The organism is Mesobacterium hydrothermale (assembly GCF_035818635.1).
Lineage (GTDB): Bacteria > Pseudomonadota > Alphaproteobacteria > Rhodobacterales > Rhodobacteraceae > Mesobacterium_A > Mesobacterium_A hydrothermale.
The window spans coordinates 1-44,756 of record NZ_JAYLLH010000031.1 but is presented as its reverse complement, the minus strand read 5'-3'; the positions used below and the strand labels follow the sequence as shown (position 1 = coordinate 44,756).

Sequence of the window (44,756 nt, the reverse complement as noted above, 5' to 3'; positions counted from 1 at the left end):
CGTTTGGCGGGCAGACCCCAACGACATCATCGCCGCAAGAAATCGAGGGTTCCAAATGTTGGATTCAATCCACTAGCAGGCCCCCCCCTGTCGGCAAGTCGGGAAATCCCCCGGTTTCGCCACGCCTGGCTCACGATTTGTTCACCGGTATGACCAAGCGCTTAACGGTTTCTTTCCAATTGAAACAAATACTGCCCTCCCAAGACCGGGTGCAGGGTGATTGGATCGGACGGTATCATGTCGACTTTGATCGTTGAAAGCAGCCGCGCGCTTGGAGCGCTCTGGAAGGCACATCTTGAAACGCTTGGTGCCAAGGTGGTGCTGACCAGTTCCCAGACCAGCGCGATCGAGGCGCTGCGCCAACGCAGTTTCCGGGTGATCGTCCTGGACCTTTTCATCGGCGACCGAAGCGCGCTGGCGATTGCCGACTATGCCGGTTATCGCCAGCCAGAGGCGAAAGTCCTGTTCGTCACCAACACCTCTATCTTTTCCGATGGTTCGCTGCTGCGGCTTTATCCCAACGCCTGCGCCCTTGTCAGAACGACAACGCCGCCAGAGGACCTGGCGGCGATGGTTGAACATTTCTCGGTGGCGGCCTGACCCGCACCGGTCACTGAAGATCGGCAAAGGCCTTTTGCAGACGTTCCGCCGCCTCGATCACGCGGCTGCGCGGGGTGGCCAGGTTGAACCGCAGGAAGCTTTCGCCGCCGGTGCCGAAGGTCGCACCGTGGTTCGCGGCGATATGCGCCTCTTTCTCGACCCGGGCAATGAATTCCTCGCTGCCCATGCCAATGCCGTCGAAATCCACCCAGGACAGATAGGTCGACTCCAGCGGCATCGAGGTGACGCCGGGAATGGTGTTCACCGCCGCGTCGAAGATCTGTCGGTTGCCGTCGATATAGGCGCACAGCTCGTCGACCCAGGCCGCGCCTTCGGGCGAATAGGCGGCGGTCGTCATGAAAAGGCCGAAAGAATTCGGCGAAATTCCCAACGCCCCCATGCGCGCGGCGAATTTCGCGCGCAAGCCCTCGTCGGCGATGATGACGTTGCCGGTATGGCTGCCCGCGATGTTGAACGTCTTGGTCGAGGCCGTCATCATCACCAGCCGGTCGGCGATGCTGTCATCGACCAGTGGCATCGGGATATGGCTGTGGCCCGGCATGATCAGATCGTGGTGGATTTCGTCCGACACCAGCACCAGGTCGTGACGCTTGGCGAAATCTGCGACGCCCTGCAATTCCTCGCGCGTCCAGACCCGGCCACCGGGGTTATGCGGCGAACACAGGATCACCATCTTCTCCGCCCCGGTCATCATCGCGTCATAGGCGTCGAAGTCATAGCGGTAGAGCCCGGCCTCGTCCTTGACCAGCTCGCATTCCACCACGTTCCGTCCCGCCGCGCGGATCACGCGGGCAAAGGCGTGATAGACCGGGGTGAACAGCACGACGCCGTCGCCCGGCGCGGTAAAGGCATCGACACACAGGCCGGTGCCGTTCACCAGCCCGTGGGTCGAGAACACCCAGGACGGGTCCACCGCCCAGCCATGGCGGTTCTGCATCCACCACTGGATCGACGCCTTGTAGTCGCGGTCATCGCCGAAATAACCGTAGATGCCATGCCGGGTCATCCCGTCCAGCGCGTGCTGCACGCAGGCCGGCGGGCGGAAATCCATGTCGGCCACCCACATCGCCAGACCGCTGTCAGCCGGCACGTCATAGGCCTTGTCCATCATGTCCCACTTCACGCAATGGGTTCCGTGGCGGTCGATCACCTCGTCGAATTGGCTCATACTCTTCCCTCGTCATTCGCTTTGCCGGACGCTAGCGGATTTGGCCCCGGCTGCAAGGGGCCAGATCAAGTGCGGGATATTGCGCATTTCCGCGTCCTGTCCTAGATGAGCGGCATGAAACGGCCCATTCTCATCCATCCCGATCCGCGCCTGAAAAAGGTATGCGCCCCTGTCTCTGACCTGTCGGACGAATTGCGCACGCTGGCCGACGACATGCTGGAAACCATGTATGATGCGCCGGGCATCGGTCTGGCCGCGCCGCAAGTCGGCGTTCTGGACCGGCTGATCGTTCTGGATTGCGTCAAGGAAAAGGACGCGACGCCGCGCCCTCTGGTGATGTTCAACCCCGAGGTCCTGGCCCGCTCGGACGAAACCAATGTCTACGAGGAAGGCTGCCTGTCGATCCCCGAACAATATGCCGAGGTGACGCGCCCCAAGGTCGTCAAGGTGGGCTGGATCGACCGGAACGGCAACCCGCAGGAAGAAGAGTTCGACGGGCTTTGGGCGACCTGCGTCCAGCACGAGATCGACCATCTGAACGGCAAACTGTTCATCGACTACCTTGGTCCGATGAAACGCCAGATGATCACCCGCAAGATGGTCAAGCTCAAGAAAGAGCGCGCGCGAGACCGGATGTGACCGTCCGCCCGGTTCTGAAATATCCCGATGCGCGGCTGTCGCAGCCCTGTGACCCGGTCGGGGCAGAGGATGTCTCGGCCCTGATCGCCGACATGTTTGACACCATGTATGCCGCCTATGGCCGGGGACTGGCCGGGCCGCAGATCGGCGTGATGACGCGGGTCTTCGTGATGGACGCAACCTGGAAGGACGGGCCGCGCAGCCCGATTGCGGTGCTGAACCCGGTGATCGTGCCGGTGGGCGCAGAGGCAGAGGGCGAAGAGGCTTGCCTGTCGGTGCCCGGCGTATCCGCCCGCGTGATCCGCCCCGCGACGATCGACTTGCAGTATGAAACCGCGGACCGTCTGCCCCGGCGCGTCACCCTGACCGGGGCGGCGGCGCGCATCGTCCAGCATGAAACCGACCACCTTGACGGGCTGCTGCACTGGGACCGGATGTCCCCCGGTGCCCGCGCCGCCCTGATCGCGGAATACGAGGCCCTGACATGACCGTGCGCCCCTGCCTGCCCTGGCCGGACAAGCGGCTGAAAACCGTGGCCGAGCCGGTCGAACAGATCACCGACGAGATCCGCGCGATCTGGGACGACATGATCGACACGATGGAGGCGATGCCCGGCGTGGGCCTTGCCGCCAACCAGATCGGTGTGCTGAAACGGCTGGCCGTGGTCGATGCCTCGGAAACCCGCGGGCAGGCCGTGCGCATGGCCAACCCCGAGGTGCTGCATGCCAGCATCCACCTGCGCGACCATGACGAGGCCAGCCCGAACCTGCCGGGCGTGTCGGCGAAAATCAAACGCCCGCGTGCTGTGACCGTGCGCTTTCTGAATGCCGCCGGAGAGGTCGAGGAACGCGATTTCGTCGGGCTTTGGGCGACCTCGGTCCAGCACCAGATCGACCACCTGAACGGCAAGCTGTTCTTCGACCGGCTGAGCAAGGTGAAACGCGACATGCTGCTGCGCAAGGCGCGCAAGCTGGGCTAAGGCCGGGACCCACCCCCGCCGAAACGGAGGAACACATGCGCATCGTCTTCATGGGCAGCCCTGAATTTTCCGTCCCGGTGCTGGAGGCGCTGGTCGATGCCGGTCACGAGATCGCCGCCGTCTATTGCCAGCCGCCGCGCCCGGCCGGACGCGGCAAGAAGGACCGCCCGACCCCGGTGCAGGCCCGGGCCGAAGCGCTGGGCCTGCCGGTGCGCCACCCCGAACGGCTGAAATCGCCCGAGGACCAGGCGGATTTCGCCGCGTTGAACGCCGATGTCGCCGTGGTTGTCGCCTATGGGCTGATCCTGCCGCAAGCCGTTCTGGATGCGCCGGCCTTCGGGTGCCTGAACATCCATGCCTCGCTTTTGCCGCGCTGGCGCGGGGCCGCACCGATCCATCGCGCGATCCTGTCGGGCGACAGGGAAACCGGCATCTGCATCATGCAGATGGAAGCCGGGCTGGACACCGGCCCCGTTCTGCTGCGCGAAACGACGCCCATCGGCGCGGAGGAAACCACCGCGGACCTGCACGACCGCCTGTCAGCCATGGGCGCCGCACTGATCGTCCAGGCGCTGGACCGCCTGCCCGAGCTGACGCCAGAACCGCAGCCCGAGGACGGCGTGACCTATGCCGCCAAGATCGACAAGGCCGAGGCGCAGATCGACTGGACCCGCCCGGCGGTCGAGGTGGATCGCCAGATCCGAGGCCTGTCGCCCTTTCCTGGGGCCTGGACCACGCTGCAGGGCGAGCGGGTGAAGCTGCTGAAGTCCCGCCTTGCGGACGGAACCGGCCCGGCGGGCGCTGCGTTGGACGACACGCTGCGGATCGCTTGCGGCGACGGGGCGATTCAGGTGACCATGGCACAGAAGGCCGGCAAGGGCGCGCAGGATGCGGCCACTTTCCTGCGCGGGACAGCGGTGCCCAAAGGCACCACATTCGGAGGATAGACCCATGTTCCCATCGCTGATCGGCACGCTGTTGATTGCGGGCATCGTCGGTGTGATTTCGGAACGCAGCGGGGTCACGCGCAACGGCGTGCTGCCCTCGGTCATCATCTGCCTTGGCGGGGCGCTGCTGTTCTACTTCGTCTGGGTGATGTTCGGCTTTGGCTTTCAAAGACCGGGCTGGAATGCCATCATCGCGTCCATCGGCGCGCTGATCATCGTGCCGACCCGGTTCCGCAAACGCTGACAGGAGGCACCGATGGGCATTCTCTGGCTGGTCATCATCGGCACCGCGGCGGGTTTTCTGGCCACCCGCGCGATGAAGATGGAAACCGACATCGTGGTCACGATGGCGATCGGCATCGCCGGGGCGCTGATCGGTGGTCTGGTGCTGCGGGCGCTGCTGGCGGTGATGGGGGCGGCAGCCGGGTTCATCGGTGCCATTCTCGGGTCTTTGGTGCTGATCTGGCTGTGGAAGACCTACGGCAACCGGTCCTGAACGCCCGCCCTATCCCTTGAACGGCGCCATGCCCGCGCGGGCCAGTTCGTCGGCACGTTCGTTTTCCGGGTGCCCGGCATGGCCCTTGACCCATTTCCACGTCACGGTGTGTCGCGCCTGCGCCGCATCCAGCCGCTGCCACAGTTCGGCGTTCTTGACGGGCTTTTTCGCCGCCGTCTTCCAGCCGTTCCGTTTCCAGCCGAAGATCCAGCCGGTCACCCCGTTCTTGACATAGGCGCTGTCGGTCACGACCGTCAGCGCGCTGGGACGATCCAGCGTTTCCAGCGCCATGATCGCGGCCATCAGTTCCATCCGGTTGTTGGTCGTCTGGGCCTCGCCACCGCTGAGTTCGCGCTCTTTCAGGACGGTATCGCCGTTCATGGCGCGCATCAGCACACCCCAGCCACCAGGGCCGGGATTTCCGGAACACGCACCATCGGTATAGGCAAAAAGATCAGGCATGGGAGAGGACGGATATCCACGGTGCCTCGACCCCGTCAAGGCCCATATCGACCCCCGACCGGAATTCCCGCGGGGTGAACCCGGCCTGTTCCAGCAGCCCCCGCAACGCCGTTTCGGTGTAATAGGTATATAGCCGCCCGATCCCGTCGCGCCGGCTGCCGTCGCCTTCCTTCACCGCGACATGGAACACCCCGCCGGGGCGCAACGCTCGCTTGATCGCGGCCAGGTGGCTCGGCATGTCGTCGCGCGGCGCGTGCAGCAGGCTGAAATTGGCCCAGACCCCGTCATAGATGCCGTCGGCATCCAGATCGGAAAACTCTGCCTGCCAGGCGGTCACGCCCGGGTGCTGACCGGCCAGTGCCACCATCTCGGCAGAGGCGTCCATTCCGTCGACGATGAACCCCCGTGCGCCCATCACCCGCGACGCGCCGCCGGGACCGCAGCCAAGGTCCAGCACCCTTGCGCCCTTTGGCAATGCGGCAACGAAGGCCTTCAGCAGCGTGCCGGGCTCTTCGGCCTTGGTGATCTGGTCGTATTCCGCGGCGCGGGCGTCATAGACGGCAATGGTTTCACGGTCGCTCATATCAGCACCCCGATGGACAGGCACAACAGGACGATGGCGGTCAGCGGCACCCGCAGCGCCATCCACCAATCGGGGGCAAGCTGCCAGCGCCAGAACGCCCAGTCCAGCAGCAACAACCCGGCAAAGCCGGTCATCAGGTTCAGCGCCGCGCTGGCGGGTCCGCCGCCGGTCATGAAAAACGCCCAAAGCGCCGGGATCACCGACAGGGCATAGCCGGTGGCGGCCTGACGGCCAGTGGCCCTGGTGGCAAACCCCCACAGCACGCCCGACATGAAGCTGAGGATGACCGAGCCATAGAACAATTGCACATAGGGCCCGACGAACCGCCCGCCCAGCGTACGCAGCCCCCAGTCCGCCAGCCCGTCGTTCACCACGGTCAACGCGCCCCAGACAAAGGGGACGAGACCGGCAAGGCCAAGGATCAGGGCGGAACGGGGGATCTGGGGCATGGGTGCCTCTTGGTGCTGCGCTGCCCCGGTTTCTAGCGTCACCGGACCCTGGGGGCCAGACCAAAGGCGGCGACCGCGTTTCGCCCCTGCCCCCACCGCGCGGCGGGTTAACCGAACCTGAACGCCCCTGCGGGCACCTTGCCCCTGTTGCAACGCCGAAGATGACGGATGCGGATGGCCCACCAGCCATTCGGCCCGACAAACCCGGGGAGGGTTCATCGACCCGCCCCAACCGGGTGACCCGGGGGTTTACGCCCCCCGGGTACAGTCTGCCCCCGTGGCACGGCGCCGATCTTCGCCTTTGTCCAGATGGTTCACACCGAACCCCACCCTGCCAGCCAGAGGGCTGCGCGGGGCAAGGGCGCGTTACGCCTGCCGCAGCACGCGCGGCACCTTGAATTCCACGTCCTCGCGGGCGGTTTCCACAACTTCTTCGGTCACGTCGAACCGGTCGCGGAACGCCTGGATCACCTCTTCGATCAGCACCTCGGGCGCGCTGGCGCCGGCGGTGATGCCGACCGAAGTCACGCCCTCCAGCGCGCGCCAGTCGATATCCGTCGCCCGCTGCACCAGCTGGGCATAGCCGCAGCCCGCGCGGCGGCCGACCTCGACCAGGCGGCGCGAGTTCGACGAATTGGGCGCGCCCACCACCAGCATCGCCTGCACCTTGGGGGCAATCGCCTTAACCGCCTCTTGCCGGTTGGTGGTGGCGTAACAGATGTCTTCCTTGTGCGGGCCGACGATGGCGGGAAACCGCGCCTGCAAGGCCGCCACGATATCCGCCGTATCATCCACCGACAGGGTGGTTTGCGTCACAAAGGCCAGCTTCGCCGGGTCGCGCACCGTCACACCGGCCACGTCCTCGACCGTTTCGACCAGCAAGACCTCTCCGTCGGGCAATTGCCCCATCGTCCCGATGGTTTCAGGGTGGCCCGCATGGCCGATCATGATCATCTGAAGGCCCGCTTCGGCGTGGCGCTGCGCTTCGATATGAACCTTGCTGACCAGCGGGCAGGTGGCATCGACAAAGACCATTTCACGCCGCGCCGCTTCGGCCGGGACGGATTTCGGCACGCCATGGGCGGAAAACACCACCGGCCGGTCGTCGGGGCAATCGTCCAGTTCCTCGACGAACACCGCGCCCTTGGATTTCAGGTCGTCGACCACGTATTTGTTGTGCACGATCTCGTGCCGGACAAACACCGGCGCGCCCCATTTCTCCAGCGCCATCTCGACGATCTTGATTGCCCGGTCGACACCGGCACAGAACCCGCGCGGCGCGGCAAGATACAGGGCAAGGGCGGGTTTGGTCATGGCAGGCCTCCGTCGTTGCGGCTGACCTAGCCTGTCGCGGCGCGCCGGTCCAGTCCTGCGCGGCTCACGCCGGTGTGACTTGAGCGTCCAGCGCGGGAACCCAGTTTAGTGCGCAAAACATGGGAGAGAGACATGTTCAGACAGCTGACCCTTGCCGCCGCGCTGACCGGTGGCCCCGCCCTTGCCGAAAGCCTTTTGCCTTATCAGGACGCGGCGCGGGTGGAAAACGGCGCGGTGCTGTACCAGGACCATTGCGCCGCCTGTCATGGCGCAAAGCTGGAAGGCGAGCCGAACTGGAAAGCGCCCGACGCGGACGGCTACATGCCGGCCCCGCCGCATGACGAAACCGGCCACACCTGGCACCACGCTGACCCGCTGCTGATCCAGATCACCGCGCTGGGGACAGAGGCGATCATCGGCGGCACCTACAAATCCCGCATGTCCGGGTTTGCCGATGTTCTGACAATGGACGAGGTTCTGGACGTGCTGGCCTATATCAAGAGCACCTGGCCCGACGAGGTGATCGCGATCCACAACGACATCAACGCGCGGGCGGCGGCGTTCCGCAACTGACCTCAGGAACTGACATGGGCGGTGATCCAGGCCAGCACGATGTACCGCGCGGTCTTGGAAATCGACACCAGCGTCAGGAACAGCCACCACGGCGTGCGCATGATGCCCGCGATCACCGTCATCGCGTCGCCCAACGGTGCCCAACTGAAAAGCAGCGTCCAGATGCCCCAGCGGGCATACCATTTCTGGGCGCGCTCCAGTTGTTCCTCGGTCACCGGAAACCACCGGCGACCGTGGAAGTGTTCAACGTAAAGACCCAGGACATAGTTCAGCGCAGAGCCCAGCGTGTTGCCCACGCTGGCCACGACGACAAGCGCCCAAAGCGGCACCACCCCTGACAGCTGAACGCCGACAAAGACGATTTCGGACTGGATCGGCAACAAGGTGGCTGCGCCGAACGCGACAGCGAACAGCCCAGCAAGTGTTGCGAGTTCCGTCATCTTGCCCCGGGCCCCACTCCCTCAGGCATGTGCGGCGCTCATTTGTCCCCGGCGACCTCGAACCGGCGTTCCGCGGTCTGTTCCCGTGGCGGGCGGCCGATCACGTCGCGCAATTCATCCAGTTCGATGAAATTATCGGCCTGTCGGCGCAGTTCATCAGCGATCATCGGCGGCTGGCTGCGGATGGTCGAGACCACTGAAACCCGCACCCCCTGGCGCTGAAGGCTTTCCACCAGCGGACGGAAATCGCCATCCCCCGAAAACAACACAATGTGATCGACGCGCGGGGCCAATTCCATGGCATCGACGGTCAGTTCGATGTCCATGTTGCCCTTTACTTTACGTCGCCCCTGACTGTCGGTGTATTCCTTGGCCGGCTTCGTCACCATTGTGAAACCGTTGTAGTGTAGCCAATCGACAAGCGGTCGAATCGGGGAATACTCGTCGTTCTCGAGAAGGGCGGTATAGTAAAACGCGCGCAACATCTTGCCACGACGCACGAATTCCTGGCGCAGAAGCTTGTAGTCGATATCAAATCCCAACGCCTTCGCGGCGGCGTACAGATTCGATCCATCGATGAACAGCGCCAGCCGTTCGTCCTTGTAAAACATCAAAAATCCTTTCACGAAAAGGCCCTGCTTACGTCCGTGAGTGTAAAATGGCCGCAGAGCCTAGTAGCTTTGTTTCTATGCGTTTTACGTCGCGCTTCAAGCGCGTCTATGTATCAAGGGTACTCTTATGATGCAATTCAGGCAAGAAATCCTGGTCGCGCTGGGGGCAAACCAGCCGTCTTGGGCTGGAAATTCAGCACAAACGCTGCGCCATGCACTGGGAGCATTTGCCGCGCATGGGCTGCGGCTGCGCCGGATCAGCCGGTTTTTCGCGACGCCCTGCTTTCCGGCCGGCGCCGGGCCGGACTATGTGAATGCCGCCGTCGCCGTGCAAAGCGACCTCGTCGCCCCCGAAATCCTGGGCCAGCTGCACCGGATCGAGGCCGCGTTTGGCCGCGAACGGGGCGGGCGCTGGCAGGCGCGGTCGATTGACCTTGACCTGCTGGCCATCGGTGACAGCGTTCTGCCTGACCGCACCACCTTCGATCGCTGGCAGGCGCTGCCGATCGAACGCCAGCGCGCCGAGGCCCCCGACCGGTTGATCCTGCCGCATCCGCGGATCCAGGACCGGCCCTTCGTGCTGGTGCCGCTGGCCGACATCGCGCCCGACTGGCGCCACCCGGCACTGCACCGCACGGTGCGCCAGATGCTGACCGACTTGCCACAAGATGACGTTACAGAGGTGAAACCCCTGTGATTCCCGGCTTGCGTTTTTCCGGTCAAGGCCCTACTTAGGCAGCTTCTGACGTCGACCCAGATAAGTTTCGGAGATTCCTCATGGCCCGCGTGACGGTTGAAGACTGCGTAGACAAGGTTCCCAACCGGTTTGAACTGGTGATGCTGGCCGCACATCGTGCGCGCGAGGTTTCGGAAGGGGCTGCCCTGACCGTCGACCGCGACAACGACAAGAACCCGGTTGTCGCCCTGCGCGAAATCGCCGAGGAAACCCAATCCGCCGACGAACTGCGCGAACGTCTGATCGAGGCCAACCAGACCCAGATCGAAGTGGACGAGCCGGAAGAGGATTCGATGGCTCTGCTGATGGGCGCCGAGGCCGACAAGCCCGCCGACGACGACATGTCCGAGGAAAAGCTGCTTCGCGCCCTGATGGAAGCGCAGGGGCAAGGCTAAGGCCGCACCGCAGGAGATAACGGGGCACCATGATTCCTGCCGATGACCTGATTGCCCTGGTCCGCAACTACAACCCGAAGACCAACGCAGACCTGATCCGGGCGGCCTATGACTATGGCCGCCTGATGCACGAGGGGCAGTTGCGGCACTCGGGCGAGCCGTATTTCACCCATCCGGTCGCCGTGGCGGCGATCCTGACCGAACAGCAGCTGGACGATGCGACGATCATCACCGCGCTGCTGCACGACACCATCGAAGACACCAAATCCACCTACAGCGAGGTCGCCAAGACCTTTGGCGACGAAATCGCCATGCTGGTCGATGGCGTCACCAAGCTGACCAACCTGCAACTGTCCAGTACGGAAACCAAGCAGGCGGAAAACTTCCGCAAGCTGTTCATGGCCATGTCCAAGGACCTGCGGGTGATCCTGGTCAAGCTGGCCGACCGCCTGCACAATATGCGCACCATCAAGGCGATGCGGCCGGACAAGCAGGTTCAGAAAGCGCGCGAAACGATGGATATCTTCGCGCCGCTGGCAGGCCGCATGGGCATGCAATGGATGCGCGAAGAACTGGAAGACCTGGCCTTTCGCGTGCTGAACCCCGATGGGCGCGCCAGCATCATCCGCCGGTTCATCACGCTGCAAAAGGAAACCGGTGACGTCATCCACCGGATCACGTCCGACATGCGGTCGGAACTGGACAAGGCCGGGATCAAGGCCGAGGTGTTCGGCCGCGCCAAGAAACCCTATTCGATCTGGCGCAAGATGCAGGAAAAGGACCTGGCGTTTTCGCGCTTGTCCGACATCTACGGCTTCCGCGTCATCACCCGGTCGGACGAAGACTGCTATGCCGCGCTGGGGGTGATCCATCGCCGCTGGCTGGCGGTTCCGGGCCGGTTCAAGGATTACATCAGCCAGCCCAAGTCGAACGGCTATCGCAGCATCCACACCACTGTGTCGGGCCGCGACGGCAAGCGGGTCGAGGTGCAGATCCGCACCCGCCAGATGCATGACGTGGCCGAAACCGGGGTGGCCGCGCACTGGTCCTATCGCGACGGGGTGCGCAGCCATAACCCGTTCGCCGTCGATCCGTCGAAATGGATCGCGTCGATGACCGAACAGTTCGACGGCGAGGACGACCACGACGAATTCCTCGAAGCGGTGAAGCTGGAAATGTATTCCGACCAGGTGTTCTGCTTCACTCCCAAGGGTGACGTGGTTCAGCTGCCGCGCGGGGCGACGCCGCTGGATTTCGCCTATGCGATCCACACGCGGATCGGCTCGGGCTGTGTCGGCGCCAAGGTCGACGGGCTGCGCGTGCCGTTGTGGACCCGGCTGAAGAACGGCCAGTCGGTTGAAATCATCACCGCCCAGGGCCAGGAGCCGCAGGCCACCTGGCTGGACATCGCCATCACCGGCAAGGCCAAGTCCGCAATCCGGCGGGCCTTGCGCGAGGCCGACCGCGAACGCTTTGTCAAGCTGGGCGCGGAACTGGCACGGTCCGCTTTTGAACATGTCGGCAAGAAATCCAGCGACAAGACCCTGGAAAGCGCCGCCCGTACCCTGCGGCTGCCCGATATCGAAACCCTGCTGGCCCGCCTCGGCAGCGCCGAACTGACGGCGCAGGACGTGGTGCAGGCGGTCTATCCCGACCTGGCCAGCCATGACAGCGACGAGATCGAGCGCAAGCGGGCGCTGATCGGCCTGTCGCCCGGCCAATCCTTCGATCGTGCGCCGTGCTGCCAGCCGCTTCCAGGCGAACGAATCGTCGGCATCACCTTCCGCGGCAAGGGTGTTACGGTTCACACAATCGACTGTGCCGCGCTGGAAGAGTTCGAAGACCAGCCGTCGCGCTGGCTCGACCTGCACTGGGCCAGCGGAAAACACCCGGCAATCTATACGGTTACGCTGGAATTGACGATTGGGAACGACGCCGGTGTGCTGGGACGGATTTGCACATTGATTGGAGAGCGCAAGGCCAATATCACGGACCTAGTGTTTGTGGATCGTAAACCGGATTTCTACCGCCTTCTTATTGATATCGACCTGCGGGATGCAGAACACCTGCATTCGCTCATGTCAGCATTGGAAGCGGAAAGCGATGTGGCCAGCGTGGCGCGCAGACGTGACCCGAGCCTCGCCGCCCGAACGGCGGCAGCAGAATAAGCAAGGAAGGACACCAGGATGGTCTTCAAGCGCCGCGACAGGCGACCGTTCTGGAGAATTATCCGAGAAGCCCTCTGGCCCCGCGGCGGCTGGGCCAGGGCAGCGCGTTACGTGCGCCATCGCCTGCACCGCCTGCCCGATCCGCCGGAAAAGATCGCGCGCGGCATCTTTGCCGGTGTCTTCACCACCTTCACCCCGTTTTACGGCCTGCACTTCCTGACCGCCGCCATCATCGCCACGGTGATGCGCGGCAATATCCTTGCCGCGCTGCTGTCGACCTTTTTTGGCAACCCGCTGACCTATGTGCCGATCGGCGTCGCCGCGATGACTACCGGCAACTGGCTGTTGGGGCTCGACCGCAAGGCCGAACATGGCAGCCTTGTCAGCAAGTTCTACGGCGCAGGACGCGACCTGTGGCAAAACCTGCTGTCGCTGTTCAACGGTGCGCAGCCGGACTGGACCGAACTGCATATCTTCTACAACGAAGTGTTCTTTCCTTACATGATCGGCGGCATCATCCCCGGTATCATCGCCGGGCTTGTGGCCTATTACCTGTCGGTGCCGGTGATCCGGGTCTACCAGAACCGCCGCAAGGGTGTGCTCAAGGCGAAACTCGCCGCGCTGAAACACAAGAAACAGGCTGACGCGAGCGCCAAGGCGGACTAAATTCTCCGAAAACCATCAAGGATTTGATCAAATGAGCTTTGCCGGCCGTCTTCGTCTGGGCGTGAACATCGACCATGTCGCCACCGTGCGCAACGCCCGTGGCGGGGCCTATCCCGATCCGCTGCGCGCGGCCAAACTGGCCGAGGCAGCGGGCGCAGACGGCATCACCGCGCACCTGCGCGAGGACCGCCGCCACATCACCGACACCGACATCGACGCGCTGATGGCAGAGCTGTCGATTCCGCTGAACCTGGAAATGGCGGCGACCGAAGAAATGCAGGCCATTGCGCTGCGTCACAAGCCGCACGCCGTCTGCATCGTCCCCGAAAAGCGCGAGGAACGCACCACCGAAGGCGGACTGGAAGTCGCACGCGAGGAAAACAAGCTGGCCCATTTCATCGCCCCGCTGCGTGACGCCGGCTGCCGGGTGTCGATCTTCATTGCCGCGGATGAGGCACAGATCACGGCCGCCAACCGGATCGGCGCGCAGGTGATCGAACTGCACACCGGCGCCTATTGCGATGCCTTCGCCGAAGGCCGGATGGACGACGCCGAAGCGGAACTGAAATCGCTGCGCGAAATGTCGGCCTATGCCTACAGCCTCGGGCTTGAGGTGCACGCCGGCCATGGCCTGACCTATGACACCGTGAAACCCGTTGCCGCCTTTCCCGAGGTGATGGAACTGAACATCGGCCATTTCATCATCGGCGAGGCGATCTTTCTGGGCCTGGACCCGGCAATCCGCGAAATGCGCCGCCTGATGGACGAGGCGCGGACTTGATCCGGCATTGTGTCTTCCTGCGGTTGCGGCCCGATGCGGACAAAGACGCGCTGGACGAGGTGATGCAGGGGCTTCAGGCGCTGACGCGGCGGCTGGCGGGCGCAGGCGGGTTTGTCTGCGGTCCGAACGCGGATTTCGAAGGCAAGACGCCAGAGTATCCCGCCGGGTTCACCATCGACTTTGCCGATGCCGAGGCACTGGCGACCTATGCCCGGGACCCCGACCACCGCGCCCTGGGCGCGCGTCTGGTGGCGTTGTGCGACGGCGGCGCGGCGGGGATCACCGTCTATGATCTAAGGGTCGAGGGATGATCCTTGGCATCGGCACCGACCTTGCGAACATAGACCGGATCGCCGCGACGCTGGACAGGTTCGGCGACCGGTTCCGCAATCGCGTCTTCACCGAGGTCGAGCAGCGCAAGGCCGAACGCCGCAAGGACGTGGCCGGCACCTATGCCAAACGCTGGGCCGCGAAAGAGGCCTGTTCCAAGGCGCTTGGCACGGGGTTGCGCATGGGCATTTCCTGGCGTGACATGGCGGTTTCCAACCTGCCCACCGGTCAGCCGGTGATGGCGGTGACGGGTTGGGCCCGGGAACGGCTGGACCAGATGACACCGCCGGGACACGAGGCGATCATCCACGTCACGCTGACCGACGACCACCCCTGGGCGCAGGCCTTTGTCGTGATCGAAGCGCGCCCCGTACAAATCGACTGAACCGTCTGTACGATTTTCATCTTTTGGCAACGGCTTGGCCCGATGCTCCGGGCATTCCGATCTGCCAGGGGCCCGGCCGCATGACCATTCTTGACCGCAAGCGTTCGTTCGATCACCTCAGCCTGCTGCCGGGCGAGGTGCCGTTTGACATTGCCGAAATGTTCTTTTCCCGCACCGATGAACGCGGGGTGATCCAGGCCTGCAACGGCGTATTCCGCCGGGTATCGGGCTATGAATGGGCCCAGATGCGTGGGGCCCCGCACAAGATCGTGCGCCACCCGGACATGCCCAAGGGCGTGTTCTGGCTGTTCTGGCAGGTGCTGAAATCGGGTCAACCCATCGGCGCCTATGTCAAGAACCGGTCCGCCGACGGGCGGTTCTACTGGGTGTTTGCCGTCGCCGCGCCCAGCAATGACGGCTATGTTTCGGTCCGGCTGAAACCCACCAGCCCGCTGCACGGCAAGGTCATCGCCCTGTACGAAGACCTGCTGGCCGACGAACAGGACGGCCTGACACCCGAACAAAGTGCCGGCCGTCTGCAACAGCGGATCGCCGAGATGGGGTATACCAACTATGCCAATTTCTCGTCGGTCGCACTGATGACGGAAATGCGCGAACAGCTCAGCCGGACGGAACGGTCCCCCGAAAGCTGGCAACACCGGTTCCTGACCATGTCGGACGCGATCATGCAGGTGCAGGTTGAAACCTCGGAAATGCTGCATGCCTTTCGGACGATCCGCACGGTGCCGATGAACATGCGGATCCTCGCGTCGCGGCTGGAAAACGCAGGCGGCCCGATCAGCGCGATTTCGATCAACTATGGCGCGATGCTGGATGAAATGACCGCGTGGGTGCATGCCTTCAGCCACGGCAAGGACAGCCCCTTTGCCCGTATCCGCGATTCGATCTTTACCGGGCAGTTCCTGGCCTGTGCGGCGGCGTTGCAGGTGCAAATGGCACAGCGCTTCGGGCGGCAGACATCAAGCCTGACCAACGATGAAATCGACGTGCCGGGCGAAAGCGCGCGTCTGCGCCAGCAAGCGCTGGACTATCGCAAGCGCGCGGCAGAGGCCCTGAAAGTGGTGGAGCTTGAGGCTGGCAACCTTGCCCGCAGTGTGCTGGACATGAACCGCTATGTCACCGGGCTCAGTTCGACCCGGATGATGTGCAAGATCGAAAGCGCCGCGCTGGAAGATTCCGGCGAAGCGCTGGCCGGGATCGTGCACCAGCTGGATTACTGCCAGCAGGCGATCGAAACCCACCTTGCACGGATTTCGGAAATGAACGGGTTGATCCAGTCCAACACCGCGATGCTGCGGGCCACATCGCAGGCCTGACAAAAAACCCCGGGCACACGGCCCGGGGTCTGGTTCGATCCGCAGGGCGGGCGTCGCTCGCAGCAAACAAAAGCCGCGGTTCGCCCGCTGTGCCAGCTTAGCTGCGCACCAGCGCCTCATAGCTTTCGGCGATGTCACGGGTCAGCGCGCCAACCTCGAAACGATAGTCGCCGATCTGGCCAACCGGGGTGACCTCTGCCGCGGTGCCGGTCAGCCAGCACTGTTCAAAGCCTTCCATCTCTTCCGGCATGATGTGGCGTTCATGCACGGCGATGCCCTTTTCCTTGAGCATCTGGATCACGGTCTGACGGGTCAGGCCGTTCAGGAAGCAGTCGGGCTTGGGCGTGTGCACCTCGCCATCCTTGACGAAGAAGATGTTGGCGCCCGTCGCCTCGGCCACGTAGCCGCGGTAATCCATGAACAGCGCGTCGGAACAGCCCTTGGCCTCTGCAGCGTGTTTCGAGATCGTGCAGATCATGTAAAGACCCGCCGCCTTGGCGTGCACGGGGATGGTTTCCGGGCTGGGGCGCTTCCACTTGGAAATGTCCAGCTTGGCGCCCTGGTACTTGGCATCGCCATAGTAGTTGCCCCATTCCCATGCCGCGATCGCAAGGCGCACCGGGTTCCGGGCCGAGGCGACACCCATGTCTTCGCCGGCGCCGCGCCACGCAACCGCACGGACATAGGCATCGGTGAAACCGTTGACCTTCAACACCTCCTGCTTTGCGGCCTCGATTTCATCGACGCTGAAGGGGATCTTGAAATCCAGTTCGCCGGCCGAGAAATGCAGCCGCTCCGAATGCTGCCGCGACAGGAAGATCTTGCCGTTATAGGCGCGCTCCCCTTCGAAAACGGAACTGGCATAGTGCAGAGCGTGGGTCAGGACATGGACCTTGGCCGAACGCCAGTCGACCATCTGGCCATCCAGCCAGATTTTTCCATCGCGATCATCATATGCTCCGGCCATGCCCATCCTCCTTCGGGTGCTTTTCATATGTTGCGCAATTTATGTCCGATGCGAACATATAGTTGCGCGAAAACTGCGATTCGCTACCAGTTCAGACTTGGAATGTCAACAAGACTGACTTAAAATCAGGCAGGGCAAGAAGGAGCAGACCATGACCGACACCCGCGCGCCGCATCCCGCCGGGAACGAGACGCTGCTGTTCCTGACCGATGAACAGTTGCGGCAGGGCATCGAAGCGATGTTTTTTGCCTATCGCGGCTTTACCGCCGATCCTGATCGTATCCTTGCCGGGCTCAGCTATGGCCGCGCCCATCACCGCGCGCTGCATTTCATCAATGCGGCCCCCGGCACCACCGTCAACAACCTGCTGCGTACGCTGGGGGTGACCAAGCAATCGCTGAACCGGGTGCTGCGCACGCTGATCGAAGACGGGCTTGTCGAAAGTCGCGTCGGCCGCGCCGACCGGCGCGAACGCCATCTGTACCTGACCGGCGAAGGCGCGGCGCTGGAACGGCAATTGTCCGATGCCCAGCGGTCGCGGATGCGCGCCGCCTATCGCAACGCGGGACCCGAAGCAGTGGCCGGGTTCAAGAAGGTATTGGAAGCGATGATGGACAGCGAATTGCGCGCCCAGTATCACGCGATGCGGGAGGGCCGTAATGAGTGACACCGATGCCCATCTTCTGATCGTCGACGATGACGAGCGCATTCGCGGGCTGTTGCAGAAATTCCTGATCCGCAACGGCTTCCTTGTCAGCGCCGCGCGCGACGCGGCCCATGCCCGCCGCCTGCTGGTCGGGCTGGATTTCGACATGCTGGTGCTGGATGTGATGATGCCGGGCGAGGACGGCGTCAGCCTGACCCGCGCGATCCGCGAAACATCTGACACGCCGATCCTGCTGCTGACCGCGAAATCGGAAACAGAGGACCGGATTGCCGGGTTCGAAGCCGGCGCCGACGACTATCTTGCGAAACCGTTCGAACCCAAGGAATTGCTGCTGCGGATCAACGCGATTCTGCGGCGGATGCCCGACCCGGTCGAAACCTCGACCACGCCAAAGCTTCTGGCGCTGGGGCAGATCCGTTATGACATCGACCGGGGCGAGCTTTGGCGCGGGGACGAACTGGTGCGGCTGACCGCGACAGAATCGCAGCTGATGCGCATTTTCGCTGCCCAGCCCGGAGAGGCGATCAGCCGGTCCAAACTGGTCGAGGACCTGGGCCGCGACCGGGGGCAGAGCCAGGAGCGCGCGGTCGACGTGCAGATCACCCGGTTGCGGCGCAAGCTGGAATCCGACCCGAAACAGCCGCGCTATCTGCAAACGGTGCGCGGCGCAGGCTACATGCTGGCGCCCGACTGACATCTGCTGATGCTTGTGCCGACGTTTCAGGCTGACTAGGGTCTGGCCATGATAACCGCTCTGATCACCCACGCCGATTGCCTGACCCATGTCACGCCTGCCGGTCACCCCGAACGGGTGGCCCGCCTTGAACACGTTCTGCACGCGCTTGAACCGCTGGACCTGCTGCGCGTGACCGCGCCGATGGCCGAGGACAGCGACCTGACGCTGATCCACCCGCAAGCCTATCTTGACGGGCTGCGCAAGGCCCTGCCCGACACCGGAAATGTCCAGCTGGACAGTGACACCTACATGTCGCCGGGCTCGATAAACGCGGCCTATCGCGCGGCGGGAGCGGTGCTGAAAGCCACAGACATGGTGCTGGGGGGCGACGTTGGCAATGCGTTCTGCGCGATCCGCCCGCCGGGTCACCACGCCGAAACCGCAACGCCGATGGGGTTCTGCCTGTTCGGCAACGCCGCGCTGGCGGCGAAACATGCGCTGGAGCGGCATGGGTTGGCGCGCGTGGCGGTGGTGGATTTCGATGTCCACCATGGCAACGGCACGCAGGACCTGTTGTGGAACGAATCGCGCGCGCTGACGATCACCAGCCAGCAGATGCCGCTGTGGCCCGGCACGGGCGAGGCCAGCGAACGCGGCGCGCATGACAACGTGCTGAACATCCCCCTGCCGCCACAGTCGACCGGGGCAGAGATGCGCGCGGCCTATACCGCGCAGGTCTTCCCGCGGCTGCGGGCGTTCCAGCCCGAACTGCTGATCATCTCTGCCGGGTTCGACGCGCACCAGGACGATCCGCTGGCACAGCTGAACTGGACGGTGGACGATTTCCGCTGGGTCACGCGCGAACTGTGCCAGATCGCGGCAGAGATCTGCGGCGGCCGCGTGGTCTCGACTTTGGAAGGCGGGTATGATCTGACGGCGCTCGCGAACAGCGCGAAGGCGCATGTCGAGGAACTGTTGGAGGCCGCGAAATGACCGATACCCCCGTCGAGGAAATGAGCTTTGAACAGGCCATGGCCGAACTGGAAAAGGTTGTGGGGCAGTTGGAGCGCGGCGACGTCCCGCTTGAGGACTCGATCACGCTGTACGAACGCGGCGCGACGCTGAAAAAGCGCTGCGAACAGAAGCTGAAGGAAGCCGAGGAAAAGGTCGCCGCGATCACGCTGGACGGCGACGGCAACCCGACCGGGACAAAGCCGGTCGAAGGGCTGTGAGCCAAGGTGTTTCCCTTTGCGCTTCAGGATGCCGCGACGCGGATCCAATCCCAGTTTGAGACTGTTCTGGGCAATTTGCGCCCGCTGCCGCTGACCCAGGCGATGGGCTATGCCACGCGGGGCGGCAAGGCGCTGCGCGGGTTCCTGGTGCTGGAAGGCGCGGCGCTGCATGGCGTTTCGCCGGATCGCGCGATCTGGCCTGCCACGGCGATCGAGGCGATCCACGCCTACAGCCTTGTGCACGATGACCTGCCTGCAATGGATGATGACGACCTGCGCCGGGGCCTGCCCACCGTGCACCGCAAATGGGACGAGGCGACCGCGATCCTTGTCGGCGACGCGTTGCAATCGCTGGGGTTCGAACTGGTGGCCGATCCGCGCTGCCACCCCGATGCCGGGGTCCGGGCGGATCTGACGCTGTCCTTGGCACAGGCGGCGGGCGCGCGCGGCATGGTTCTGGGGCAGGCGCTGGACATCGCCGCCGAAACCGCGACCACGCCCCTGACACTGGACCAGATCACCGACCTTCAGGCTGGCAAGACCGGTGCGCTGATCACCTGGTCGGCGATGGCCGGGGCACGGTTGGCCGGGGCCGATACCGCGCCCCTGCGCCGCTTTGGCGATGCGCTTGGCCTGGCCTTTCAGATCTGGGACGACGTGCTGGATGTCGAAGGCGACGCCGAAACCGTCGGCAAGGCCGTGGGCAAGGACGCGGGCCGTGGCAAGGCCACCTTTGTCAGCCTGTTGGGGCTGGAGGGGGCAAAACGCCGCGCTGCGCAACTCGTGCACGAGGCCTGCACAGCCCTAGATATATACGGAGAGAAGGCGGAAACCTTGAAGGACGCCGCCCGTTTCGTTATCTCGCGCCGCAACTAGGCCGTAAAGGACGCCCCATGTCTGCAAGACCCGCGACCCCGCTTCTGGACCGCGTTCACCTGCCCGCCGATCTGAAACAGTTTTCAGATGCCGAACTGGTGCAGGTCGCTCAGGAACTGCGGGCTGAAACGATCAGCGCGGTGTCGGAAACCGGCGGTCACCTTGGCGCGGGCCTTGGCGTGGTGGAACTGACGGTGGCGCTGCACGCGGTGTTCGACGCCCCGCGCGACAAGATCATCTGGGATGTCAGCCACCAAAGCTATCCGCACAAGATCCTGACCGGGCGGCGGGACCGCATCCGCACCCTGCGCCAAAAGGGCGGGCTGTCAGGCTTTACCAAACGCAGCGAAAGCCCGTTTGACCCGTTCGGCGCGGCGCATTCCAGCACCTCGATTTCCGCCGCCCTTGGCTTTGCCGTGGCGCGCGACCTGGGCGGCAGTTGCGACACCGGCCATGGCGACGCGATTGCCGTGATCGGTGACGGCAGCATGAGCGCGGGCATGGCATTCGAGGCGATGAACAACGCCGGCCATTTGAAAAAACGCCTGATCGTTATCCTGAACGACAACGAGATGAGCATCGCCCCGCCCGTTGGCGCGCTGTCGACCTACCTGAGCCGGCTTTATGCCGAGGCACCGTTCCAGGACCTGAAGGCCGCCGCCAAAGGCGCGGTCAGCCTGCTGCCCGAACCGTTCCGCGAAGGCGCCAAGCGTGCCAAGGAAATGCTCAAGGGTATGGCCGTTGGCGGCACGTTGTTCGAGGAACTGGGCTTCAGCTATCTTGGTCCGATCGACGGGCATGACATGGACCAGCTTTTGCCGGTGCTGCGCACCGTGCGGCAGCGTGCAACCGGGCCGATCCTGATCCATGTGCTGACCCGCAAGGGCAAGGGCTATGCCCCGGCCGAGACCGCCGACGACAAGGGCCACGCCACGGCGAAATTCGATGTGGTGACCGGCAAGCAGAAAAAGGCGCCGTCGAACGCGCCCAGCTATACCAGCGTCTTTGGCGACGCGCTGTTGCAGGCCGCCGCCGAGGACAGCCAGATCTGTGCCGTGACCGCCGCGATGCCCGACGGCACCGGCCTGAGCCTGTTTGCCGAACGCTATCCCAGCCGCTGTTTCGACGTAGGCATTGCCGAACAGCACGGCGTGACCTTTGCTGCCGGTCTGGCCGCGGGCGGGATGAAACCGTTCTGCGCGATGTATTCCACCTTCCTGCAACGCGGCTATGATCAGGTCGTGCACGATGTGGCGATCCAGCGCCTGCCGGTGCGCTTTGCCATCGACCGCGCAGGCCTTGTGGGGGCCGACGGCGCGACCCACGCCGGGTCTTTCGACATCGCGTATATGGCGAACCTGCCGGGCATGGTGGTCATGGCCGCCGCCGACGAGGCCGAGTTGAAACACATGGTCGCCACCGCCGCGGCGCATAACGACGGGCCCATCGCCTTCCGATATCCGCGCGGCGAAGGCGAAGGCGTGGACCTGCCCGAACGCGGCGAGGTGCTGGAAATCGGCAAGGGCCGGATGATCCGCGACGGCTCCCGGGTGGCGATCCTGTCGTTCGGCACGCGGCTGGGCGAGGTGCTGAAAGCCTGCGAAACGCTGGGTTCCAAGGGCATCACCCCGACGGTGGCCGACGCGCGGTTTGCCAAGCCGCTGGACCGCGATCTGATCCTGCGGCTGGCCGCGGAGCACGAGGCGCTGATATGTATCGAAGAGGGTGCGGTGGGCGGCTTTGGCAGCCATGTCGCACAGCTTCTGGCGGATGAAGGCGTGTTCGACACCGGGCTGAAATTCCGCAGCATGGTTCTGCCCGATACGTTCATCGACCAGGCCAACCCTGCCGACATGTACGCCGTGGCCGGGATGAACGCCGCCGATATCGAGGCAAAGGTGCTGTCGGTGCTGGGCGTCGAAAGCCTGGGCAAGCGGGCCTGAACGCGGGCGTTATCCAACCCCGTCCAGGGTCGGGGAACCATTGGCTTGCGTTTCGGCCGACAGGATCGCGCGCAGCCCCTCACGATAGGTGGGACAAAGCAGGTCAACCCCCAGTTCGGACGTGATCCTGTCGTTCCTGACCCGCTTGCTTTCGGCATAGAAACTGCGGGCCATGGGGCTCAGGTTTGCCTGTTCGAAGGGGACTTCGGGGGGCGGTTCGACCCCCAGCAGGTCCGCGGCAAAGGCGATCACATCCTGCGGTGCACAGGGCGCGTCATCGGCAACGTTGTACGCCGCGCCCGGGTTCGGCTGCGCGATCGAAGCGGCAAGCGTTTGCGCGATGTCGTCGACATGGATCCGGCTGAACACCTGCCCCGGCTTGACGATCCGCTGCGCCGTGCCCGTGCGCAGCCGGTCGAACGCGCTGCGACCCGGACCATAGATGCCGGGCAGGCGAAAGATGTGCAGCGGCAGGTGCGGAACGGTGCCCCATGCCGCCTCTGCCGCGACTCGGGCCGCGTCCCGTTCTGTTGCCGGGGTCAGCGGTGTGGATTCGTCCACCCAGCCGCCGTGATGATCGCCATAGACGCCGGTCGTGGACAGGTAACCGACCCAGTGCAGATGCGGCGCGCGCGCGGCAATCAAACCGCCGAAGGCGTCCAGCGTCGGATCGCCGCCGCCCCGTGGCGCGACGGAAACCAGAACGTGGGTCGCCCGATCCAACGCCCGGTGCACCGCGTCCTGCGCCCAGTCGACCGGGGCAATCCCTCGTGATTGCAACGCTTTTGCGCGGTCGGGATCGCGGGTGGTGCCCATGAAGGCCCAGCCGTCGGGCATCATCCGCGCCGCCAGCGCATCCGCCACATAGCCGTGGCCAAAGGTCAGAACCGTCCCTGTCATGGCGGCAAGGTGAGGGTCTGCACGGCGAATTGCAACCCGGTCAAACGTGTTACGAAAATTCTTTCATTTTTCGTTTTCGTAACATATATTCGCGCCACCAGATTGGGAGGGAGAGCGCCCATGTATTCGCAAGGTCTGATCGGGGCTGACAACAGCACGCACGAGACGCCGGACTTCCTTGAGGCGTTCCTGCGCCGCATCGACGCCGAGGAAAAGATCGAACCCAACGACGCGATGCCCGAGGGCTATCGCCGCACGCTTGTGCGCCAGATCGGTCAACACGCCCATTCCGAAGTGGTGGGGATGCTGCCCGAAGGCAACTGGATCACCCGCGCCCCCAGCCTGAAGCGCAAGGCCGCGTTGCTGGCCAAGGTGCAGGACGAAGGCGGGCATGGGCTGTACCTGTATTCCGCCGCCGAAACGCTGGGCGTCAGCCGCGCGCAGATGACCGAGGAATTGCTGTCGGGCAAGGCCAAGTATTCGTCGATCTTCAACTACCCGACGCTCAGTTGGGCCGATATCGGGATGATCGGCTGGCTGGTCGATGGCGCGGCGATCATGAACCAGATCCCGCTGTGCCGCTGTTCTTTCGGGCCGTATGCCCGCGCGATGATCCGGGTCTGCAAGGAGGAATCCTTTCACCAGCGGCAAGGCTATGAAATCGTCATGACGCTGGCGCAGGGCACACCCGAACAAAAGCAGATGGCACAGGACAGCCTGAACCGCTGGTGGTGGCCGGCGCTGATGATGTTCGGCCCGCACGATGCCGACAGCCAGCATTCCGATCAGTCGATGGCGTGGAAGATCAAGCGCTTCACCAATGACGAACTGCGCCAGAAATTCATCGACGCCACCATTCCGCAGGCCGAATACCTGGGGCTGACGGTGCCCGATCCCGACTGCAAGTGGAACGAGGACAAGCAGGGCTATGACCACGGACCGATCGACTGGGACGAGTTCTGGCGCGTGGTGAAGGGCGGCGGGGTGATGAACCGCGACCGGATCCGGGCACGGAAAAAGGCCTGGGACGACGGTGCCTGGGTGCGCGAGGCGGCGCTGGCGCATGCCGAGAAACGCCGTGTGCGGAAGATGGCAGCGGAGTGAGGGGCGCTGCCCCTCTTGGCCTGCGGCCAATTCACCCCGAGGTATTTTGAAAACCAAAGACGCAGGAGGAGCGCGCCATGACACTGGAAGTGCCGCTTTGGGAAGTCTTCATTCGGCCCCGCAACGGGTTGAGCCACAAGCATGTCGGCAGCCTGCACGCTGCTGACGAGGTCATGGCGCTGAACGCCGCGCGGGATGTCTATACCCGGCGGGGCGAGGGCACGTCGATCTGGGTGGTGCAGTCGGCGGATATTTTCGCGTCGGACCCCGACCAGGCGAGCGAGAATTTCGAGCCGACGGCGGGCAAGGTCTATCGCCACCCGACGTTCTACGAGATCCCCGAAGAAGTGGGGCATATGTGATGACCCTGCTGAACGCGGTTCTGGAACTGGCGGACGACCACCTGGTGCTGGGCCACCGGCTGTCGGAATGGTGTGGCCATGCGCCGATGCTGGAGGAAGACCTGGCCATGCCCAACATGGCGCTGGATCTGATCGGCACGGCACGCACGCTGTATGATTACGCCGCGACGCTGGAAGGCCTGGGGCGGTCCGAGGACGCGATGGCCTATCTGCGCGACGAGCGGGAGTATCGCAACCTGCTGCTGGTCGAGCGGCCGAACGGCGATTTCGCCCAGACCATGCTGCGGCAGCTGTTTTTTGCCGCCTTCATGGAGCCCTATTGGCGCGCCGCAATGGCCAGTTCCGACGCGGTGATCGCAGGTGTGGCCGGCAAGGCGGTCAAGGAGATGGCCTATCACATCCGCCACGCGGGGGAATGGGTGATCCGCCTGGGGGACGGCACCGAGGAAAGCGCGCGCCGGATGCGCGAGGCCGTCGAAGAGCTGTCGATCTACGTGGCGGAACTGTTCGAGAACGGCGCCAACGCCGGGCTGGACGCGCTGCCCGACCGCGCATCGGTGCGGGCCGAGTGGGAGGCGACCATCGCCCATGTCTTTGCCGAGGCGCAACTGGTGCTGCCTGAGGTCCTTTATCCGCAGACCGGCGGGCGCGCCGGGCTGCATGGCGAGGACCTGGGACATATGCTGGCCGAGATGCAGTCGCTGCACCGGTCGATGCCCGGGGTGACGTGGTGACCGACGCCTGGTCCGCAGCGGCCGCGGTGCCGGACCCCGAAGTGCCCTGCGTCACGGTGGCCGACCTGGGCATTCTGCGCTGGGTGCGGATGGAGGACGGGGTGGCCGTGGCCGGTGTCACCCCCACCTATTCCGGCTGCCCCGCGACGCTGGCGATCGAGATGGCGATCGAGGTCGCGCTGCGCGACGCCGGGTTCGAGGCGCGGATCGAGCGGGTGATTTCGCCTGCCTGGACCACCGACTGGATCACCGACGCGGGGCGCGAAAAGCTGCGCGCCTATGGCATCGCCCCGCCCGAAGGCGCCGTCGGCAAGATGGCGCTGTTCGGCGAAACAGAAGTGACCTGCCCGCGCTGCGGCAGCCGCGATACAATCCGCATCAGCGAATTCGGCTCGACCGCCTGCAAGGCGCAGTACCAGTGCCGCGCCTGTTCCGAACCCTTCGACTATTTCAAATGTATCTGAGGCCGCCCATGTTCCAGGACCTGACCATTGCCGATATCCGCCCCGAAGGCCGCGACGGCGTTGCGATCACGCTTGCCGGAACCGAAGGCATGGCCTGGACACCCGGCCAATACCTGACCCTGCGGTCCGAGGTGGGCGGGGAAGATGTCCGCCGGTCCTATTCCATCGCCTCGCTGCCCGGGCAGCCGCTGACCGTGGGGGTCAAGCGGGTCGAGGGCGGGACGTTTTCGACCTTTGCCCAGGGGCTGAAACCCGGCGACGTGATCAAGGTGATGCCACCCGAAGGCCGGTTCGTGCTGCGTGACGAAGACCGGATCGTGCTGATTGCCGCGGGGTCGGGGATCACGCCGATGGTGGCGATTGCCGGGGCCGCGCTGGCACGCGGGGCCGAGGTGGCGCTGATCTATGGCAACCGCGACAGCGGCTCGATCATGTTCCGCGAGGCGCTGGAGGCGCTGAAGGACCGCTACATGGGACGGTTCACCCTGATCCATGTGCTCAGCCGCGAAGAACAGGACGTGGCGCTGCTGAACGGGCGTATTACAGGCGACAAGGTGCTGGCACTGGGACGCGCGGGCGCGGTCGACCTGACCGGCGCCGACGGCGTGTTCCTGTGCGGCCCAGGTGAAATGATCGACGATGTGTCAACCGCGCTGACCGGTGCAGGCATCGCCCCCGAACGGGTGCATTTCGAACGGTTCTACACCGAGGAAGACGGCCCGCGCCCGGCACGATCCGCCGCTGCCGAGGCCGCCGCCGCCGGGGGCGTCGCGGTCGAGGTCGTGCTGGACGGGATCACCCGCCGGTTCGAGATGGGCGCACAGGACGACACCGTGCTGGACGCCGCCGAACGGCAGGGGCTGGAGCTGCCCTATTCCTGCCGGGGGGGCATGTGCTGCACGTGCCGCTGCAAGGTTGCCGAAGGCAGCGCCGAGATGGCGGTGAACTATTCGCTGGAACCCTGGGAACAGGACGCGGGCTTTGTGCTGGCCTGCCAGACCCGGCCGACCAGCGAAAGGCTGGTGCTGGATTTCGACGCGGCCTGAACGCAGGGACACCCCCCTTTCCCGACGCGCCGCGCCGCGCTACTCTGCGGGCATGACAGACCGGAAACCCGACCTTGGCGCCGCCTATGCCTTGCAGGGCCGCGACGACAACCTGAAGCTTTATGCCGACTGGGCGGAAAGCTATGACAGCGATTTCGCGCAGGACATGGACTACCGCCTGCCGGCACTGGTGGCTGATGCGTTTGCCCGGATCGGTCGCGGACCGGTGCTCGATCTTGGCGCGGGCACCGGGCTTTGCGGGCTGGCGCTGGCGCGGCAGGGGATCGGGCCGGTGGACGGCACCGACCTTTCCACAGAGATGCTGCAACAGGCCGAAGCGAAGGGCGTCTACCGCCGCTGTTTCACCGGCGACCTGCTGGGCCGGTTGCCGGTTGGCGACGGAGCCTATGCCGGGGCGGTCAGTTCCGGCACCTTCACCCATGGGCACGTCGGGCCAGAGGCGCTGACCGAGGTTCTGCGTGTGGTGGCGCCGGGCGGCTGGGTGGTTCTGTCGATCAATGCCGCGCATTACGCCGCCCATGGGTTCGAGGCCACGCTGGCGACGCTGCCGATCACCGATCTGACGCTGCCGGAACAGGCGATCTATGGCCCGGGCGGGTCGAGCGAACACCGCGACGACACCGCGTTTCTGGCGACCTTCCGCAAGGCATAGGCAAAGGGTTGCCAAGACGGGATTTCCCCACTGGCACATTCCACACGGTCGGGTAAGCAACGCGCAAAGAACGAGGGCCCTGATGCACAGCTATACCCGCCGAACCGCCATCCTGATCTCGCTTGCCGCGCTGGCCGCCTGTGGCCGCCGTTCCCGCCGCACCGCCCCGCCACGGCGCGAAAGCGAACCGCCGCTTTATCCCAACGAGACGCCGGAACTGCGTCGCCTGATCAACAAATATGCCGACCAGTACGAACTTCCCCGGTCGCTGGTGCACCGTCTTGCGATCCGCGAAAGCACGCACAATCCGGCCGCCCGGAACGGGCCATACTACGGCCTGTTGCAGATCCTGCCGCAAACCGCCCGCACCATGGGGTTCCGCGGCGAACCGCGCGATCTTCTGGATGCGGAAACCAACCTGAAATACGCCGGGAAATACCTGCGCGGCGCGTGGCTGCTTGCCGATGGCAGTCAGGACAGGGCAATCATGTGGTACGCCAAGGGATATTATTACGAGGCCAAGCGGCGCGGGATGCTTGTCGAAACCGGCCTGCGCGCGGGCTGAAAGGCCGAATGAGTATTTGTAGAAAGATGAAAGGAAGCGTTCTTCTGCTTTCATCTTTCCAATAAATACTCGAATTCCGGCGCCGCCACGCGCGCGCTCAGGTTGCGTAGTTCGACCCTTCTTCATCCAGGATCGCCTTCAGCTCTGCGAGGTGGCGGACATCCTGTTCGGGGTAAGTCTCGATTTCATGCGCGGTCTTTTCCGCGATCTCGTCGGACAGGACCTTGAGTTTCATTCCGGTTTGCAGGGCCTTGATGTAGGTTTCGGCGGCGCGTTCGAAGTAATACAGCCGGTTGAAGGTTTCCGCGACCGTGTCACCGATCACCATGACGCCGTGGTTGCCCATGATCATCACCTTCTTCTTCGGATCGTTGAAGAGTCGCGCGCAGCGTTCGCCTTCGTCCTCGAAGGCCAACCCGCCATAGTGGGCATCGACCACCTGGCGGTTGAAGAACATGGCCGAGTTCTGATCCACCGGGGGCAGAACCGGGTCCTCGAGGCAGGCCAGCACGGTGGCATAGATCGAATGCACATGCATGGCGCAGCGCGCGTGCGGGCAATGCCGGTGCAGCCCGCCGTGCAGGCCCCACGCGGTCGGATCGGGTGCATCCGGGCCTTGCATGGTTTCGGGGTCGTCGGCATCGATCAACAACAGGTCCGAAGCGCGGATTCGGCTGAAGTGTACCTGGTTGGGGTTCATCAGGAACTTTGTCCCGCTGTCGTTCACCGACAGGCTGAAATGGTTGGCGACGGCTTCGTGCAGGTTGAGCCGCGCGGTCCAGCGGAAGGCGGCGGCAAGGTCGACGCGTTCCTGCCAGTGTTCGATATTGGCGATCGGGTTGGGTGCGTTCATCGGGGCCTCCTGTCGGTTGCGGACAGAGTGGCGCGGCGGCGGCGGGCTGTCAAATGCGATGCACGTCGGCCATGGGCGCGCCCCAGCCCTATAGCACCCGCGACGGGATCCACGCGTAGCCGTCGGGGCAGAGCAGGTAGCATTCGCGCAGACCATGCGGCTTGTCGGTGGGCGGTTGCAGGAGGGTCATGCCATGTGACTCGGCCTTGTCTGCCGCGATATCTGGATCGGTGTCGTAGAGCCGCAGTTCGATGCCTGCGCCGCGCGGCGGGTTTTCCGGCAGAAGGCCCAGCAACGGGTTTTGTCCATAAGTCTTGTCGGAATGGAGCTGAAAAACCTGGGCACCGTAGCGCAGGATGGCGAAATCGGCGCTGACGCGGTACGCGTGCATGCCGAACATGGCCGTCAGCATCGCCACCTGCGCCCGCACGTCCCGCACCACGATGTTCAGGCCCAGCCCGCGCAGCGATGCACCGAAGTCCGCGGCCGGGACGGTGTCGTAATCCATGGCAGCACCTCTTACCTTTCATCTCAGCTTGATCCAGCTCCCCTATGCTGTCAACGTGAGCGCCAACGATAAACGAGAGGCAGACATGCAAGATCGCCCGATCAACCTTGAGGTCGTGAGTCCCAGGCTCCCCGAGCACGAGAGTTTCTTTTCCGCCGCCGCCGCAGTTGACCGCCTGGTCGAGCTGTATAACCAGTCGACCGGCTTTCTGTGCGACCGGTTCACCGACGCGATGCGCAACGGCCATCCCGGCGTGCGGCTGCGCGCGTTCTATCCCGAGATACGGCTGACCACGACCAGCTATACCCAGGTCGACAGCCGGCTGAGCTTTGGCCATGTCTCGACCCCGGGGATCCATGCCACCACCGTCACCCGGCCCGACCTGTTCCGCAACTACCTGCTGCAACAGATCGGGTTGTTGCTGCGCAACCATGATGTCGCCGTGCAGGTTGGCCCGTCGGAGACACCGATCCCGGTGCATTTCGCGGTGGCCGCGCATCCCGGCATGACGGTGCCGCAGGAAGGCGCGGCCGATTTCAACCTGCGCGACGTGTTCGACGTGCCGGACCTGAGCACGACCAACGATGACATCGTCAATGGCGTGGCCAAGCCCGCCGCCGACGGGGCCGAGGCGCTGGCGCCGTTCACCGCGCAGCGGGTGGATTATTCGCTGGCCCGGCTGGCGCATTACACCGCGACCGACCCGGCGCATTTCCAGAACCATGTGCTGTTCACCAACTACCAGTTCTATGTCAGCGAATTCGAAGCCTATGCGCGCAAGGTCTTGGCCGATCCGAACAGTGGCTATACCAGCTTTGTCAGCACCGGGAACGTCGAGATCACCGACCCGGAGGCCGAGATCCCGCAGAGCCCGAAGATGCCGCAGATGCCGACCTATCACCTGAAACGGCCGGGCGGCGCGGGGATCACGCTGGTCAATATCGGGGTCGGCCCGTCGAACGCCAAGACCGCGACCGACCACATTGCCGTGCTGCGTCCGCATGCGTGGATCATGGTCGGCCATTGCGCGGGCCTGCGCAATTCACAAAGCCTTGGGGATTTCGTGCTGGCCCATGCCTATCTGCGCGAGGACAAGGTGCTGGACGACGATCTGCCGGTCTGGGTGCCGATCCCGGCACTGGCGGAAATCCAGGTGGCGCTGGAACAGGCGGTGGCACAGGAAACCCAGCTGGACGGCTATGACCTGAAGCGGATCATGCGCACCGGCACCGTCGCCAGCGTCGACAACCGCAACTGGGAACTGCGCGACCAGCGTGGCCCGGTGCAGCGCCTGAGCCAGTCGCGCGCCGTCGCGCTGGACATGGAAAGCGCCACGATCGCCGCCAACGGGTTCCGGTTCCGGGTGCCTTACGGCACCTTGCTGTGCGTCAGCGACAAACCCCTGCACGGGGAACTGAAACTGCCCGGCATGGCATCGGATTTCTACACGACACAGGTGTCGCGGCACCTGATGATCGGGATTCGCGCAATGGAATTGCTGCGCGAAATGCCACTGGAACGGATCCACAGCCGAAAGCTGCGCAGCTTTGACGAAACCGCCTTCCTTTGACGCAAGGTAACGTCAGGCGAAATCATCGGAAAACTGCATGTGAATGCTCACAATGCGTTGTGTTCCCCCCCGTCATCCCTTTAAATATGGCGAATGAGGCCCGTTGGGGCAGTTTAAGGAGACCATAACATGGCCAAACCCATGACCAAGACCCAGCTTGTGGCCGCCCTGGCAGAAGAGATGGGCACCGACAAGAAAACCGCAGGTGCTGCATTGGATGCCGTGACCGCAATCGTGACCCGCGAAGTGGCCGAAGGCGGCGCCGTGACCCTGCCTGGTCTGGGCAAGTTCTATTGCCGCGAGCGCCCCGAGCGCATGGTGCGGAACCCCGCCACCGGCGAACAGTTCAAGAAAGAGGCCGACAAGGTGGTCAAGGTGACCGTCGCCAAGGCTCTTAAGGACAGCGTGAACTAAGCCGTATCGCGGCTTTCATGCGTATTGGTACGGGCCAGCCTTCGCGGCTGGCCTTTTGTTTTTCTTGTATAAAGACGGCTTGCGCGGTCTATACTCCCCGGACTTTGGAAGATTGGAGAGAGCCGTTTTCATGAAACACCTGATCCCGGCGGTTGTTGCCGCCCTGCTTGCCGCGCCCGCGACCCACGCCCAGCAATGGGACACCATCGCATCCTTTGGCGGCGCCTGGGACACCAACTGGGGCGACACCTGGGTCCTGACCGGCGGACCCGGCTATATCGGCACCTATACCGATGACAACGGGCGGTTCTGGCTGCAATTCACCGACCATGTCTTCGAAGGCTACTGGGCCGAGGACTCGTCGGATTACCGCTGTGATTACCCGGTGATGGGCAGCTATTACTGGGGACGGCTGGAACTGGCCAACAGTTCCAGGTTTCCCGGCATCCAGATGGCCTGGGGCTATTGCGACTGGGGCAACCTGGACAAGGCCTGGACCTTCCGCGAACGCCTGCCTGACGGGATGTAACCGTCAGCCGTGAACGCCCCGGCTGTCGTCCGGGGCCTGGTCCCGGTCTGTCTTGCCATAATCGCGCATCACCGACACCACCCGCAGGCGGTAGTCGGCAAACAGGCTGTTGCGCCCGGCGCTTTGCGCCTTGCGGTGCGCCTCGAGCTGTCGCCAGCGCTCCAACGCGGCCTCGTCTTCGAAGAACGACAAGGACAGCAGCTTGCCCGGGTTGGTCAGGCTTTCGAAGCGCTCGACGCTGATAAAGCCTTCGATCTCTTCCACCAGCGGACGCATCCTGGCCGCCATGTCCAGATAGGCTTCGGTCTTGCCGTCGGCCGGTTCGACTTCGAAGATGACGCCGATCATGATTGCCCCCCGTGTGGTGTGCTGACCAGTTTCAGAAAGGTCCGGTCCTCGCGCAAGATGAATTTCCTGTCTTGCGCGAAGGCATAGTTTTCCGCCCCCAGCGGATCGACCGAGAGGCGGGCCCGGTATGCCTCGTACTCGGCCAGGTTGGGAATGTTGTAGATGCCATAGGCCAGGGTCGAAGACCCTTCGTGCGGGGCGAAATACCCGATCAGGTCGGCACCGCAACGCGGTATCGCCTGGCCCCAGCGCCGGGCATAATCGACAAATTCCGCCCGCTTGGTCGGATCGATGTGATAGCGGATGACACAGGTCAGCATGGTGTTCCTTTCGTTGACTGCCCCCGGTATCGCAGATTGACGCTCACAAATGCTTCGATCAGGATCGAAGCATGAAAGACGGACCGGATATCGCGCGCATTGCAGCTCTGATCGGGGATCCGGCGCGGGCCAATATCCTGACCGCGCTGATGTCGGGCCGTGCGCTGACGGCAACCGAACTGGCGGCAGAGGCCGGGGTAACGCCGCAAACCGCGTCTTCGCATCTTGCCCGGCTGCGCGACGGCGGCCTGATCGCAGAGGCAAAGCAGGGGCGGCACAAGTACCTGCGACTGGCCTCGCCGGACGTGGCACAGGTGCTGGAAGCGCTGATGGGCCTTGCCGCCGGACAGGGGCAATTGCGCACCCGTCCCGGCCCAAAGGACCCGGAACTTCGGCAAGCGCGGGTCTGTTACAACCACCTGGCGGGGGATCGCGGTACGCAGATGTACGATTCCCTTGTGACGCGCGGTTTCCTGAGGGCAGAGGGCGAGGCGCTGGGGTTGACAGAGGCCGGCGCGGCCTTTGTCGAGGCCTTCGGTATAGACCATGCCGCGCTCGCGCGCGGGCGGTCTGCGCTGTGCCGCCCCTGCCTGGACTGGAGCGAACGGCGCAGCCACCTGGCCGGAAGCCTGGGTCGGGCGATGTTGCAACGGATCGGGGAAATCGGCTGGGCGCGGCGGATCGAAGGCACAAGAATTGTGCGCTTTTCCCCGCAGGGACTGCGGGATTTCGATGCCACTTTTCCCAGCACGTCGGTCCAGATTGCACCACAGGTAAGACCAGACTAGGCTTTGCCCCATGGCGATCCCGGTTGAGACCTTCTTTCTTGCACCCGACGGGCAAGGCACCTTGCAGGCCCGTATCCAGCAAATGGTGGCCGAGGGCATCCTGTCCGGCCGGTTCCGGCGTGGGGAAAAGCTGCCGTCGTCGCGGCGGCTGGCGCATCATCTGGGCGTCAGCCGGATCACGGTGACGCTGGCCTATACTGAACTTCTGGCGAACGATTACCTCAGCGCGCGGGGGCGGTCGGGGTACTATGTGTCCGAAAACGCGCCTGAACCCCCGGCGTTCGACGCCCCCCGACGCGGCGAGGACCAAGTCGACTGGACCCACGCCATCGGTCAGCGGTTCACCGGTGCGGTGGGGGTCAGCCGGCCCAAGGACTGGGCGCGCTATCGCTATCCGTTCATCTATGGGCAGGCCGATCCACAACTGTTCGACCATGCCAACTGGCGACTGTGCGCGGTGCAGGCGCTGGGGGTGCGGGATTTCGCGGCGCTGACGCGGGATTACTATGATCAGGACGATCCCGACCTGATCGAATTCATCGTGCGCCACACCCTGCCCCGCCGTGGCATCATCGCCAAGCCGGACGAGATCCTGATCACGCTGGGCGCGCAGAACGCGCTGTGGCTGGCGGCGCAGGTGTTGCTGACGCAACGGCGCGTGGCGGCGGTGGAAAACCCCTGTTACCCCGGACTGCGGGATATCCTGCAGCAATCGCGGTGTCATATGGTGCCGGTCCCGGTGGACCAGAACGGGCTGGACCCGGACGCGCTGCCGGATGAATCCGACGTGATCTTTACCACGCCCAGCCACCAGTGCCCGACCTCGTCGACCATGCCGCTGGACCGGCGGCGGGTGTTGCTGGACCGCGCCCGCGAGATGGAGGCGCTGGTGGTCGAGGATGACTACGAATTCGAAATGTCGTTCCTGAAGCCGCCGCTGCCCGCGCTCAAAAGTCTCGATACCGAGGGGCGGGTGATCTATGTCGGCAGTTTTTCCAAGTCGCTGTTCCCGGGGCTGCGGCTGGGCTACCTTGTCGGCTCTGCGCCGTTCATCCGGGAAGCCCGCGCCCTGCGTGCCAGCGTACTGCGCCATCCGCCGGGCCATATCCAGCGCACCGCCGCCTATTTCCTGAGCCTTGGTCACTACGACAGCCTGATCCGCCGCATGTCCAAGGCGCTGCACCAACGCCGCCGGGTGATGGAGGACGCGCTGGCCCGTCACGGGCTGGAGATCGCGGGACGCGGCGCGCACGGCGGATCGTCGGTGTGGATGCGCGCGCCCGAAGGTGTGAATACAGAAGTTCTGGCAGAGCGGCTGCGCGCCCGCGACGTGCTGATCGAACCCGGGGCGCCGTTTTTCAGCGAAGCACCCGCGCCGCGAAATTTCTATCGGCTGGGCTACAGTTCGATCCCGGTGGAACGGATCGACGAAGGCATCGCCCGGCTGGCGCAGGAACTGGCGGCGCTGGGATAGCGGGACTGCTACTTCCGCAACGACACCTCGACCCGGAACCCTTCTGGAATGCCATCGCGCCCGTCCAGCAACAGATCGGCCATGACTTCGCCCACCTTGGGAGCCATGCCAAAGCCGATCTTGAACCCGCCGTTGGCGATGAAATGCCCCGGCCTGCCCGGCCACGGCCCCAGCATCGGCGCCCGGCTTCTGGCGCGGGGGCGGACACCGGCCCAGCGCTCGATCACCTCGGCGTTTCGCAGCACCGGCAGGGCAGAGCGGACGCGGGCGATCAGGTCGTCGCATTGCGCATCCGTCGTACCGGGATCGTCGAAATCGCGTTCAGAGGTAGAGCCGATGGCGACCGTCCCGTCGTAATGCGGCACGATGTGCAGGCTGTCGGCGTAAAGCTGCGGCAGGTCGCGGGCGTCATGGCGAAACAGCGCGGACTGGCCCTTGACCCCGGCCCCCACGGTCTTGCCCAAGTGTTCGGACAGGTCCAGCAAACCGCGCCAGCCGGTGGCCCAGACGATCTGACCCTTTGCGTCGCCCTTTGCCACCACGGGAACGCCCCGCGATGCCAGCGCCGCCACCAGCGCGGCCCCCGCCGCACGGGGGAACATGCGCGCGGTCAGCGTGTCATGGACCACCATGCCGGTGGGGCTGGCGGGGACCCAGTCGCCGAACTCCGATGCCGGAACCACGCGCCAATCGGCCCGGCCCTGCCACAACGCCCGGGCACTCGCTGCCCGGGCATGGGCCAGCTCCAGCGCGCGGGCATCTGCGATGGGCTGCAACCGCCCAGAGCGCAGATAGCCCGGATCGCGCTCCCCGGCGCGGGCCACATCTGCCCACCAGTCTTCGGCCATCAACAGGCTGTCCAACTGGAACGCCTTCTTGTCGTTCCAGTTCTCGGGCACATGCGGGGCCAGCGCGCCGACCAGCCCGCCGGACGATCCCGCACCCGCGCCGAACGGGTCGATCACCTGCACGTTTGCCCCGCGCCGGGCACAGGCCCAGGCCACCGACAGACCGAAAATTCCCGCGCCATAGACTGTGATTTCGGCCATTGCCTTTTGTCCCGATCCGCCCCTAGGTTCAGCCCACTTCTTAAGGAATTACGGCATGGACGACCAGAGCAAGGGCGTGGACTGGCGCGATGACACGGTGCCGGTGTCGCGGCGCTTTGACGACCCGTATTACTCGCTGGAAAACGGACTGGAAGAGACCCGCCACGTGTTCCTGTCGGGCAACGGTTTACCGGGACGGTTCCGCGACGGGTTCCACGTGGCCGAGCTTGGCTTTGGCACCGGGCTGAACCTGCTGGCCTGCCTTCAGCTGTGGCGGCAGACGGGGGTGGCCGGTGTCCTGCACTTCACCACGTTCGAGGCATTCCCCCTGCCCGCCGCAGATATGCTGCGCGCACAGGCAGGCTTTCCCGAGGTGGACGCGATTGCAAGGGAACTGGCCCCGCACTGGCAGGCCGGCGCGACCGAAATCACCCTGCCCGACCTGTCGTTCCGGATGATCCCGGGAGATGCGCGCATCACCGTTCCGGCCTGGGACGGCCGGGCCGATGCCTGGTTCCTGGACGGGTTTTCGCCCGCGAAGAACCCCGAACTTTGGGAGCCCGCCCTGCTGGCCCAGGTCGCGCGCCACATGGCACCGGGCGGCACGGCGGCGACCTATTCGGCGGCCGGCGGCATTCGCCGGGCGCTGGCCGAGGCCGGGCTTGCGGTTGACCGCGTGCCGGGATACGGGCGCAAACGACATATGACCATCGCGCGGAGCGCCTGACATGGCAGACCCAAATCCCCGGCTCGGCATCCTGCTGATGGTCATCACCACGATGATCTTCGCGTCTCAGGACGGGATCTCGCGCCATTTGGCGGACCAGTACAACGTCTACATGGTCATCATGATCCGGTACTGGTTCTTCGCCGCCTTCGTCGTGGCCATTGCCGCGCGCAAGCCCGGCGGTTTGCGCGCCGCCGCGCGGACCCGGCAGCCCTGGGTTCAGGGGTTTCGCGGGGTTCTGCTGGCGGGCGAGGTGATCGTGACGATCCTGGCCTTCACCTGGATGGGGCTGATCGAAACCCACGCCATTTTTGCCTGCTACCCGCTGCTGATCGCGGCGCTGTCGGGGCCGGTGCTGGGTGAACATGTTGGCTGGCGGCGTTGGGCGGCGATCGGCGTGGGGTTCATCGGCGTTCTGATCATCCTGCAGCCCGACAAGGGCGTGATTTCGCCGCTGGCCATCGTGCCGCTGATCGCGGCGGGGATGTTCGCGCTATATGGTCTGCTGACGCGCTATGTCGCCCGGCAGGACAGTGCCGCCACCAGTTTCTTCTGGACCGGAACAACCGGCGCGGTGTTCATGACCGCGATCGGCCTGTGGTTCTGGGAACCGATGAGCCTGCAGGACTGGGGCTGGATGGCGGTGCTTTGCGTGACCGCCTCGCTGGGCCATTACACGCTGATAAGGTGTTACGAGGTGGCCGAGGCCAGCGCGGTCCAGCCCTTTGCCTATCTGCAACTGCCCTTCGCATCGGCCATCGGCATGGTGGTGTTCAGCGAAGTCCTGCGCCCCAACGTGGCGATCGGCGCGGCGATCATCGTATCGGCGGGTCTATTCACCCTGTGGCGCGCGCGGCAAAAGGGTTGAGCCCGCCAGTTCCTGGCTGAACGGCAGCGGATGTGGGTCCAGCCCCAGCCGTGCACGGTAAACCGGCAGGCTTTCGGTCACGCGCATGATGTAGTTGCGGGTCTCGTCGAAAGGGATGAATTCGATCCAGTCGATGACGTCGACAGCCCCGGTGCGCGGGTCGCCGTATTCCGCCATCCAGCGGTCCGGGCGGCTGGGCCCGGCGTTATAGGCCGCGGCGATCATCACCGCGTTGCCCCCGAACCGACTCGCCAGTTCCGCCAGATAGGCGGTGCCCAGCGTCACGTTGAAATCGGGATCCGATGTCAGCTTGCCCACCTGATAGTCCAGCCCCAGCTTGCCCGCGACCTCTTTCGCGGTGCCGGGCATGACCTGCATCAACCCGCGTGCGCCCGCAACGGAAATCACCGACGGGTCGAATTCGGATTCGCGCCGGGCAATCGCCAGCGCCAGTTCCGACGGTACCGGCAGGTCGCGCGTGGCCATCGGATGCAACGCGTAATAGGGCCGGGGCAGTTCCACCCCGAATTGCGCCGCGCGCTTGCCCAGCATCACCTGGATATGCGGCTGGCGCAACTCGGCCAGCATATCGCCCATCTGCGCCATCTGGGTCGGGTCCAGCGACTCTGCCAGATGGGTCAGGAACCGTTCCGACAGGCTGAGTTCGCCCGCCGCCAGCAGCAGGATCGCGGCCTCGAACACCGTCGATTGGGTAAAGGCCGCCTCGCGCCACGGTGGCAGATCGGCGTCGCCCGACAGCGCCGCGTTGAACGGGATGCCGCCGCGCTCGGCCGCCAGCAGGCCGTAAAACGACGTCTGGTATTGCGCGCCAAAGGCATAGGCCGCTTTTGCCGCGGCCTTGTCGCCCCGCGCCTCTTCCGCGCGGCCCAGCCAATAGCCGGCCCGACCCAGCGAAATCGGCGTTTCCACGGCGGCCAGGAAATGCTGGAAATGGTCGCGCGCCAGGTCCGGATTTTTCAGTTGTTGCAGGGCGATGTACCCCGAAAGCCATTCAAGGTCGACATAGTCCGAGCCTTCGACAAGGAAATGGGTCGAGGCAATCTTGTACGCCTCTTCCGGGCGGCCTTCGCGCATCGCCTCGCGGGCAAGGTCGCGGCGACGGTCGGCCCAGGCCCAGGGCTCTCCCAGCGACGCAAGGCTGACCGACCGTTCCAGCAGCAGCGCGATGGCATCCTTGTCGCGGCCCTTGCGCACCCGCCACAAGAACCGCTCGAAGGCCAGACCGGGGTCGTTCAGCAACGCCTCTGGCACTGCCTCGATCCGGGTATCGACACCCCCATCCAGCGCGCGCAACGCCATCCGCGCCTCGGCCAGCTTTTGCCAGCCGTCATCGACCAGCGTCAGCATCGCACGGGCGTTCTGTTCCCAACCCTGCCAAAGCGCCATGTCCAGCCGCGCCGCGTGATGCGGTTTCAGCACCTCGCCCCAACGATCGAGGAAAACCTGCCATTCCGACGACGACAGCACCAGGGTACGCCACGCCAGAACGACCTCGGCCTTGGCGGCCCCGTCTTCGCCCCTTGCCGCCAGCGCGCGTGCATAGGCCAGTGCCCCGGCCCCGGTCTGCGGCGGCGCGTCGGCGAAAAAGGCCAGCACATCCGCATCGGAAGCGGCGGCCATCGCCTCTTCGCTTTTCTTGCGCAGGTAGGGCAGGCCGGGCCAATCGGGGTTGCGCGACAGGAACTCCTGCACTTCTGCCGCATCGCCAAGCCCGGCGCGCAGGTGGTGCCAGGTGATGACATCGACCGCCCCGGCCCCGTCACCACGGGCCGCGATCTTGGCCCCGGCCCAGTTGCCGTCGCGCATCGCCGCCAGCGCCTGCGCCAGCGGACGATCCGCGGGCTGGGCATCGGCGACCAGGCCGATCAGACAGAAAACTACGGCCAGAAGACGCGACATAAGCTTGCAATTTCCGCTCTGAAAAGGAATAGACACGCCGCAAGGATACCGCCTGCCTTCCCGCACTCAACTCACTTTCGCGGCAGGTGGCGCGGATCCGCATGAAAATTGAACTTCAACAGCGAAATAGGAGCGTGAGATGTTCAAGGGATCAATGCCTGCCCTGGTCACGCCGTTCAAGGACGGCGCCGTGGATTTCGACACGCTCAAACAGCTGGTGAACTGGCACATCGCCGAGGGCAGCCACGGGCTGGTCCCTGTCGGCACCACGGGTGAAAGCCCGACCCTGTCCCACGAAGAACACGAGGCCGTGGTCGACTGCGTGGTGAAAACCGCTGCCGGTCGCGTGCCGGTGATCGCGGGCGCCGGGTCGAACAACACCGTCGAGACGATTCGCTTCATGCAGCATGCCAAGGCCGTGGGCGCGGATGCGGCGCTGGTGGTGACGCCCTATTACAACAAGCCGACGCAAGCAGGGCTGATCGCGCATTTCACCGCGGCGCATGATGCCGCCGACCTGCCGATCATCATCTACAACATCCCCGGCCGCTCGGTGATCGACATGACCCCGGCCACCATGGGCGACCTGGCGAAACTGCCGCGCGTCGTCGGCGTCAAGGATGCCACCGGCGATCTCGCCCGCGTCTGCGCCCAGCGCCTCACCTGCGGGCCGGATTTCATCCAGCTTTCGGGCGAAGACGCCACCGCGCACGGGTTCAACGCCCAGGGCGGCACCGGCTGCATCTCGGTCACTGCCAACGTGGCCCCACGGCTTTGTGCCGACCTGCAAAACGCCTGCCTGGCCGGCGACTACGCCAAAGCACTGAACATCCAGGACCAGCTGATGCCGCTGCACCAGGCCATTTTTGCGGAACCGGGGGTGAGCGGGGCAAAATACGCGCTGTCGCGCCTTGGCAAATGCGCCGAGGACGTGCGCCTGCCACTGCTGCCGGTGACCCAGCCGGTGCGCGACCGCATCGACGCCGCGCTGCGCCACGCCGGCCTGCTGGCCTGACGGCAGCCGCCGGACACGACCGCAAGGCGGGCCCGAGGGTCCGCCTTTTCTCTTTCATCTTTCCAGAAATACTCCAGGGGTGAATTGCCCGGCACGGGCAAGAGGGGGCAGCGCCCCCTCCTCTCCTCTCAGCCGGGCGTTTCCAGCCCGACCGGGCGGCCCACCACCACGAAGGTCAGGGTGTCGGGGTCCAGAAGGCGCGCCGCAACGCGCTTGATGTCGTCAAGCGTCAGCGCCTCGACCTTGGCATTACGGGTATTGACATAGTCCGGCGACAGACCGTCCATCTGCATGCCGACAAGGATATCGGCGATCGAGGCATTGCCGTCGAGGCGCAGCGGATAGGCCCCGGTCAGGTAGGTCTTGACCCGCGTCAGCTCTGCTTCGGTCGCACCGTCCCGGGCCATCTTTTCCCATTCGTCACGAATGACCTTGATCGCCTCGGCAACGGTTTCGTTGGCCGACGCCACCCGGCCCAGATACAGCGCCGCATGATCCTTGGGAACAAGGTAGGAATAGACACCATAGGTCAGCCCGCGCTTTTCGCGCACCTCATCCATCAGGCGGCTTTCGAACCCGCCGTTGCCAAGGATCGTGTTCATCACGTAGGCGGCGAAGAAGTCGGGATCGTCCCGCGCGATACCTTCCTGGGCAAAGACCGCGACCGATTGCGGCGTATCAAAGGGCACCACATCGACCCCGCCGGTCAGGGCCACCGGCACGTCCTCGGGCATCGGCGCGCCCGTTTCCGGCAGGTCCCCCAGCAGCGTATCCAGAAGCGCACCCAGTTCCTCGGCGGTGATGTCGCCCGCGGCGCTGACATAGACTCGATCCCGGGCCAGCGCGCCACGATGGGCGCTCAGCAGGTCATCGCGGGTCAGGGCGGCGACGCTGTCTTCGGTGCCGTCCGTCGGGTGGCCATAGGGATGATCCCCAAAGGCGAGCGCATCCAGGCGGGCCATGGCAATGGCGTCCGGATCTTTCAGGTCCGACCGGATTGAAGAAATCACCTGTCCCCGCACCCGTTCGATGGCGTCCGCGTCGAACCGCGGCGCCACCAGGCTGTCACGCAGCAGCGCCACGGCCTGGTCGCGGTTTTCGGTCAGCATCCTGGCCGAGACCGACACCGCGTCGTCATAGGGGCGAAAGCGGAATTTCGCGGCCAGCGCTTCGCTCGCCTCGGTAAAGGCCCGCGCGTCCTTGTCGCCGGCCCCTTCTTCCAGCAACGCCACCATCAGACTGGTCGCGCCACGCGTGTCAGCGGCATCCAGCGAGGTGCCGCCACGAAACCGCAGTTCCAGCGCGGTGAAGGGGATCGAGTGCTCTTCGACCAGCCAGGCCTTGATACCGCCCGGGCTGGTCACTTCCTGGATCTTGACCTCGGCCAACGCGGGGATCGCGGTCAGCACCCAGACCGCAACAATGACAAGCACTCTCATTGCGTCATCTCCTCGTCTTTCATCAGCCAGCCAGTGACCGATTGCTTGCGGTCGAACACCTCGCGCGCCGCGGCCATGATGTCTTCGGGGGTGACGGCTTGCAGCACATCGGGCCACGCCTGGATATCGTCAACAGTCAGGCCCGCAGTCAGCGCCCTGCCATAGCGTTGCGCCAGGCTTTGTACGTCGTCACGTTCATAGACCTCCTGCGCCCGCATCTGGAACTTGATCCGGTCCAGTTGAGCCGGGTCGATGCCGTCGATCATGAACTCGGCCAGAGTCCGGTCCAGCGCTTCTTCGGCCTGTTGCAGGGAAACGCCCTCGGCCGGCACGACGACCAGTCCAAAGCTGGTGTCATCCAGCGAGGTCGGCGAATAAAACGCGCTGGTGTAAACCGCGGTCTGGCTGTCGAACTGCAGCGCACGGTTCAGCACAGCGGTTTGCCCACCACCCAGGAGTTCCGCCAGAAGCACCAGCGCGGCGGCCTTTTCCTGCGCCCCGGCGTCGCGCTCCGGCGCAAGATAGGTGCGCACGACATAGGGCTGCGCCACACGCGCATCGCGGTACACCAGCCGTCGTTCGGCGGTTTGGGGCGGCTCTTGAGGGCGGGCACGCACGGGCAGCTCGGGATTGGCCGGCAGTGTGCCATAGGTCGCTTCGGCCAGCGCGCGCACCTCTTCGGGATCGGCATCGCCCGCGACGATCAGGATCGCGTTGTTCGGCGCATAGAATTCCCGGTAATAGGCCAGCGCATCCTGCAGCCCGAGGTTTTCCATCTCGTGCCGCCAGCCGATGATCGGCGTGCCATACGGGCTGTTGAGATAAAGCGACGCCATACGCTGTTCGCGGAACAACGAGCCCGGGTCGTTCTCGATCCGCTGGTTGCGTTCTTCGATGATGACATTGCGTTCGGTCAGGATGTCGTCCTCATCCAGCCGCAGGTTCACCATCCGGTCGCTTTCCATTTCCATCATCAGCGGCAGTCGGTCGGCGGCGACACGCTGGAAATAGGCGGTGTAGTCATAGCTGGTAAAGGCGTTGTCGTTGCCACCGTTCTCGGCCACCCTGGCACTGAATTCGCCCGGCGCCAAGGTATCGGTGCCCTTGAACAGCAAGTGTTCCAGGAAATGCGCAACGCCAGAAACACCGCGTGTTTCATCGGCAGATCCGGACCGATACCAAACCATGTGGACAACAACGGGGGCGCGGTGATCCTCGATCACCACCACGTCCATTCCATTGTCGAGCGAGAAAGTCGTGACCTGTGCGTCGCTGCCCTCAGCCGCCAACGGCGATGCAAGACTGACGAGAACGGACAACCAGACGGCAAGACGCTTCATGTGGGCCTCCCTTTTGCGGATAGGCCAAAGCTACGCGCAAGGGCGCCAAGTTCAAGCCGGTTCAACGAAATTGTGACAGCCCGCGGTCGCCGGCGGGCGAACCCGGTCAGTTCGGCGGCGCAGACGGCGTGCGCGCCCCGGCGCGGCGATAGCGGTTCAGCGCGTCATAAGGATCAAGCGTTTCGCGCCTGTAGGCACGGTAATAATCGTCGCGCGGCACGACCGACCAGGTGAACAGCGACTTGCGCTTGCGGAATTCCAGGTCCTCGGCCGCCAGCTGCTGGCGGATCGTTCCCTGAAGCCCATAGCGCGACGCACGCGCCACAAGCGCCCGGTCCGTCGCCGGATAGCCCTCTGCCTGCAAACGCGACGGCTTGCCGCCCAGGGCCGCCACTGCATCGGCGATGGGCGTCTGATCGGTCCGGTTCGCCCCGCCGGGCGTCGGTGCCGGCAGCGCGGCATAGCTTTCCGGGGCTTCCAGCGGTTTGGCCGGCAGGATGGAAAACTCCTCGGGCGAACGGCTGTTCGACCGCAGGTCATGCAGGGTGATATCCCTCTCGCGCCCGCCACAGGCGGCGAGCCCAAGAATTGCCAGCAAGATCACGATGCGCGGCCCCGTCATCGGCCCCTCCGTTCCGTTCCGGCCCAAGGTTTAGCGGAATGCGCAACCAAGGTCACGAGCCCTTTTTGCCGTCGGCAAAAAACACCAGCCCCAGCGCCCCGGCAAAGATCGCCACGTCGGCAACATTGAACGCGTACGGGTTTTCGATCCCACAGCACGACATGTTCAGGAAATCGGCCACCGCCCCATAAACCATCCGGTCCACCACGTTGCCCAGCGCGCCGCCGATCAGCACTCCGGCACAGGCCATGCCCAGCGGTTTCAGCTTTTCACGCCAGGCCCACCACAGCACAAATGCCACGATCCCCAACGCCACCGCGATCAGGACCTGCCGCGCGGTGTCGCTGTGGCCCTGCAACAGCCCGAAGTTGATGCCGTAGTTCCACGCCATGCGCAGGTTCAGGATCGGCGGCAGCACGTCGATCTCGCCCCGGTTGGCCAGGTCAAGCCAGCTCAACACCAGCCATTTGGTCACCTGGTCCAGCGCGAAAATGATCACGGTCCAGCGAAACAGAATGCGCATCGTCGTCTCCCTGTCGTCCGGGCAGCCGTTCCCCGCAGAAACCCACGCCCCTTTTCATCTTTCCCAAAATACTCCGGGGGTCCGGGGGCAGAGCCCCCGGCCGGGGGCGGGGGCGGCCCCCCCCCCCCACCCCCCCCGCCCCCGCCCCCCCGGGGGGGAC

56 protein-coding genes are annotated in these 44,756 nt (G+C 64.6%); 37 read left to right on the top strand and 19 right to left on the bottom strand.

Translation table 11 applies throughout. The features are described from left to right. Positions 1-237: 237 nt before the first annotated feature. Positions 238-600: a hypothetical protein gene (locus tag VK792_RS16655; protein ID WP_326298999.1), complete on the top strand. Its 363-nt coding sequence runs from the start codon at positions 238-240 to the stop codon at positions 598-600. A gap of 10 nt (positions 601-610) precedes the next feature. On the opposite strand, the gene VK792_RS16650 is transcribed toward VK792_RS16655, so the two are convergent. Further along, positions 611-1,789: a MalY/PatB family protein gene (locus VK792_RS16650; protein WP_326298998.1), complete on the bottom strand. Its 1,179-nt coding sequence runs from the start codon at positions 1,787-1,789 to the stop codon at positions 611-613. Positions 1,790-1,903: 114 nt separating this feature from the next. Here VK792_RS16650 and def (VK792_RS16645) point away from each other — a divergent pair, with 114 nt between their 5' ends. Genes def (VK792_RS16645) through VK792_RS16620 form a run of 6 tightly spaced genes read left to right on the top strand, consistent with a single transcriptional unit; the run spans position 1,904 to position 4,850 of the window. Further along, positions 1,904-2,428, top strand: coding sequence for a peptide deformylase (gene def / locus VK792_RS16645; protein ID WP_326298997.1), 525 nt, complete (start codon positions 1,904-1,906; stop codon positions 2,426-2,428). Then, positions 2,425-2,916 (top strand): peptide deformylase, encoded by a 492-nt coding sequence (gene def, locus VK792_RS16640; protein ID WP_326298996.1) that lies wholly within the window; start codon positions 2,425-2,427, stop codon positions 2,914-2,916. The genes def (VK792_RS16645) and def (VK792_RS16640) overlap by 4 nt, the downstream gene beginning before the upstream one ends. Continuing rightward, positions 2,913-3,407 carry a peptide deformylase gene (gene def / locus VK792_RS16635; RefSeq protein ID WP_326298995.1) on the top strand — a complete coding sequence of 165 codons (495 nt, stop codon included), beginning with the start codon at positions 2,913-2,915 and terminating at the stop codon, positions 3,405-3,407. Before def (VK792_RS16640) ends, def (VK792_RS16635) begins: the two co-directional genes overlap by 4 nt. 35 nt (positions 3,408-3,442) lie before the next feature. Beyond that, a complete protein-coding gene (gene fmt, locus VK792_RS16630; RefSeq protein WP_326298994.1) occupies positions 3,443-4,354 on the top strand; it encodes a methionyl-tRNA formyltransferase in 912 nt (303 codons plus the stop codon). 4 nt (positions 4,355-4,358) lie between these two features. After that, positions 4,359-4,598 carry a hypothetical protein gene (locus tag VK792_RS16625; protein ID WP_326298993.1) on the top strand — a complete coding sequence of 80 codons (240 nt, stop codon included), beginning with the start codon at positions 4,359-4,361 and terminating at the stop codon, positions 4,596-4,598. Between the two features lie 12 nt (positions 4,599-4,610). Continuing rightward, a complete protein-coding gene (locus VK792_RS16620; RefSeq protein WP_326298992.1) occupies positions 4,611-4,850 on the top strand; it encodes a GlsB/YeaQ/YmgE family stress response membrane protein in 240 nt (79 codons plus the stop codon). A gap of 9 nt (positions 4,851-4,859) precedes the next feature. Here VK792_RS16620 and rnhA read toward each other — a convergent pair whose 3' ends face one another. From rnhA to ispH, 4 genes are all read right to left on the bottom strand, one after another. Beyond that, a complete protein-coding gene (gene rnhA, locus VK792_RS16615) occupies positions 4,860-5,312 on the bottom strand; it encodes a ribonuclease HI (protein WP_326298991.1) in 453 nt (150 codons plus the stop codon). Then, positions 5,305-5,895 carry a class I SAM-dependent DNA methyltransferase gene (locus VK792_RS16610; protein ID WP_326298990.1) on the bottom strand — a complete coding sequence of 197 codons (591 nt, stop codon included), beginning with the start codon at positions 5,893-5,895 and terminating at the stop codon, positions 5,305-5,307. The genes rnhA and VK792_RS16610 overlap by 8 nt, the downstream gene beginning before the upstream one ends. Next, positions 5,892-6,344, bottom strand: coding sequence for a DUF3429 domain-containing protein (locus VK792_RS16605; RefSeq protein WP_326298989.1), 453 nt, complete (start codon positions 6,342-6,344; stop codon positions 5,892-5,894). The genes VK792_RS16610 and VK792_RS16605 overlap by 4 nt, the downstream gene beginning before the upstream one ends. 366 nt (positions 6,345-6,710) lie before the next feature. After that, positions 6,711-7,658: a 4-hydroxy-3-methylbut-2-enyl diphosphate reductase gene (ispH, locus tag VK792_RS16600; protein WP_326298988.1), complete on the bottom strand. Its 948-nt coding sequence runs from the start codon at positions 7,656-7,658 to the stop codon at positions 6,711-6,713. Between the two features lie 132 nt (positions 7,659-7,790). On the opposite strand from ispH, the gene VK792_RS16595 reads away from it, so the two are divergent. Next, entirely contained in the window at positions 7,791-8,231 is a 441-nt protein-coding gene (locus VK792_RS16595; RefSeq protein WP_326298987.1) for a cytochrome c, read from the top strand. Positions 8,232-8,233: 2 nt separating this feature from the next. On the opposite strand, the gene VK792_RS16590 is transcribed toward VK792_RS16595, so the two are convergent. Beyond that, on the bottom strand, positions 8,234-8,671 hold the full coding sequence (locus VK792_RS16590) for a YqaA family protein (protein ID WP_326298986.1): 438 nt from the start codon (positions 8,669-8,671) through the stop codon (positions 8,234-8,236). Positions 8,672-8,709: 38 nt separating this feature from the next. Further along, complete coding sequence (locus VK792_RS16585) at positions 8,710-9,282, bottom strand: LabA-like NYN domain-containing protein (RefSeq protein WP_326298985.1); 573 nt, start codon at positions 9,280-9,282, stop codon at positions 8,710-8,712. Positions 9,283-9,412: 130 nt separating this feature from the next. Between VK792_RS16585 and folK the strand changes: the two genes are divergently transcribed. The 8 genes from folK (at position 9,413) to VK792_RS16545 (ending at position 16,080) form a co-directional block, all read left to right on the top strand. Further along, a complete protein-coding gene (gene folK, locus VK792_RS16580) occupies positions 9,413-9,979 on the top strand; it encodes a 2-amino-4-hydroxy-6-hydroxymethyldihydropteridine diphosphokinase (protein WP_326298984.1) in 567 nt (188 codons plus the stop codon). An 80-nt stretch (positions 9,980-10,059) separates the two neighbouring features. Continuing rightward, complete coding sequence (gene rpoZ, locus VK792_RS16575) at positions 10,060-10,413, top strand: DNA-directed RNA polymerase subunit omega (RefSeq protein ID WP_326298983.1); 354 nt, start codon at positions 10,060-10,062, stop codon at positions 10,411-10,413. A gap of 29 nt (positions 10,414-10,442) precedes the next feature. Continuing rightward, a complete protein-coding gene (locus VK792_RS16570; RefSeq protein ID WP_326298982.1) occupies positions 10,443-12,581 on the top strand; it encodes a RelA/SpoT family protein in 2,139 nt (712 codons plus the stop codon). Between the two features lie 18 nt (positions 12,582-12,599). Next, entirely contained in the window at positions 12,600-13,247 is a 648-nt protein-coding gene (locus VK792_RS16565; RefSeq protein ID WP_326298981.1) for a DUF2062 domain-containing protein, read from the top strand. A gap of 31 nt (positions 13,248-13,278) precedes the next feature. Beyond that, on the top strand, positions 13,279-14,028 hold the full coding sequence (locus tag VK792_RS16560) for a pyridoxine 5'-phosphate synthase (RefSeq protein WP_326298980.1): 750 nt from the start codon (positions 13,279-13,281) through the stop codon (positions 14,026-14,028). Beyond that, on the top strand, positions 14,025-14,339 hold the full coding sequence (locus VK792_RS16555) for a Dabb family protein (RefSeq protein WP_326298979.1): 315 nt from the start codon (positions 14,025-14,027) through the stop codon (positions 14,337-14,339). The genes VK792_RS16560 and VK792_RS16555 overlap by 4 nt, the downstream gene beginning before the upstream one ends. Further along, on the top strand, positions 14,336-14,743 hold the full coding sequence (acpS, locus tag VK792_RS16550; protein WP_326298978.1) for a holo-ACP synthase: 408 nt from the start codon (positions 14,336-14,338) through the stop codon (positions 14,741-14,743). The genes VK792_RS16555 and acpS overlap by 4 nt, the downstream gene beginning before the upstream one ends. A gap of 80 nt (positions 14,744-14,823) precedes the next feature. Further along, complete coding sequence (locus VK792_RS16545) at positions 14,824-16,080, top strand: PAS domain-containing protein (protein WP_326298977.1); 1,257 nt, start codon at positions 14,824-14,826, stop codon at positions 16,078-16,080. 97 nt (positions 16,081-16,177) lie between these two features. On the opposite strand, the gene VK792_RS16540 is transcribed toward VK792_RS16545, so the two are convergent. Further along, positions 16,178-17,047: a branched-chain amino acid aminotransferase gene (locus tag VK792_RS16540; RefSeq protein WP_326298976.1), complete on the bottom strand. Its 870-nt coding sequence runs from the start codon at positions 17,045-17,047 to the stop codon at positions 16,178-16,180. Between the two features lie 151 nt (positions 17,048-17,198). On the opposite strand from VK792_RS16540, the gene VK792_RS16535 reads away from it, so the two are divergent. From VK792_RS16535 to dxs, 6 genes are read left to right on the top strand one after another with little or no spacing between them, the layout of a single operon-like run. Next, the gene (locus tag VK792_RS16535; RefSeq protein WP_326298975.1) at positions 17,199-17,714 is read left to right on the top strand and encodes a MarR family winged helix-turn-helix transcriptional regulator; all 516 of its coding nucleotides are present in this window, start codon (positions 17,199-17,201) and stop codon (positions 17,712-17,714) included. Continuing rightward, positions 17,707-18,408 (top strand): response regulator, encoded by a 702-nt coding sequence (locus VK792_RS16530; RefSeq protein WP_326298974.1) that lies wholly within the window; start codon positions 17,707-17,709, stop codon positions 18,406-18,408. The genes VK792_RS16535 and VK792_RS16530 overlap by 8 nt, the downstream gene beginning before the upstream one ends. Before the next feature lie 48 nt (positions 18,409-18,456). Further along, complete coding sequence (locus tag VK792_RS16525) at positions 18,457-19,383, top strand: histone deacetylase family protein (RefSeq protein WP_326298973.1); 927 nt, start codon at positions 18,457-18,459, stop codon at positions 19,381-19,383. After that, positions 19,380-19,622, top strand: a complete 243-nt coding sequence (locus VK792_RS16520; RefSeq protein WP_326298972.1) for an exodeoxyribonuclease VII small subunit — start codon at positions 19,380-19,382, stop codon at positions 19,620-19,622. Before VK792_RS16525 ends, VK792_RS16520 begins: the two co-directional genes overlap by 4 nt. A 6-nt stretch (positions 19,623-19,628) precedes the next feature. Beyond that, entirely contained in the window at positions 19,629-20,498 is an 870-nt protein-coding gene (locus VK792_RS16515) for a polyprenyl synthetase family protein (protein WP_326298971.1), read from the top strand. Positions 20,499-20,515: 17 nt separating this feature from the next. After that, entirely contained in the window at positions 20,516-22,441 is a 1,926-nt protein-coding gene (gene dxs / locus VK792_RS16510; protein WP_326298970.1) for a 1-deoxy-D-xylulose-5-phosphate synthase, read from the top strand. A 9-nt stretch (positions 22,442-22,450) separates the two neighbouring features. Here the strand turns inward: dxs and VK792_RS16505 are convergent, their stop codons facing one another. Then, complete coding sequence (locus VK792_RS16505; protein ID WP_326298969.1) at positions 22,451-23,341, bottom strand: SDR family oxidoreductase; 891 nt, start codon at positions 23,339-23,341, stop codon at positions 22,451-22,453. Between the two features lie 120 nt (positions 23,342-23,461). Here VK792_RS16505 and paaA point away from each other — a divergent pair, with 120 nt between their 5' ends. The 7 genes from paaA to VK792_RS16470 all read left to right on the top strand — a co-directional run bounded on the left by paaA (position 23,462) and on the right by VK792_RS16470 (position 28,289). After that, positions 23,462-24,445, top strand: a complete 984-nt coding sequence (gene paaA, locus VK792_RS16500; RefSeq protein WP_326298968.1) for a 1,2-phenylacetyl-CoA epoxidase subunit PaaA — start codon at positions 23,462-23,464, stop codon at positions 24,443-24,445. A 77-nt stretch (positions 24,446-24,522) separates the two neighbouring features. After that, a complete protein-coding gene (gene paaB / locus VK792_RS16495) occupies positions 24,523-24,807 on the top strand; it encodes a 1,2-phenylacetyl-CoA epoxidase subunit PaaB (RefSeq protein WP_326298967.1) in 285 nt (94 codons plus the stop codon). Next, positions 24,807-25,541, top strand: coding sequence for a 1,2-phenylacetyl-CoA epoxidase subunit PaaC (paaC, locus tag VK792_RS16490; RefSeq protein WP_326298966.1), 735 nt, complete (start codon positions 24,807-24,809; stop codon positions 25,539-25,541). Before paaB ends, paaC begins: the two co-directional genes overlap by 1 nt. Further along, positions 25,538-26,005 (top strand): 1,2-phenylacetyl-CoA epoxidase subunit PaaD, encoded by a 468-nt coding sequence (gene paaD / locus VK792_RS16485; RefSeq protein WP_326298965.1) that lies wholly within the window; start codon positions 25,538-25,540, stop codon positions 26,003-26,005. Before paaC ends, paaD begins: the two co-directional genes overlap by 4 nt. 8 nt (positions 26,006-26,013) lie before the next feature. Beyond that, a complete protein-coding gene (locus VK792_RS16480) occupies positions 26,014-27,051 on the top strand; it encodes a 2Fe-2S iron-sulfur cluster-binding protein (RefSeq protein ID WP_326298964.1) in 1,038 nt (345 codons plus the stop codon). A 52-nt stretch (positions 27,052-27,103) separates the two neighbouring features. Then, positions 27,104-27,724, top strand: a complete 621-nt coding sequence (locus VK792_RS16475) for a class I SAM-dependent DNA methyltransferase (RefSeq protein ID WP_326298963.1) — start codon at positions 27,104-27,106, stop codon at positions 27,722-27,724. A gap of 82 nt (positions 27,725-27,806) precedes the next feature. Continuing rightward, entirely contained in the window at positions 27,807-28,289 is a 483-nt protein-coding gene (locus VK792_RS16470) for a lytic transglycosylase domain-containing protein (RefSeq protein ID WP_326298962.1), read from the top strand. Positions 28,290-28,386: 97 nt separating this feature from the next. Here the strand turns inward: VK792_RS16470 and VK792_RS16465 are convergent, their stop codons facing one another. Together VK792_RS16465 and VK792_RS16460 are read right to left on the bottom strand one after the other, a co-directional pair. Beyond that, positions 28,387-29,142 (bottom strand): class II aldolase and adducin N-terminal domain-containing protein, encoded by a 756-nt coding sequence (locus VK792_RS16465; RefSeq protein ID WP_326298961.1) that lies wholly within the window; start codon positions 29,140-29,142, stop codon positions 28,387-28,389. An 88-nt stretch (positions 29,143-29,230) separates the two neighbouring features. Next, positions 29,231-29,650: a VOC family protein gene (locus VK792_RS16460; RefSeq protein WP_326298960.1), complete on the bottom strand. Its 420-nt coding sequence runs from the start codon at positions 29,648-29,650 to the stop codon at positions 29,231-29,233. An 85-nt stretch (positions 29,651-29,735) separates the two neighbouring features. Between VK792_RS16460 and VK792_RS16455 the strand changes: the two genes are divergently transcribed. The 3 genes from VK792_RS16455 to VK792_RS16445 all read left to right on the top strand — a co-directional run bounded on the left by VK792_RS16455 (position 29,736) and on the right by VK792_RS16445 (position 32,163). Further along, positions 29,736-31,220 carry an AMP nucleosidase gene (locus tag VK792_RS16455; protein ID WP_326299000.1) on the top strand — a complete coding sequence of 495 codons (1,485 nt, stop codon included), beginning with the start codon at positions 29,736-29,738 and terminating at the stop codon, positions 31,218-31,220. 129 nt (positions 31,221-31,349) lie between these two features. Then, positions 31,350-31,634, top strand: a complete 285-nt coding sequence (locus tag VK792_RS16450) for an HU family DNA-binding protein (protein ID WP_326298959.1) — start codon at positions 31,350-31,352, stop codon at positions 31,632-31,634. Positions 31,635-31,764: 130 nt separating this feature from the next. Next, positions 31,765-32,163, top strand: coding sequence for a hypothetical protein (locus VK792_RS16445; protein ID WP_326298958.1), 399 nt, complete (start codon positions 31,765-31,767; stop codon positions 32,161-32,163). A gap of 3 nt (positions 32,164-32,166) precedes the next feature. Here the strand turns inward: VK792_RS16445 and VK792_RS16440 are convergent, their stop codons facing one another. Together VK792_RS16440 and VK792_RS16435 are read right to left on the bottom strand one after the other, a co-directional pair. Further along, positions 32,167-32,511 (bottom strand): antibiotic biosynthesis monooxygenase family protein, encoded by a 345-nt coding sequence (locus VK792_RS16440; protein WP_326298957.1) that lies wholly within the window; start codon positions 32,509-32,511, stop codon positions 32,167-32,169. Then, entirely contained in the window at positions 32,508-32,831 is a 324-nt protein-coding gene (locus VK792_RS16435; RefSeq protein ID WP_326298956.1) for an NIPSNAP family protein, read from the bottom strand. The genes VK792_RS16440 and VK792_RS16435 overlap by 4 nt, the downstream gene beginning before the upstream one ends. Before the next feature lie 71 nt (positions 32,832-32,902). On the opposite strand from VK792_RS16435, the gene VK792_RS16430 reads away from it, so the two are divergent. Together VK792_RS16430 and pdxR are read left to right on the top strand one after the other, a co-directional pair. Next, complete coding sequence (locus VK792_RS16430) at positions 32,903-33,619, top strand: ArsR/SmtB family transcription factor (RefSeq protein ID WP_326298955.1); 717 nt, start codon at positions 32,903-32,905, stop codon at positions 33,617-33,619. A 10-nt stretch (positions 33,620-33,629) separates the two neighbouring features. Next, complete coding sequence (pdxR, locus tag VK792_RS16425; RefSeq protein WP_326298954.1) at positions 33,630-35,093, top strand: MocR-like pyridoxine biosynthesis transcription factor PdxR; 1,464 nt, start codon at positions 33,630-33,632, stop codon at positions 35,091-35,093. An 8-nt stretch (positions 35,094-35,101) separates the two neighbouring features. On the opposite strand, the gene VK792_RS16420 is transcribed toward pdxR, so the two are convergent. Next, positions 35,102-36,142 (bottom strand): NAD(P)/FAD-dependent oxidoreductase, encoded by a 1,041-nt coding sequence (locus VK792_RS16420; protein ID WP_326298953.1) that lies wholly within the window; start codon positions 36,140-36,142, stop codon positions 35,102-35,104. A gap of 55 nt (positions 36,143-36,197) precedes the next feature. Here VK792_RS16420 and mnmC2 point away from each other — a divergent pair, with 55 nt between their 5' ends. After that, complete coding sequence (gene mnmC2 / locus VK792_RS16415; protein WP_326298952.1) at positions 36,198-36,869, top strand: tRNA (5-methylaminomethyl-2-thiouridine)(34)-methyltransferase MnmC2; 672 nt, start codon at positions 36,198-36,200, stop codon at positions 36,867-36,869. Between the two features lies 1 nt (position 36,870). Next, on the top strand, positions 36,871-37,737 hold the full coding sequence (locus VK792_RS16410) for a DMT family transporter (protein ID WP_326298951.1): 867 nt from the start codon (positions 36,871-36,873) through the stop codon (positions 37,735-37,737). Here the strand turns inward: VK792_RS16410 and VK792_RS16405 are convergent. Next, complete coding sequence (locus tag VK792_RS16405; RefSeq protein WP_326298950.1) at positions 37,702-39,657, bottom strand: lytic transglycosylase domain-containing protein; 1,956 nt, start codon at positions 39,655-39,657, stop codon at positions 37,702-37,704. The genes VK792_RS16410 and VK792_RS16405 overlap by 36 nt on opposite strands. A 139-nt stretch (positions 39,658-39,796) precedes the next feature. Here VK792_RS16405 and dapA point away from each other — a divergent pair, with 139 nt between their 5' ends. Then, positions 39,797-40,672: a 4-hydroxy-tetrahydrodipicolinate synthase gene (gene dapA / locus VK792_RS16400; protein ID WP_326298949.1), complete on the top strand. Its 876-nt coding sequence runs from the start codon at positions 39,797-39,799 to the stop codon at positions 40,670-40,672. Positions 40,673-40,800: 128 nt separating this feature from the next. On the opposite strand, the gene VK792_RS16395 is transcribed toward dapA, so the two are convergent. The 4 genes from VK792_RS16395 to lspA all read right to left on the bottom strand — a co-directional run bounded on the left by VK792_RS16395 (position 40,801) and on the right by lspA (position 44,596). Continuing rightward, positions 40,801-42,111, bottom strand: coding sequence for a M16 family metallopeptidase (locus tag VK792_RS16395; RefSeq protein WP_326298948.1), 1,311 nt, complete (start codon positions 42,109-42,111; stop codon positions 40,801-40,803). Beyond that, positions 42,108-43,451 carry a M16 family metallopeptidase gene (locus VK792_RS16390; protein ID WP_326298947.1) on the bottom strand — a complete coding sequence of 448 codons (1,344 nt, stop codon included), beginning with the start codon at positions 43,449-43,451 and terminating at the stop codon, positions 42,108-42,110. The genes VK792_RS16395 and VK792_RS16390 overlap by 4 nt, the downstream gene beginning before the upstream one ends. Before the next feature lie 106 nt (positions 43,452-43,557). After that, complete coding sequence (locus tag VK792_RS16385; protein ID WP_326298946.1) at positions 43,558-44,073, bottom strand: DUF3035 domain-containing protein; 516 nt, start codon at positions 44,071-44,073, stop codon at positions 43,558-43,560. A 52-nt stretch (positions 44,074-44,125) separates the two neighbouring features. Continuing rightward, positions 44,126-44,596, bottom strand: a complete 471-nt coding sequence (gene lspA, locus VK792_RS16380; protein ID WP_326298945.1) for a signal peptidase II — start codon at positions 44,594-44,596, stop codon at positions 44,126-44,128. Between the last annotated feature and the right edge of the window lie 160 nt (positions 44,597-44,756).

Excerpts from the sequence above, each read along its gene's own strand:
- paaC (WP_326298966.1), top strand. The coding sequence starts at position 24,807 with ATGACCCTGCTGAACGCGGTTCTGGAACTGGCGGACGACCACCTGGTG.
- VK792_RS16605 (WP_326298989.1), bottom strand. The coding sequence starts at position 6,344 with ATGCCCCAGATCCCCCGTTCCGCCCTGATCCTTGGCCTTGCCGGTCTC.
- rpoZ (WP_326298983.1), top strand. The coding sequence starts at position 10,060 with ATGGCCCGCGTGACGGTTGAAGACTGCGTAGACAAGGTTCCCAACCGG.
- VK792_RS16525 (WP_326298973.1), top strand. The coding sequence starts at position 18,457 with ATGATAACCGCTCTGATCACCCACGCCGATTGCCTGACCCATGTCACG.
- VK792_RS16460 (WP_326298960.1), bottom strand. The coding sequence starts at position 29,650 with ATGGATTACGACACCGTCCCGGCCGCGGACTTCGGTGCATCGCTGCGC.
- VK792_RS16430 (WP_326298955.1), top strand. The coding sequence starts at position 32,903 with ATGAAAGACGGACCGGATATCGCGCGCATTGCAGCTCTGATCGGGGAT.
- VK792_RS16410 (WP_326298951.1), top strand. The coding sequence starts at position 36,871 with ATGGCAGACCCAAATCCCCGGCTCGGCATCCTGCTGATGGTCATCACC.
- rnhA (WP_326298991.1), bottom strand. The coding sequence starts at position 5,312 with ATGCCTGATCTTTTTGCCTATACCGATGGTGCGTGTTCCGGAAATCCC.
- VK792_RS16590 (WP_326298986.1), bottom strand. The coding sequence starts at position 8,671 with ATGACGGAACTCGCAACACTTGCTGGGCTGTTCGCTGTCGCGTTCGGC.
- VK792_RS16545 (WP_326298977.1), top strand. The coding sequence starts at position 14,824 with ATGACCATTCTTGACCGCAAGCGTTCGTTCGATCACCTCAGCCTGCTG.
- VK792_RS16395 (WP_326298948.1), bottom strand. The coding sequence starts at position 42,111 with ATGAGAGTGCTTGTCATTGTTGCGGTCTGGGTGCTGACCGCGATCCCC.
- VK792_RS16440 (WP_326298957.1), bottom strand. The coding sequence starts at position 32,511 with ATGATCGGCGTCATCTTCGAAGTCGAACCGGCCGACGGCAAGACCGAA.
- VK792_RS16475 (WP_326298963.1), top strand. The coding sequence starts at position 27,104 with ATGACAGACCGGAAACCCGACCTTGGCGCCGCCTATGCCTTGCAGGGC.
- ispH (WP_326298988.1), bottom strand. The coding sequence starts at position 7,658 with ATGACCAAACCCGCCCTTGCCCTGTATCTTGCCGCGCCGCGCGGGTTC.
- VK792_RS16505 (WP_326298969.1), bottom strand. The coding sequence starts at position 23,341 with ATGACAGGGACGGTTCTGACCTTTGGCCACGGCTATGTGGCGGATGCG.
- VK792_RS16625 (WP_326298993.1), top strand. The coding sequence starts at position 4,359 with ATGTTCCCATCGCTGATCGGCACGCTGTTGATTGCGGGCATCGTCGGT.
- dxs (WP_326298970.1), top strand. The coding sequence starts at position 20,516 with ATGTCTGCAAGACCCGCGACCCCGCTTCTGGACCGCGTTCACCTGCCC.
- VK792_RS16610 (WP_326298990.1), bottom strand. The coding sequence starts at position 5,895 with ATGAGCGACCGTGAAACCATTGCCGTCTATGACGCCCGCGCCGCGGAA.
- VK792_RS16390 (WP_326298947.1), bottom strand. The coding sequence starts at position 43,451 with ATGAAGCGTCTTGCCGTCTGGTTGTCCGTTCTCGTCAGTCTTGCATCG.
- VK792_RS16565 (WP_326298981.1), top strand. The coding sequence starts at position 12,600 with ATGGTCTTCAAGCGCCGCGACAGGCGACCGTTCTGGAGAATTATCCGA.
- dapA (WP_326298949.1), top strand. The coding sequence starts at position 39,797 with ATGTTCAAGGGATCAATGCCTGCCCTGGTCACGCCGTTCAAGGACGGC.
- pdxR (WP_326298954.1), top strand. The coding sequence starts at position 33,630 with ATGGCGATCCCGGTTGAGACCTTCTTTCTTGCACCCGACGGGCAAGGC.
- VK792_RS16585 (WP_326298985.1), bottom strand. The coding sequence starts at position 9,282 with ATGTTTTACAAGGACGAACGGCTGGCGCTGTTCATCGATGGATCGAAT.
- def (WP_326298995.1), top strand. The coding sequence starts at position 2,913 with ATGACCGTGCGCCCCTGCCTGCCCTGGCCGGACAAGCGGCTGAAAACC.
- VK792_RS16455 (WP_326299000.1), top strand. The coding sequence starts at position 29,736 with ATGCAAGATCGCCCGATCAACCTTGAGGTCGTGAGTCCCAGGCTCCCC.
- acpS (WP_326298978.1), top strand. The coding sequence starts at position 14,336 with ATGATCCTTGGCATCGGCACCGACCTTGCGAACATAGACCGGATCGCC.
- VK792_RS16405 (WP_326298950.1), bottom strand. The coding sequence starts at position 39,657 with ATGTCGCGTCTTCTGGCCGTAGTTTTCTGTCTGATCGGCCTGGTCGCC.
- paaB (WP_326298967.1), top strand. The coding sequence starts at position 24,523 with ATGACACTGGAAGTGCCGCTTTGGGAAGTCTTCATTCGGCCCCGCAAC.
- VK792_RS16435 (WP_326298956.1), bottom strand. The coding sequence starts at position 32,831 with ATGCTGACCTGTGTCATCCGCTATCACATCGATCCGACCAAGCGGGCG.
- folK (WP_326298984.1), top strand. The coding sequence starts at position 9,413 with ATGCAATTCAGGCAAGAAATCCTGGTCGCGCTGGGGGCAAACCAGCCG.
- VK792_RS16535 (WP_326298975.1), top strand. The coding sequence starts at position 17,199 with ATGACCGACACCCGCGCGCCGCATCCCGCCGGGAACGAGACGCTGCTG.
- paaA (WP_326298968.1), top strand. The coding sequence starts at position 23,462 with ATGTATTCGCAAGGTCTGATCGGGGCTGACAACAGCACGCACGAGACG.
- VK792_RS16445 (WP_326298958.1), top strand. The coding sequence starts at position 31,765 with ATGAAACACCTGATCCCGGCGGTTGTTGCCGCCCTGCTTGCCGCGCCC.
- VK792_RS16570 (WP_326298982.1), top strand. The coding sequence starts at position 10,443 with ATGATTCCTGCCGATGACCTGATTGCCCTGGTCCGCAACTACAACCCG.
- VK792_RS16470 (WP_326298962.1), top strand. The coding sequence starts at position 27,807 with ATGCACAGCTATACCCGCCGAACCGCCATCCTGATCTCGCTTGCCGCG.
- fmt (WP_326298994.1), top strand. The coding sequence starts at position 3,443 with ATGCGCATCGTCTTCATGGGCAGCCCTGAATTTTCCGTCCCGGTGCTG.
- VK792_RS16465 (WP_326298961.1), bottom strand. The coding sequence starts at position 29,142 with ATGAACGCACCCAACCCGATCGCCAATATCGAACACTGGCAGGAACGC.
- VK792_RS16655 (WP_326298999.1), top strand. The coding sequence starts at position 238 with ATGTCGACTTTGATCGTTGAAAGCAGCCGCGCGCTTGGAGCGCTCTGG.
- VK792_RS16520 (WP_326298972.1), top strand. The coding sequence starts at position 19,380 with ATGACCGATACCCCCGTCGAGGAAATGAGCTTTGAACAGGCCATGGCC.
- VK792_RS16650 (WP_326298998.1), bottom strand. The coding sequence starts at position 1,789 with ATGAGCCAATTCGACGAGGTGATCGACCGCCACGGAACCCATTGCGTG.
- VK792_RS16480 (WP_326298964.1), top strand. The coding sequence starts at position 26,014 with ATGTTCCAGGACCTGACCATTGCCGATATCCGCCCCGAAGGCCGCGAC.
- VK792_RS16560 (WP_326298980.1), top strand. The coding sequence starts at position 13,279 with ATGAGCTTTGCCGGCCGTCTTCGTCTGGGCGTGAACATCGACCATGTC.
- VK792_RS16385 (WP_326298946.1), bottom strand. The coding sequence starts at position 44,073 with ATGACGGGGCCGCGCATCGTGATCTTGCTGGCAATTCTTGGGCTCGCC.
- mnmC2 (WP_326298952.1), top strand. The coding sequence starts at position 36,198 with ATGGACGACCAGAGCAAGGGCGTGGACTGGCGCGATGACACGGTGCCG.
- VK792_RS16530 (WP_326298974.1), top strand. The coding sequence starts at position 17,707 with ATGAGTGACACCGATGCCCATCTTCTGATCGTCGACGATGACGAGCGC.
- VK792_RS16620 (WP_326298992.1), top strand. The coding sequence starts at position 4,611 with ATGGGCATTCTCTGGCTGGTCATCATCGGCACCGCGGCGGGTTTTCTG.
- VK792_RS16540 (WP_326298976.1), bottom strand. The coding sequence starts at position 17,047 with ATGGCCGGAGCATATGATGATCGCGATGGAAAAATCTGGCTGGATGGC.
- VK792_RS16420 (WP_326298953.1), bottom strand. The coding sequence starts at position 36,142 with ATGGCCGAAATCACAGTCTATGGCGCGGGAATTTTCGGTCTGTCGGTG.
- lspA (WP_326298945.1), bottom strand. The coding sequence starts at position 44,596 with ATGCGCATTCTGTTTCGCTGGACCGTGATCATTTTCGCGCTGGACCAG.
- VK792_RS16595 (WP_326298987.1), top strand. The coding sequence starts at position 7,791 with ATGTTCAGACAGCTGACCCTTGCCGCCGCGCTGACCGGTGGCCCCGCC.
- def (WP_326298997.1), top strand. The coding sequence starts at position 1,904 with ATGAAACGGCCCATTCTCATCCATCCCGATCCGCGCCTGAAAAAGGTA.
- VK792_RS16450 (WP_326298959.1), top strand. The coding sequence starts at position 31,350 with ATGGCCAAACCCATGACCAAGACCCAGCTTGTGGCCGCCCTGGCAGAA.